Source organism: Bradyrhizobium sp. ISRA442 (genome assembly GCF_038085055.1).
In the GTDB taxonomy this organism is placed as follows: domain Bacteria; phylum Pseudomonadota; class Alphaproteobacteria; order Rhizobiales; family Xanthobacteraceae; genus Bradyrhizobium.
This window is the reverse complement of sequence record NZ_JALGCN010000038.1, coordinates 1-44555: the sequence shown is the minus strand read 5'-3', so window position 1 is coordinate 44555 and position 44555 is coordinate 1. Positions and strand designations below refer to the sequence as shown.

The window sequence follows — 44555 nt, the reverse complement described above, 5'->3', positions numbered from 1 at the left end:
GGGTCAGTCGCGTCGTCTTTGGCCCGCTCCCAGATGTCCGCTTAACCCCTGACAGCGGCGGAATAGCAGAAATCCCCACCGTCGCTTCGGGCCAATTCCAGACTCATGCAGCGCAGCAAATGGACGCCTATTCGATTAGTCGGCGCGCGCGAGCAGCGATTGTGGTACCGCGATGCCGAGTGCCTTGCACCACCGCCGCTGGTCCTGAATAGGCATTGCGCCCGTTTGCGACTTCCAGCCGAGGTGTCGCGGCCTCGCCATCGAACGCGACCATTTGCGCCTGCTCAGCGCCGCTGTACCCAGCGATCCTCTGACTTACTCCACCGAGTGGGCGGAACTATCAGGGCTTTTTTCTTTTACCCGCGAGAGCACCCGTGGCGTCAATTGCGACGCCGCTTCCGCAATTGGTTGCGTGTCGGTTTCTCCAGCCGCCATTCCTTGCGGGTTCACAACCATCTTGGTCGCTGCATCGTGTGCCTCGAGGACATCGAGCGACTGCTCGAGCTCTGATTTCGCGGCAAAGCAGTGGGACATCGAGCACGCCATCGCCAGGGCAGCCAAGCCGCGCGACCCCGGACAATCCCAACCAATCGCCGCAAGGCAATGCGCTCGCCGCGATCTGCGCCGAATGTCACGGCCGCGTCTCATAAATAGACTTTGATTGGCGCGTTTTTTCCTCCCGCGCCCCCCGAGCAAACCCGACGCGCCAAGACCAGTGGCGAACAAACCCAGAGGCCTGGGTCGCCGGTTGCGCTTGTGAAAAATTACTAAGTCTTTACAGAAAAACGCAGCTTCCGCGTGTCTTCGGTTTGTTTATTCTTTCACACTAGCGCAGCACTTCATAGGAGGCGTTCCAATTGTCGCTGCTTCAAGACGCCAAGTGCGCGACGGATGACTGTCGCAGGTAAATTGAACGGCCCCGACATTATTATCGGTACTCACCCCTCCCGCTATTGTCAGGCACTTACCGGTCTGCACATTCTGGATCTGAACAACGTCGCCTACGTTGTTTATCTTCCAGGTGCGCGACGGATGGCTGTCGCAGGTAAATTGAACGGCTTCTACATTATTATCGGTACTCACCCCTCCCGCTATTGTCAGGCACTTACCGGTCTGCACATTCTGGATCTGAACAACGCCGCCTACGTTGTTTATCTTCCAGCTGCGCGACGGATGACTGTCGCAGGTAAATTGGACGGCCTCTACATTATTATCGGCACTCACCCCTCCCGCAATTGTCAGGCACTTACCGGTCTGCACATTTGTCAATTTTTTGTCACCGCCCCTCTGGGGCACAAAGCCAACTACCAGGCCCGCATGATCGGATGGCCATAATCCCGATGGTGTGCGGTCGGCCGGCAAAGTACCGATGAGCCTTGCCTCCCCAACGTTGATACTAGGGGGCACGATCACCAGATCAATCCGATGGTCTAACTGGGGCGTGGAATCGCTAAGATTGGGAGCCTGACAGCAGGTACAACCGCCCCGATCGTGATCGCCTGTGGGGCGGGGCTCGGGGCATAAGGCCATGGGATTCACCTTTTTCCACGCGTCGATCCCGCCGGAATCGTGGACGAGAATTTTGTAGGTGTCGAGCCCAGCCACAGTGTTGAAATCACCCGCGTACACGACCGGAAGAACGGATCCCCCCGGAAGATCAGGTTTCCCCGCGCTTTGAATAAGCTCTAATGCCTGTGCCCTCTGAACGGCTATCGGGTCAGGAAGATTAGGTTGTGGCGGTGTCAAATGCGTTACTACGAACCGGAACTTAAAGGCGCCGACTTCAACATCGACCGAGCCCCAGCCGAACGTACGGAACGGGCCAACCTCCGGTTTGCCCCAGTATTCCTCGACTTGAACATTCGACAGCTTGAGACGGTTCGAGGAAGCGCGTTTGAGGATGACGGTCCGATCCGTTAGGCGGACAACGAAGTTCAGGGGACTCGAAGTCGAAGATTGCAGATCGCTGTTGGGGATGACGGCAACAGTCTCGTAATGCTCGTTAAGTTCGTTAAGCGCATCACGCAAAAGCTGGAGTTGATCGTGCACCACCTCCGTTGCCGCAATTTTGGGGTCATTCGGCGTGGGACCACTTCCTTTGCGCAAGATGCTTACTTCTTGGAGCGCAACGAGATCAGGTTGGTTGGCACGAATCTCCTTGGCGATGGCGGCCGCCCGGTCCTTTGGTTTGGTGTCCACAGTTTCGGTGAAAAACTTTGCAAACGCATCCGGAGTCCCCGTCCTTAAAGTTGCTTCGTTCCCCTGATCGATATTTTGAGTCATAATGATCACTTGGTCGTCGGGGGGCTGCGCTCCCACGGATGTGCTCGCCACCATCGCGGCGGCCAGCATCATGCAGAGCCAGATTTTTCTGCCGATGGTCATTCTCGGGCTCCTTCCATAGTGCGTTGTTGAAACGCAAACGCACACGCCCGTCGCGGGCGTCGCAGTTTGCCGGTAAAACTTCTCAGCTCGGGACGCTCCTGTTCACGGTGGAAACGTTGCTGCCTGCTCGAGTTCGGTGCTGGGTGCGGGTTGATGGGGCCGCGCGAAAACAAAACGAGATGTCACGGGTATTTCCGCTCCGGCTCTACCGTCTTGGCCGATTAGGATCAATCCGGCTCCGCCATTTGCCACATTCAGAATAATCGGCTCGCCGCTCCACTTCTTGATTGGCTCCATTCCGATGATGAGAAATTCACCCATGGGTTGGTCGAGATATTGGATTCGCAATTGCGGGCCGACCTCGGCCGCAGCAAGTTCAAAGCCGAGCTGTCGAGCGCGCGCGTAAACCGTGGCCAGGCTCACGGTATCGGACGTGAACCCTAGCTGGGCTGGCGATAGGGCGACGAGGTCCACATCTGTCTTATGAGAGGTAACGGCGAACGTCGGTCGAGCAAGAATTTCAGCGGCTTGCCCACCGATATTGCAGCCCATACGGTCCATGTCGTTGCGCAGCCTAATCAAGTCAGCGAAGGTGCCAATTGTAATCGTCTTCCATGTCGCAACATCGCGGGCGGACTTGATAGGCTGTTGGGGCGGCTGGGCGGAGCGCGTCTTGAGTTTTAGCTGGTTCTGCAAGACATCGCGGGCGGTGCATTGAGCCCACGCGCTATTCGCGGATTGAAGCATGCAGGCTGCACAGAGCATCGAAAGGATGAAGTGACCGCTACCCCGCCTTGCACCCGAATAAGGAGCGGCTCGGTTTTTGGTAATAGACATGCGAAAATCGCTTCGTGGTAACACTTGACAGAAAAAGCCCGCCTCCGGGTCAATGGGAAGAACGGAGGGAAATGCATCAATGAAATATCGCCCGGCCGACTTTTGAAATGCGTCCGAAGGCGGGGCCGAATGGCTCAAGTATTCCGATAGCAAATGACAGGCGGCAGTCCGTAAGCCCGCCATATCAGATCTAGGAGGAATGATGTGCTGAAAACATAGCATACGACCGTCCTCGCCAGGGAGACGAAATGCAGATTCACGACTGTCGTATTCCGGGACTGGTTTTGGTCGTTAGGGCAATCGCCAACACCGCTGGCCGGACTGAGGCCAAGCGGTCCCAAGCTGGGCGAAGGCACGACGCTGCGGTCGTAACATTTCGAGCGATCATGCCGGCCGATTGCCGCTTGTGCTCCTCGAGCCAATAGCTTTCATACCAGGAGCGATCGACTTGAAGGAAGCGCATCGCGAGGTCGTGGTCTGCGGGAGAGCGATGCGAACAACGAGTTGGCATGGCACTCTCCGTGCGTTTATCGGACGCCTCGCGGATCGCTACCTCGGTTCGAGGCGACGTAGTCGATCTCGCCACGCGAAGTACCGATGTCCATCAGCTCCCTGTCACTTAGGCCGGACAAATCGGCGCGTAGCTGCTCGCGTATGCGCCTTTCCAGAAACGTCTCCCAATGTCTTTCCAAGAAGCTGACGACGCGCCGGGCAGAAGCGAGGCGTCTGTCCCACCCTGTTGAAATATATGTTGTGCTCATTGTGCAATCTCCGGATTCCCAACTCGGCCTGGCACGCGGATCATCGGCGCTGTCCTGGTTGGGGACTTGCAGTCCTCAAGATGAGCTTTGACGGCAACGGAGCAGATGCCGACCGAAGCTGTCACACCCAAGCGCCCGCCGTCGCGTTATCGCTCTGACAAGCCGACTGTGGTCAGCTTCACGGCCGTTGCCTTCGCCGTCATGCTGGGGCGCGGCGTCAGGACAGCGATCTGATGCGCAGACGCCGGCATCCCGCCGTACGTCAGCGTTGGGGTCGCCGACTGTTCCTTAACATCTTGCGCTCCCATTACTGCGACCTGATGTCGCGTGATCGGAAGGCCTTTCAATTCAAAGCTTGGAAGCTTTGCGGCCCCTGCCCGGGAGCCGGCTACCATCACTGCCGCAACAGCGGCCACCGAGAACATTTTCTTCATGGCAATCCTCCTCTGCAAACAAAACAGAATATTCGCACCACAACTTCCAAAATGACCTAAATCAATTCGCCCGCGCGTAATGTAAGTACCTATGCATCGGCTTGCTCCGTTCGTTACTCTTGCCTTCCGGTAAGCCGATTGAGACATGATGGTCGTCGCCGCGGTGGGGCGAGGCTACGCCCAGGAACCGCACCGGGCGTTGAGTTTTGCCAATGTATGAAAAAAATCTGAGCGGTGGGATCGGCCGATCGCCGGCATCGCATGCCACGTCGCACCAGGAAGCCAGGAATGGGCTACTCGCCCTTGATGTCGCGCACAAGCTTCTCTAGACGGCCGATGTCGGTGACCCGCAGGTTGCGTCCCTCGCGACGCAACAGACCGATCGAAGTGAGACGGCTTACCTCCCGAGAAACTGCTTCTCTATGAGTGCTAACACGGTTGGCGATGTCGGAAAGCGATGGGGCCGGCGACAACAACGGTTGCGCTCCGTCTCTATCAGCATCAGCCGCCAGACGGAGCAATTCCGCCTGAATTCGGTTTTGCACAACAAGTGTGCTGAACTCGAGCACGCGTTGCGACAATCTTCTCAGTTCACCCGCGATGTGGCGCAGCGTTGCCATTGCGACGCTTGGCTCCTTGAGCAGCAGATTTTCAAATTGATTAGAGGTCAGGGTCGCGACGGTGGCTGCCTCCAGTGCCTCGATCGATGCCGATCGTGGGCTCCCGTCGATGGCAGAAATCTCACCAAAAATGTCGCCCGTCCTAAGGTCCCTAAGGATGATAGCTTTCCCACGTGCCGAGTGGATGATTGCGCGAACCCTGCCGGAGACAAGAAAGAATACATTGTTCGAAGGATCGCGATACCCAAGTATTTCTTCACCGCGTTTGTAAGTATGCCATCTGCACGTCTTGGCGAGCTCCTCCAAAGATATCTGCGATAGACCAGCCAGGATCTGGACGCGCTTTAAAAACTCCAACTGCCGGCCAGGGTGCATGGGGCTCGCTGCCTCGGATAGGACTCAATCCGCCGACGGGAATCTGGACCCCGATCATCCCATGTTACGAGCACTGCTTCCAAAAGCAGAACAATCGGGGCAAGCACTCCGGCTCTCCCTCGCCGAGCAGACGTCTTATTGAATTACATCGTCGCCATCGCAACCGCGAGACGATAGCACTGACCAGAGCCAAGGTCCGAATCGGATCATGACCCATAAGACTCGGATTGAACAAATGTTTTTCCGGTCGCCCCGACACCCGGCATCAGGGAAACGCACCGAATCTTTGGGTCGCGCCAGTTCGAGACCTTAGCATGTGCAGCGAAGTGCATGCGCCGAACTCGGTTACTCGATCAACTCGTCAGCGAGGACAAGCGGCGAGGGTGGGATGGTAGCCGAGTGCATTGGCCCGCGGCCAATGTTATCGTCGACCCGCAACGACACGGTTACTGGCCTCGGCCGGCCGATGCCCGGCACGGGAGGATCGTCAATGACGGCTGCTGAAATCCCCGTCGTACCGGTGTCCGAGCTCGAGCACCGCACCCACCTGCGCCGGGCGGTCATCGCCAGCACGGTCGGCACGACGATCGCATGGTACGATTTCCTGCTGTATGGCCAGATGGCCGCGATCATCTTCGCGAAACTGTATTTTCCGTCGTCCGAGCCGCTCACCGCCACGCTGCAGGCGTTCGCCACTTTCGCGGTCGGCTTTGTCGCTCGACCGATCGGCGCAGCGATCTTCGGCCATTACGGCGATCGCATCGGCCGCAAGGCGGCGCTAATCGCGACGCTATTGCTAACTGGCTTGTCGACCTTCCTGGTAGGCTGCGTCCCGACCTATGAGCAGATCGGCGTTTGGGGCGCGGTCTTGCTGATCGTCCTGCGGTTTGTTCAGGGAATCGGCGCCGGCGGTGAATGGGGCGGCTCGGTCCTGATGTCGATGGAGTGGGCGCGCACCAACCGGAATCACGGGATCGTCGCGGCCTGGCCACAACTCGGCGGGCCAGCCGGGTTCTTCTTGGCGACCCTGGCGATCCTGGCGTTCAGCCAGATGTCGGGAGAAGAATTCCTGAGCTGGGGCTGGCGCGTCCCGTTCTGGCTAAGCATTGTCATGTTCGCAATCGGCTTGTGGATCCGTCTCGGCATTCTCGAGACGCCGATCTTCGAGCGAGTGATCGCCGAGGAGCGGGTGGCGCGCGCGCCCGTCGTCGAGGTTTTCAAACGCCAACCGAGGGAGATCGCCCTCACCGCGCTCGTGCGCATGGGCGAGATGGCGCCGGTCTTCATCTACCTCGCTTTCATCTTCCCCTACGGCACACAGGTCGTTCACCTGTCGCGCGACTTCATTCTGATAGCGCTTCTGATCGGCTCGTTCATATCGTTCTTCACGATCCCGTTATCCGGCTATCTGTCTGACCGGCTCGGCCGCAAGCGGGTTTATGTTTTCGGCGCGGCCGCCACTGGGCTCTTCGCGTTTCCCTATTTCGCGATGCTCAACAGCGCTGTGCCCGGCCTGGTGATCATGGCGACCATCTTCGCATTGTTTTTCCATGACTTGATGTGGGGGCCGCTGGCGGCGCTGACTGCCGAAGTATTCACGCCCCGCCTGCGCTACAGCGGCGCCTCGATCGGCTTTCAACTGGCTGCGGTGGCTGCCGGCGGGCCGGCGCCGATGATCGCGACAGCGCTATTGGCCGCCACAGGTTCGGGCTATGTCATCGCGCTCTACATCCTCGGCTGCGCGATCGTCAGCATTGTCAGCACAGCGCTCCTGCCGGACGTCAAGGATCGCGATTTCGCGCGCGATCACCTTTGACGCGATAGGTCGGGGTCCCAGCGGAGACCTAGATTCATCGTGATCCACCAAAGAACCGGTTTAGTCATGGGTCCCGACCTCCGAAGGCCGGACCCGCGGGCCAGGGGCTCCGCTTCCTCGGGCCATTATTGCGCCGACGCCGGCACGACGTGTCGGTGGCCCTCAACAAGTTTGGCGATTTCAAGCTGCGCGCCGGCTTATCCATCGCGCCGCATATCCCTGTGTTGTGCGGTCGACAGCACCCTTCCGAGCAATGGCCCATAGCTTCCGGTCTACCTCCCGGAGCTGACATGACCTTCCGCACCGCCATGGGCAGAAGGGGCCACTCACGCACCGCAGCAGACCCGCCTCATTCGATCACCGCGTCGGCCTGGACAAGCAGGGTTGGGGGCACCTCGACGCCGAGCGCCTTGGCGGTTTTTAGATTGATGACCAATTCGTACGTGACCGGCTGTTCAACCGGCAGATCGGCCGGTTTGGCTCCCCTGAGGATCTTATCGACATAGGCCGCGGCTCTCCGCCAAAGCTCGGGGAAGCTCGGCCCGTAACACATCAACCCGCCGGCATCGACGTGAGGTCTGTTAGTATAGACGGTCGGTAGCCGGTATTGGACCGAGAGCTCGGCGAGCCGAAATCGATAGACACTGAACATCGGGTCACCAAATACAAACAGCGCCTGCACCCGCTCTCGAGCCATCGTTGTGAATGCGATCTCGAACCGGTCCGGCGCGTCGACGTCCAGAAGCAAGAGCTCAAGTCCAAGAGACTTGGCCGCGGCCTCAATATTTTCCATCGCCACCAAATGGTTCGGACTGGCTGAGTTCGACAGCACGGCGACATGGCGGATGTTCGGAGCCATCTCGTGCAGCAGGCTCAAGTCCTTGCGGAAGATCTCCGGACCATCGCTATATGAAAGGCCCGTGACGTTGCCGCCTGGCTGCGCAAGGCTCGCAATCAGGCCATGCCGGACAGGGTTGTCGAGCCCAATGCCCACGATAGGGATCGCCTGTGTGACGTTCCTCGCGGCCTGCGCTGCCGGCGTCGGTGATGCAACGACAACGTCCGCCTTGAGCTTGACCAACTCCGCCGCGAGGCCCGGCAGCCTGTCACGATCGCCATCGGCAAATCGGTAGTCGATAAAGATATTCTGTCCTTCAATCCATCCGAGGTCACGAAGCTCGCGCTCAAAGACCTCGCGAAGCGTTGAAGTTAGCGCGCCGAATCCAAGATATCCTATGCGATAGGATCTGCTGGCCTGCTGCTCGTGCGCGCCTGCTGACAGTCCGAACGCCCAGAGTGCAAATGCGAGGCAAGCCAATCGTCTCATTCAATCACCTCGTCGGCTTGAGCAAGCAGCGATGAAGAAACGTCGACGCCAAGCGCTCTCGCAGCTTTCAAATTGATCACGAGTTCAAATTTGACCGGCAGCTGCACGGGAAGATCGGCGATTTGCGAGCCCCTCAGGACGCGATCAACGTAAGCTGCGGCTCGCCGATATAAATCAAGGATATCGATACCATAAGACATCAACCCGCCGCCTGAAGCAAAAAAGCGGAAAGCATAGATTGCGGGAACACGGTCTCGGGCCGCCGTCGAGATGATTAACTCGTGATGGATGCCATTAAAGATATCTGGCATCACCACGAGCCCTCCATTGGGTTCGCCGGCAACCGCGGCAATCCCTTGTTCGATCCCGGCAGTATCGCGCACTGGCACAGCGATCGATTGGATACCCAGCGATGTTGCAGCTGCCTCCAACGGGCGCAAGTAATATGATCCGCCTCCCGGAGCGGTCTCCGGGTTGAAAATACAGTGAACCCGTGCGAGCCTGGGCGCGATTTGCTTCAATAGATCCACCCACTTTCCCGCAAGTGATGGCTCCAGGTCTACGAGGCCACTGGCATTGCCGCCAGGCCTGGCCAAGCTAGCAACAAAGCCGCTTTTGACTGGATCGGTAACCTGCACGAAAACAATGGGAGTGGCGCGTGTCTCGCCGAGTAATGCCGTTACTATAGCCGTGTTCTGGGCGACAATGACGTCAGGCTGCTGACTGACCAGCTCTTTCGCGAGCGTTCGGGTCCGTTCAAGATCGCCACCAGCCCAGCGGTATTCAACCTGGATGTTGCGATCCCTATTCCAACCAAGCTGCGAAAGCCCTTGCTCCAACGCCTGGGCCTGTTTCTTTCCTTCAGCGTCCGCGAACGAGCGCCCCAACAGCACTCCAATGCGCCGCTGTCTGTCTTGCGGACGTGCCACGAGCGGCCACCCTGCAACGCCAGCGGCACAAAGCAGCGTGATAAAGTTGCGCCGCCTCATGACCATCCCTCGCGGGCATCATAGCCCCGCCGCATCGCGGTAAGCATGTCGCCATGTACATCATAGCACTTAATCGGCCAATGGCAGAGATGGGTCAAACTGAGCCCTTGCTGCGCGGGATCGCGGCTTCCGGTCCACCCTGACAAGCCGACTTTCCCAAAAGCGCATCGAACTTCGCCGTCGGGCCAGTACCGGACCTGTACACATCGACGCTAGACTGGCCGTCTTGACGCCGTTCCGCTCCAAGCTTGCGGGTTGACTGCAAACCTCGGTGTCTCGCCTTTGAGGCAAGCCAATATCTGTTCGGCCGCGGATCGGGCCAGGCCGATCGTCGCTTCGGTCGTGTTCCCGGCGATGTGGGGCGAAAACGTCACTTTTTCGTTCGCAAGCAACGGATGATTATCCGGCAGTGGCTCGGGGTGGAAGACATCGAGCCCGGCTGCAAGCAGATGTCCGTTGTCGAGTGCGCCTGCCAGGGCGTCGAAGTCGAGCACCTGACCTCGGCCCACGTTGACCACAATGGCCCCCTTTGGGAGGTTTGCGAGCTCCGCCGCGCCGATCATGTTGCGGGTCTCGTTGGTCAGGGATGGCGTCAGCACGAGCACGGCGGACTGGCGAAGCAAGTCGCGAAGATCGGACACCATTTCGATATTGGCGAGGTGAGCGAGCCGCGGATCGGCGTAAGGGTCGTAACCGATGACGCGGCAGCCGAAGCCGCTCGCAAGCTTGCGCGCAAGTTCAGATCCGACAAATCCGATGCCGACGATTCCGACCGTGCTGCCTTCGAGTTCGCCCAGCGACATATCCGAACGCGCCGCCCACGCGGTGCCGTCGCGAACGCCCTTGTCGCCCCAAACCAGCCGCTTCATGGCGGCCAGAATCAGCAGGATTGCGTGTTCCGAAACCGGTACGCGCCCAAATCCACGATGATTGAAAACGACGATGCCGCGGGCGCTGGCGGCGGGGATGTCGATGTTATCAGTGCCGAACCCTGAAGAGGAGACCGCAATGAGGGATTTGCCCGCATCAAGGACGTCGGCGGTGACTTTTTCCGGCGCTCGCGCCCACAGCACGTCTACGCCGTGCAGCGACTGCTTCAATTCGCCGGCGTCGCTGCTGTCGACCACTATCACCTCGCCCCCTGCTTCCGACAGCAGCGTGTGGCCGATCGGGTGATACATGGGACGCCAGAGCACGACTCTCTTGTTCGACATCACGGACCTCAAAATCCGGCTGAAAACATTTGTTGCTGGCGCGCCTCCAGCTCCGCCCCTTGCGAATTGGGGCCTTTGATGAGGCTTCGCGGTATTGCGGCCGCTTCGTCGGCAGGGTCCAACGCCAGCCAGATCGCGCGCGCCACCACCCGTGTGACGCGGAAAAGACCGTCGGTCAAATGCGGGGTCTTTGACATCGCCGGCATGATCGTCTCCGTCGGATTGTTGAAGCCAATGTCTACCGATAGCCTTTCTGCCTGCATCTATCCATGATATGAAAAGGGCAATTACAATACCTCTCGGGTATGGTCATGGAATTCAGGCAGCTTCGCTATTTCATCGCAGTCGCGGAGGAAGGTCACATCACACGGGCGGCCGAACGGCTCGACATGCAGCAGCCGCCACTCAGCCGCCAAATCAAGGCGATCGAGGATGAATTGCAGGTCCAGCTGTTTCATCGCCGTGCCCGCGGGGTCGAGCTCACCGATGCGGGCCACACGTTCCTCGACGAGGCCCGCGCCGTGCTGGCGGGCCTGCGGCACGCGTTCGATGCGACGCAAAGCCGGGCACGCGGCGAGTTGGGGCGGATCACCGTGGGCTTCATGCCGAGCGGCCCGTTTCATCCGTTCGTGCCGCTTGCCGTTCGCAGGTTCCGCGAGTCTTATCCTCTGGTGTCGGTGTCGATCGAGGAGCGCTTCAGCACAGAAATGTTGGATCGGGTGCGCGATGAGCAGCTCGACGTCGCTTTCGTCCGAACATCGAGAGTCGATCCGGAGCACCTTGTCATTACGCCTTTGCTCGATGAATCGATGGTGGTGGCGGTCCCTGCGGGCCACGAACTGGTCCGACGCAAAGGCGAGAAGGCGCTCTCGATGAAGCAGTTGGCCGGAGAGCCTTTCATTCTGTTCGGCCCGCCAGGCACCGGCATGTACGATGCGACGATCGCAGCTTGCGGCGCGGCTGGCTTCAGTCCGCGTATCGGCCAACACGTTCCGGGCATCACCTCGTGTTTTGGTCTCGTTGCGGCCGGGCTCGGAATTGCTCTGCTACCCGCCTCGATGCAACGAACGCTCATGGAGGGTGTCGTCTACCGCAACATCAGAGGACCGGTGATCCCCACAACGCGTCTCAGCCTCGCGGCCCGTCGCGGTGACCGCTCGATTGTTGTCCGCAACTTTCTGAAGCTGGTAAGAGAAGCGGCCAAAGGCTTTGCGCCCGCCTGAGGCGTCACCTGTCCTCCCATGTCCGGTCTGGGTCTTGGCCGCGTGAAAACGTTTTATTGCGGGGGACCGCTTGGAGCAGCCCCGTGGGGTCCCAGATTGGCGCCGAAATGGCACAATTTCCGGTAAGGCGCCGGAAGCCAGCCCAGTGGCTTGCCCGAGCCGCTGTGATCGATGATGAGGTTGGCGGCACGTGCGACAGCACTCCTCCTCATGCCTGAATCGCCGCGATCAGCGCACCAGCACCCATGATGTTGTAGGCTAGCACGTGCAGCGCCATCTCAGCGGCGACCTTCGGCAAGCGCTTGGTCAAGAAGTGCGTCGCGCCCATGCGCATTTTCAGCGTGCCGAACGGGTGCTCGACCGTCTCGCGACGGCGACGCATCGCCTGAGGATCAGCATCGAGCCGCCTCTGGGCATCCTCCATGACGTGCTCATGCTCCCAACGAGAGATGACACGGTTTTTGGCCGTGGTGCAGCGCGCCTTCAGTAGGCAACTCCCACAAGCTTTCGTGACGTAGCGCCGAATGGTGCGCTCGCCATCCACTGTTGTGAGCCAGTATGCCAGCAACTCGCCAGCCGGGCAGCGATACACATCCTGCTTGGCCAGGTAAGCGAAGTCGTGCTTTCCAAACTTGCCCTTCGCCTCCATGCCGGTCGTGTTTGGCTTCGGTAGAGTCACAAGGATATCAGCGTCGGCGCAAGCCTTGATCTCCTCGCCTGTGTAATAGCCGCGATCGGCCACGGCCTCGAGCTTGTCGACGCCGAGCACGGCCTTGGCCTGTTTGCCCATGTTTGCCAGTTGAGCGCGATCTGAGCCGCTATTCGTTACTTCGTGCGCGAGGATGAGGTGATGCTCGGTATCTACGGCAACCTGCACATTGTAGCCGACGACGTCCGAGCCACGGCCACTCGTTGCCATGGACCGACTGTCGGGATCGGTCAGCGAGATCTGTTGATCTGGTGATGCCAGCATCGCCTCTTCGTAGGCTTCGAGCTTATGCATCTCGCTCTTAAGCTTGGTGAGCTTTTCCTTCAGATGCGCCGTCTTCGCGGCGAGAGTCTCAGATGGCTCCTGCAGATCTGCCGTGTCGAGCTGTGCGAGATAGCGCGACACGCTCTCCTCCAGTTGCTGGCGACGGCGCTCGACCTTGCCTTTTGTGAAGTTCTTGTCACGCGTGTTGACCGCCTTGAACTTCGATCCGTCGATGGCGACGCTCGCTTTCGTCAGCAATCCCATCCGCCGGCAAAACTCAACGAACTTCGCGCACACCTTCTTGATGCCGAGGCCGTTGACGCGACGAAAGTCGGCGATCGTCTTGTCGTCGGGCGAAAGCCGTTGTAACAGCCAGATCACCTCGAGATTGCGTCTTGCCTCGCGCTCCAGCCGGCGGCTCGACTGGATGCGTTGAGATAGCCGTAGATGTACAGCTTGAGCAGCACCGCTGGGTGATAGCCGGGTCGCCCGGTCGCCGACGGTTCAATGTCCTCAAAACCCATCCCGTCGAGATCAAGTGCTTCGACAAAAGCATCGACAACACGAACAGGATTGCTCTCACCGACCCAATCATCGAGGCATGCCGGCAACAACGTCGAGTGATCGCGATCCGCGCCTTCAATGAACCGTCGCATCGATCGTCTCCGAAAACCCCGAGACGATCTCTATCTGACTCGTCGTTTTCACGCAGCCAGGGTCAATCGTGTCGGTTCGAGCCAGAGTTGGCGGTTTCTGCTCCAACCCCAACTTCGGACATGTACCGGCGCCCGGTGGACTGTCGCAAAGGGCCAACTCCGGACTCATTCGCTGCAAGGTAGGCCTCATTCGATCACCTCGTCGGCGAGCAATCGCATCGAGGTCGGCACCTCGATGCCGAGCGCCTTCGCGGCTGTCACGTTGATGACCAGTTCGAACTTGGGTTCGCCGCGTCACCGGGAGATCACGGGGCTTCTCGCCCTTAGATTGCGGCCGACGAGCACGCCAGTCTCGCGAAAGGACGCAAGATCGGGTCCATAGCCGACGAGCCCCGGGGGGCCCGTATTGCACGCCCGGAACGGGCAGAAAGTGGAGGCAAAGCGGACCGGATAACTTTAGCGCAGTCCCTTTCCGAAGGCGGGCAACCAAAAATAGTATACTATCTCTAAGACGGAGGAACGAACATAACAGTTCTACGTTGTGGTAGCTCTAGTCACCACTCATGGGGGGAGCCTAAAGTGGGGGCGACAAAGCACGTCGCGCGTCAGGCCGCGGCCCGGTTGATCGAGCGATCGAGAAGGCTGGTTGGACGACGCTCTGCTAGCAGGACGGCGATCGACCGGGAAGCCGTCACGGAGCTTATTAGGCTTACCGACAACCTGCTCCGGCAGTACGGCCGAGACGTCGAAGGGGACGATAGCGTCATCCGCTGTTTCGCTACCGACGAATTTCTCGTCGCTACCTACACGGTGGAACCGGGCCTCGCTCTCTACCAAATTTCGCGGCACGCTGACGGTGAGAATATATCTCAAGTGTTTGTCGCGACGTGGCACGGCGCTTCGGGCACACCGGAGCTCCGGCTCTATCGTGAGGGACCTTGGCGAAGGCGATTTCAGAGTTTCGCTGACGACTCGTTGAACCCAGCTCCGCCACGGCCTCTCAATTGATAGCGCAAGGGTCCTGATCTCGTTCACGTCGCCTTGAGCCGACTGCATCTGCTCCCCGCAAGACCATGCCGGAGTAGAATGGGCTACGGCTTCAACTAGCGAGTGTACAACTTTCAAGAGCGGCGAAAGTCTGCTGCGGGTCTTGGCCGTGTAGACTCGGAATAACTCGCAATGACCACAACAAGTCTGCATTACCCGGCAGGCGGACAACAGCGGCTGCGTCCGTGCGCGCATCAGCCGAGTGCGCGGCAGAGGCGCGCAAGCAGGCCGATCGGCCCGCCTGTGAAGCCTGGAACAAGCGTAGCTGGTCTTCAAGGGACCAGCCCAGCCCTCGCCGACGCTCGGCGATGCGTTAAACGCAGGCTATTCCTACCTTGAGGTCAAATGCCTGGGCTGCGACAGCCGTCAGACGGCTGCCCTCGATGTCGTGCGTCGCCGGACGACGACACCTATCCACGACTTGAGCGGCATATGCGGTGCCGCCAATGCTCCGAGCTTCAGGGCTATCCGTTCAAGCGCAGCCATCTTGTGACGCTGCGCCCTACCAAAATCTCGACCGCCAACCCGCCATCGACGTGGTGGCCGGGCGAGCGCAGAGCAGGCGGAGCGCATGTGCAATCTATTTGATGACAAAGAACGGCGCTCCCTTCGTCGGCTATAAGGCCTGCGACCGGACCACACAGGTGACCTGCCCTCACTGCCCAGGAACTTTTCTGGATTGCCCTGCGCCCAATATGCACAACGCCGATCACGGACGTGAAATCGCCCCGGACGCATGGCCGCTCGCGCCCTGGTAGCCGGCACCTGGCGGTCGCTCGAGATCCTCGGTGAGCAGGTGCGGCGCGCTCGCCTCGCCGCCCAGCGCTCGCACGGACGCAGAAAGGATTGCGCGGGCGATCAGGGCAGACAAGACATCATACTCGCTCCCCCCGGCGTTTGCAGCATCGATACCAGACACGACGATTGATTCAGACGAGCGTCGCGGCGCCGAGAATGGCCTCCGCCTCACCGACGCTTTCGCGCAGCGGGATCTTGTTGCGGGCCGGAACTCTGATGTTTTCGAACTCGACCGTCACAACGAGCACGGCGCTACCGGCGTAGCGGTCATCGACCGCCACCGAGGCTACGCCATCCTTGTTGATGTAGATGTCCTGACCATCCGGGGCGTGGAATGCAGCCAGCTTGATCTAAGTGCCGAACAGCCGGCGGATTTCTGGCAGTGTCCCCTGCACAAACGTCCCGTTGGACGCGTAATCGACGAACACCGTATTGGCCGGCTCGTCCGAAAGCGAGGCCGCGCGCAACTTGATGACCCTTTTCGGGTCGATGGCAATCTGATTGCCGTGGTAATCCGTAACGTTCAGGAACATGAATGCCTCCAGGTCGAAAGTTAAAATCAACGCCGGCGCTATTCAGCGGTACCTGCCATGGCCATGCGCGCCTTGGTTTCTGGCGCGCCCAGCTTGAAATACTTACGGCTCCAGCCATAGTCGGGCGTCAGCTTGAATGTCTTGATATCTTCCGATTTGACGCGCGCCCGATAGTGCTCATACAAACGCAGGAACTCGGCCATATACATGCCCGCGATACGAGGGCATTTCGTGATCTCCAGCATGTTCTCATCGTTGTGATGCAGCGAATTGCCGCTGAAGTTTGCCGACCCCGTAAAGACCACTGGGTTGTCGCCTTCGGCATCGATGACGACGAATTTGTGGTGAACACGGACCATGATCTTGGGGTCTTCGCCGGGCCAGAGAACACGCTCCGGCATGAAATCAGTTGGTGTGTCCTTGGCGCTGAACGCGCCGAAGCCGACGATCTCATCGCTCTTTTGCGCACGGTCGAGAATCGCAATTTTGGCGGCCACATCGCCGTGGGACGGATCGCCCGTTGGCTCCTTGGCTGGGACACGGTTGACGAGGGCCAGCATCATTTTTCCCTCATCCGACGCATCAAACACCGCATTCAGGAGGTTCATGTCCGTGGGGTCGAACGCGCAGAGCAGGATCGAGTGCTTGGCAGCCTTGATAGCGTCGATAATGGTGTCAATAGAGACCCGCGTCTTGTTGCCCTCCGGCGGGAAAAAGGAGCGAATCGTTGCATCGCCAACCACGACCTCATCCGACCAGCCTTTCTGAGCCTTTTGGGTCTCTGACAGGCCAGGATCTCCGTCGAGCAGGCGCTTGCGCGCGAGATAGAGCTTCGCAAGTTCAGGCGATTCGAAGGCGTGCAGCACGTTAGCCTGGGCGGACAAACCTTCGCTCGTGAAGTTCGCCGAGCCGGCGAGAACCGCTTCGGGATGATCGGCGGCGCCGACACGCACCAGAAACTTGTTATGCATGATGCTCGCGTGCGTGCGGGCAGCAAAGAGATCGGCAGGACGGCCGGAATCCTCGAGCTCCTGGATCGCGTCGTCGGAGGCCTGGTCCTTGCTCGTGTGATTGTAGGCAAGCGAGATCAGCCCCCCATAATTCTTGAGCGCGGGAATGATCCAAGTTTCGTCGGTCAGATGGTAAATGGCCCCCTCGATGTCCTTGCCTGCTGCGCGATCCAGAAACTGCGGAACAGCCTGCTCCATGCCATTGCCAAGCCATGCTCTGGCGGCTTTTTGCTGTGCCGCTGTCGTGATCTCCGGAAACTGTTTCGAGAAAGCCTGCGAACTCACGACGGCGCGGTTGAAGTGTGTCGTGATCCCGTATTCCTCTGTCAACGGGACCTGCACGTCGATTGCTGTGGCCTGTGCATCCAACAGGTTCAATGCGTCCGGTTTTCCCCTTACCGGTACGATCCGATACTTGAAGGAGTGGCCACGGTCTTTCGTATCGATCCGGGCATCCCACCAGTAGAACTTCTGGATCGGCGCCTCGCTGCTTGGGAAGTCGCTGTGGTCGGGCTTGGGGCCTTTGAAGCCGATTCGGTTCGGCAACCAGCTTTTCGCGGCTCCATCAAATCCAGGCGTGCGCTCGATCGCAAAGCCAAGGAAGTCCTCATGCTCATCGCCCGCAGGCCAGTCATAGGCAAGCAGCACCAGGGTGGGTGAGGTGTAGGCCTTCACGACAACGTTTCCGTTGCCGGAACCGGTCGCCTTGCCTTTGGCTTTCTTGATGGCATTGGCAGCAGCTTGCTTCGTGGACATGAAAAACTCTCCCTTAAATCATTTGCATCAATTCGTCTTGCATGCGCCGGCATTGCCGACATCAACAGGAACCTCCAAAAGCCCGGGGGCTACGGGCTTCTCGTCAAAGAAGACACCCATCTGCTTCGCAAACCCAGCAGCACTGTCAGCAGCACGCCGTTTCGCATTGATGGTCCGAACAATGTTCCATTCATCGTGAGATCCGTAGCTGAAGCTGACGGAGGCACGCACACCGTAGTAGTCGCGGAACGAGCGCTTATCGACCTTGGCCGCGAGATCAGGCTTGGTCTTGACCAGATTGTCATAGGCCGTGTCGAGCTTTTCGAGGTCGGCATGACCATCAAGCCCAAAGTGGCGCGCGAAATCAGACGGTCCGATGAAATACACGAAGTCGAACGCGCCAAGGCCTTCAGGCCCTTCTCCTTCGAGGATCTGGGTCCACATCCACATGTAGTCGGCGCCGTTCGCGTCAGCGGCCAGGGAAAACTCCGGAGCAGCCGGATTGAGGACCCAAACGTCGCGCGGGCCGAACTGCTGCTCCACCCGTTCCTTGGCTTCCATAGCGACGAGCGCATTGACTGGGAATAATCCACCGCCAATCCCGGTGAGGGGCACGCTTAGATAACCGATCGCCTTGCCTTGAGCCCGTTGCGTGGCGATCAGATTCCGTATTTCGGCAACGCGCTGTCTGATGGGATCGCTCAGATAATCGTGCGTGCAGTAGCAGATTCCATTTGTCGAGCAGGACGTGGTGTTTCCCGGAGCTGCCAGCGCAGCCGCGAGGGGAAACGACAAAGCGATAGCAACTGCTAGCGTCAGCGCCTTCATAGCGGCACCTAACACTCTGTTACTGGCACGCTGCCGTGGCCAGCGTGTCCCTGAGTAACTGAGCCAGCCGTATTCCAGCCAGGGCCAGTTGGCGATCAACAATCGGAGATGCTTTCGAAAAATACTTCACCCCTAAAACTCCATCGTCAGGAATGTCATAAGCAATTTCGTGGCCAAGCCTGTGCGCATCGACGGCCCACTCGGCAGGCGAGCCACCCTTCAACCCGGTCAAGTCGCGCCCCGGAAACCAGACCGTTTCAAGCCGGACGACATAGGCGCCCCAGTTGTAAACGGTGCGCATAATCAGGCCAGTATCCCAGAGCGTATGCAGGTTCGTGGTCTGTCCGAAGAACGTCACCGGGACAAGATTGCCGCCTTGATCGTCCTTTCCTGTGTAGGCGTCCGACCGGTCCGAAGCGTGCAGAGGCTGGTGAATGTCGCCCACGAAATGAACAATGAACTTCAAGGCCTGGAGTCGTTCGGATGCCGGCTTCGAGCAATCACCCAGGACAGCCCGAAAGCGCGCAATAGCCTCGACGACACAATTGCCGTTTTTGCAGTCAGCATCCGGATCGTAGGTTGATCGATCATCCGGCATGTCCACGAAATGCCAACCTGCCGTATCCTTATGGTCGGCACGGTAGTCGTCAGCCCAACTGGCGATTGAAGCAAGTGTTACGTTGGGGTGATCTAGACCAGGAGCTTCCTGCGCAAGCAGGCCCTCAATTTTGCCGAGCGTGGCGGGATCGAGCCGTCGCTGCGCGATCTCGGCGACAATTGCATGGCCTTCCTGCCCCCAGGACCAAGCCTGCGAGACCGACACACCGAGCACGAGCCACGCGAGCCAGACAGCTCTCATAGCTTTTCCCCACAGCCTTCAATTGGATCTACCATAAGTCGGGAGCCTTCATGATTGCAACTATCTCCGGACGAGAGATCAAAATTTTTGTCGAAGCTAAGAGATGATTCTGGGCCGCGTTGCATCGGGTTCGGATCGGCTTTGGTCCATTACTGTCGGCAGCTCCAACCAGGCGTTCGACAAGCCCTTTCGAACACGAAATGTGCCGGCTCCCGGCATTGCCTTAGATAAAGTCCTTCGCCATCAATAGCTCGCGGGCATCGCGCACTAGGTGTGTGGTCTTTCAGGCGGCTCTCCATCTGGTCTGAACCGAGGAAGCTGAGGTTGCTTGTGTTCTGCCATCATCGTTCTGAATCGGCCTTGAACGAAAAACAACGACGTTCCAATCCGCCAAGCTCATGCTAGTCACCCAATATGTCCGCCGAGTTTGCTTGCCGGCCAGCTTAGGAATGTTGTTGCGTCAAAATGCATCAGTTCGCCCATTCATGCCTAAATTCCTGCGTTGCTTCCGTCTTTTGCGATGGGCTTCAATCGCAGGAGTGTTTCTAGTTTCGTCGAATGCAGAATCCGGCCGTCCCAGCTCCGAACCAAAAGAGCGTCCTTCGCCGGATCGGAAGATGGCGCGCTATTGCCGCGCGGGTCCACATCTTCGCGGCTTGCAATAGTCATACGGAAGTTTGTTAGATACCTAAGTAGGGAGGTCTCTTCGCCCCTGTTCAGCGCGAGGCCGCCGTCAGCTGACATTTCGATCTCCTTTGGCCGGAGGAACTCCGCGTCATCTTGGCTTTTAGTGCGTTTGGCTGACCCTAGCGGCATTTGAGTATTGATTAATGCGGCTAGCAGCAGTGCTCACGCATAAATTCCACGCTTGATCGTCCTTTTTTGACGGATTTCCGCCTGCGCAGCGGCGATGGCCGTTCGCGTAGTTGATTTCCACAGCGGCAGCAGCTAGTGCGAGGCAACCATTTCGGGTGGCGTTGCGTGCGTCGCCTCTTTCGTCGCCGGCAGTTGACCGAGCACGTTATTTCCCACGCCTATTGCGAGATGCCGCTATGACTCGCTGTCGATCTATGGGGACAATGGGCTATCAATCCCGCTGACAACGCATCGGTATTGTGCGCTCGTATCGTCTTCATCGACGCACTTCGCGCAAGGAGCCCAATGTTGATGATAAAGCCATCCGATGTCCTCCGGATCGCTCGCATCGATCGCCTTCGAGAGCTGCTTGAAGGAACCAACTTGGGAAATCCAACTGATCTGAACAGCCGCCCAGAGCCGGACGCAGGTTGCCGATCCGGACGAGTTGGTCCAGGCGAGTGCAGCCAGCCAGAAACGAGCCCAACACCTCCCTACATGCCGAGATCGTGAGCATTGACGGCCGGCATCAGCACAAGAGCGATGGTATCGTGCGGTCGGCCGCCGGGAGTGATTGACAAGCATCATTTGGACAGCCTTGGTGCGGTCATTGAGCGGCGCGGTGTTGCGGCAGATCTCGATGAACTGATTCAGGAGATTGCCGAGCCGGGCATACCAGCCGACGGCAAGGCCAAGCGGCACGATCAGCGCGACGGATACCGAGAAGCCGCTCAAGGCGCGCAGCAGGCTCGCGGAGACGTCGTCATAGAGCTCACCGGTTTGTGCGAGTTACCAGCCGGCAGCGATGACTTCGGAGAACGGCGGAAGAAACACCGGATCGATCAGCGCGGATCAACAGGGAGATCAATAAGAGCGAGCGTTGTCCGAAGCCCGCGGCCGACGGCTTCAACGTCATGCCGCCTGGCTACCGGGCGGCTTCGACCTCTCGCCCAGCAGGTCGTGCCGATCTTGCGCAAACGCGGCCTGTTCGTCACGACTACACTGGCAGGACACTGCGTGAGCATTACGGGCTGAGCCGCCCGGCGAGCATATTCGCCAGCTCACTTCAGGCGATCGCGTGATCGCCTGACCCGCTTACGTCGCCGGCAGCTCGCCGGACGTCACGGACCTTAGAGTTGCGGCAGTCTTTCGATAGCGGTGTATCGTATTTCGCAGACCTTATTTCGTGATGCAATCCGTTTGGCTCTCTGGAGCGCTGCCCCGGCCTTACCGTGCCAAAGGGCCGTCCGTCGTCTGGCCCAGGTGCAAGTTATTGACGGCGAGCGGACCTCATCATACCGCTACTGCGTCTTTGGCAACCTTGAGCGGAGACGCTTTAACCGATTTGCTGGCCGGCTTGGCCGCGAACTCCATCGGCTCCTTCGTAAAAGGATTAATGCCGCTGCGGGCTTCCGTAGCGGGTTTGTTCACGACCGACATTTTGACGAAGCCGGGAATGACGAACTCGCCGGACTCGTTCAACTCCTTGTAGCCTACCGTCGCCAGCTGCTCGATGACGGCCTTTACGTCAGTCTTGGATATCTGCGCTCCTTCAGCAATCGCGTCAATTAGCTGGTTCTTCGTCATTTTTGCCATGATAGATTCCTTTGAGGAGCGCAGAACGATTCAAACGCTGAACGACGCCGGCTCCGTCACGTCAGTCCAGCAAGGCAAGCCGCACGAATCGCTTCTCGTTCGCGCCGAGATCATGAAGTGAGGGGCTTAAAACCTATCGGAAGTCAAAACACAAGGATCAGTTCGGTATGTTCCGGCATCGTGAGCGCTTTCGGACGACGACGGCGGCCATTTGTGTTAGCGCGAATGCTGCCCCCGGCAGCAATTCCGAAGGCTTCGCAAGCTGTCTATGGATGTCCGGCCCCATAGTCTCGTGGGCTGAGCAGTTGCCCCCATTCTCCTATCGCGCCTATCATGCCTATCATGCCACGCATTTGGCTCTATTACCTCCACCATCAGCGAGGCTTGCGGAACATCTCGGCGCAAGGATCATGATCGGATCCCGGCGAGAAAGTCATCGGCTTCGACTTTGAGGCGAAGGCTGGTTCGGGCAAGCACATTGGCAGATGTCAGCACCTGCGACGATGATGCACCTGTAACGGACGCCTTCTGCGCAACCTGCCGGATGTTGCCCGCGACCGCCGTCGACATCGCGGCCGCACGCTGAATATTCTGGGCAATATCCTTCGTTACCGCGCCCTGTTGATCGATCGCAACGGCAACCGCTGATGCGATTTGTGAGATTCTGCCAATACTATTTCCGATGTCTGTGATGGCGCTGACTGACTCCAGTGTCGCTGCTTGAATGTCAGCAATCCGTTCTCCAATTTCGACGGTCGCGTTTGCCGTCTGAGTTGCTAACGACTTCACCTCGACCGCCACAACTGCAAAGCCGCGGCCGGCACCGCCTGCCCGCGCAGCTTCGATTGTTGCATTAAGCGCCAGGAGGTTGGTTTGCCTGGCGATCGTTGCAATTAGGTCAACCACGCCACCGACTTTGATTGCAGCAGCCGATAGCTGCTTCATCCGCCGATCCGTTTCTTCAGCCTGGCGCACGGCTCCCTTGGCGATCTCTGTCGATTGCTCGACCTGCCGGCCCATCTCGGAAGCGGATGCCATCATCTCTTCGGTTGCGGCAGCAACCAGCTGAACATTGGCTGACGCCTCCTCCGACGCCGAAGCAACGTTATCAGAGATCTCCCGAGTAACGTGTGCCGTATCCGTCAGCTCGCGAGCCGAAGCCTCCAGCTCGGTCGATGCGGAAGACATTGTATCGATGACGCCGCTCACGGCGTATTCAAATGTGCTGGCCAGCTCTCCAAGCTCCGCCTTGCGCCGCTTCGCGGCCGCGCGATCTTGTTCCTGATTAGCCGCAAGTTCTTCTTGCAGTTTCTCCCTCGATCTGACCTTAAACTCTTCCATGGCCTGAGCCATGTCGCCGATCTCGTCCGAACGCCCAAGACCCGGAAGCGTGACATCGAATTGCCCAGCCGCGAGTTGACGCATTGCTGCGCTCATGCGGGTTATCAGCTTCGCCAGCTTCTGCCCAATCAGCACGGCAACGAAGCCGATTGCGAGAGTGGCTAGCCCGATTGCCCAACCCAAAGTCGCTCTGAGGCGCGACGCATGATCCTCCGCGGAGACAGCGCGAGCGTCCGCGGCTGCGATCGCCTTCAACAGAAGAGGACGATTCCGGCCGTAGATTTGGACGAGATCGTCAACTTGGTCATCCAGCGCCTGTTGCGATACAACTAACGCCAAAAAGCTCGATCGATAAGAAGCAACAAGCTTCTTCAACTCCACTCTGGATTCCGGAGGAAGCTCTGAGGTACCAAGCGCGGCCTCGAATTCGGCGACGCACTTTTCCAGCTCATCACGATACTTCTCCTCATGACGCAGCATGAAATCCTTTTCGTACCGTCGCATCATTAACATCAACACCGTCAGGTGTGGCTCGTTGAAACGCGCAAGCCGCGTTTCCGCCTGATGCACGGCTTCGCGGAGCTTACCCTGGAGCCCGTCATTCTCCGTAAGCCCAAGCAGCCGCTGCGCGGAGACAACGTTGTTAAAGCGAGTCGCGTAAAGGTTGATCCCGGCGCGAAGGAACGTTACGTCTCTCAGGGGATCGCCTCCTGGCAAGGAAGCGGCCTGCTCCTCGATCTGGCTGAGGTCCGCCAGCGCGCTCTTGACGCCCTGGGCTTGTCGCGCGACCATAGCTTCATCACGCTTGCGCAGAAACTCCAGAGCCAGCTGCTGCGATTCAAGAAAGGCTTCGGAAAGAGATGTGAGGTGAGCGCGAAGATTGGCGCTCTCGCTTACGTCGCTCTGCGACTTCGCGAGATAGTCAAGTCCGGCAATGCAAGTCGCGCCTGTGACAAGCACACTCACGATTCCCAGCAATGCGATCTGGGTACGCAGGGCCGGTCGAAATCTGCGACGAGCTGTTGATGCGAGTCGTTTCGCTATTTTTGGGGCGGGCACCAGATTTCCAATCAAAGGCGAGATCGTTTGCGAAACCCCTAGTTCTGATTAGTTACATAAGGTTGAACTCGACTGTCATCTGAATCATACATGCGCCCCAGTGGTGAGAGCGCGCGTGCCGCACTCTGGAAACACCACTTTTGAACCTGATATCGTTATCACCATCTTCCAGCGATGCGCGGCGTAGCAGATAATAATGGACGCATAAATTCTGCAGTTCTCTACTCATGCCTGCAGGATTCGCGCGCAACATGGTGCATAACAGTTGTACGGAGTGAGCCGTGTAAGCGAGGCGCTACAGCGGAAAACCTACAACGGCTCTTACGGTTCCGCCCTTCGACTGTGACATAAGCCACCGACGCATCCATCGAATCGAGCATAAAGCCGCGTCGGTAGCTACCCGAGGGAAGGCTCAATTGGCACTTGACCTGGTGCGCTAGCCCTTACCTGAACGCAGCTCGCATTCGGCCCCTATTGGAATCCCCATGAAAACAGCTACGACGAGGAGCGTGGGGCACTGCGGCGCCGGGCTGTACGAGGATGACTGGCGCGCGCGACCATTTGGGTGGCGATGCCGATGGCTGCGTCCTCCATGCTCGAGGTCGGATGAACGTTGTGCTGACTGTAAATGGCCAAGTCGATCTCGACACCAAAGCCCGGGACAGTAACCGTCTGACGCAACTTTCTGATGCCAGTCACTGTGCGCGAGCAGATGAAGCTTCGGCCCTTATACAAAATCCGGAATTGGATTCGTTGCTCGCGCATCGTAATCGGCCATGGTTCTGAAGGGGGCTTGAGGCCGGCCCGGCGTCGGCCTCCCGTAATCATTGCCACACGCCGGATATAGAGGTGATCATGACGATGAAGATGCTAACGCGATTCGCGAGCTACGATCGTTCGGTCAGCGGCGTCAAACTGCAGGATTTCGGCGGCCGAGGCTGTTCTGACGACTGAAAACGATAATCGCAACCGCATGCACCGAAGGGCGAGGTGTTACTGTGAATGCTTGTCGCAAGTCACTCCTGACAAAGACGTACGATCGAAGTTGCCCAGAGTATCGCTCGGAGCACGAATTTAGTCGGACAGCGAGCGGTTCGGCCCGAAGATGCGTGCTTTAGTTAAGCACAAGTGTCGTGCACGGGCGCGAGTCGTGATTGGCTGCGACTCGGATTTGCACACTCTAGTTGCCCTGGGCGAGACCTGAGGTTTGCACTTATCAGGATGCGCGCACTGAACGCGCCCCTTTCTAGAAAGTGAGCAGACTTTGACAGTTAGCGAGCAATCTCTTCGCGTCACACAGATCGAACCATTTTTTCACAACGTTCCGTTGCCGAAGGCGACAGGATTCTACTATGAATTCGGGCAGACGCACGGCCTTGTCACCAATTGGCATGTGCTATCTGGAAAACATGCCTTCTCTGAAGCATTTCTGGACGAGCACCACCGCTTTCCCACACGGCTGAGATGCCACTGGTCTGCGCAAGATAGTGCGCGTAGAACAGCGGAATTCCGGGAGCTTGAACTGCCCGTAGTCAAAGATGGGCGGCCAACGTGGTGACAACATTGCGGCTTCCTTAACCAGGATGGCATGGCTCAACAGGTCGACATCGGCGTGATCTGTCTCAATGACTGGATGCCGAATTACGAAGAAGAAAAGAGCCGCATTGCGTCCTTCAAAGCTGCTGTTCTCTATCACCCCCCGAAAGACGGTAAGTCCGACTATTGGGAATACGGATATGCGCCGGTTGGAGCCGAGGTCTTCATTCTTGGCTTTCCGCCACGATTGGCCCTGCCGGGGACTCTCGCGATTTGGAAGCGTGGCTCCGTCGCTTCGGAGCCTCTGGTCAATATCGCAGGCCAGATGCCGATCTTCTTTGTGGATTCGGCCACGCGTCACGGGATGTCTGGCTCGCCGGTCCTGCACTTCGGGAAAGCACTGATCAACTCTCGAGGCCTACCTGCTCCGGCGCCGCAAGCATTTGTCGAACCATGGCTTGTTGGCGTGTATGCGGGCCGCCGGGGCTCATCCCCGAGGAACAGGAGATGTCACTCGGGAGAGTCTGGCACCGGCGACATCTTCTTTCATCATGCTCCCGGCGGCACGCCTACCCTGACGAGTGAAGGCGACACGACCGCAACATCGCCGTGTTAAGCCATTGATTTAAGAGGCCGCCGCAAGATTCTTATTGCGGTATGCAGGCGCCGGCTCAACGGCCGGCGGTATTGGTTGGGGCGATGTGGTCTCCATGCTTGGTCGATCCTATAAGGCGCCTTTGATGAGCAGGGACCCAAACTGGTCTTCTTGCTACTCGTCTTGATCGCCGGAACGGCGCAGGAATACTGCATCGGAATGCAGAAAAACTCACAACGCGAACGCCGGGGAGAAGCCTCCCATATTTCCCGAGGACTGAGAGTCGACTGGTGGATCGAACGCGGAGATGAAGGAGCGCGATTTTGCTTCGAGAACGAGGAATAGAAAAAGACTTTCGCCTCAATCTGCGAGAACCTCTCTATTGCTTTCCGGGAAGCTTAGAGAATTGATTTCAACGTGCATGCTGATCTGAACCGGCGAGGATCTGAAGGTGCGTCCTTGGCGCTTTGAACGCTGGAAACCCTTTGCGCTAGCTGTCATCATCGCAGGCCGACGAGGACCAAAAAGATCAAAGCCAATCAAGATCGGCTGCTTGCGCGCTCAGCTTAAGGCATTTCGCTTCCGGCTTGAGGATTACATTGTCGATCAGGCGGGTCGAGCCGACGTAGACTGCCGCGCAAAGAGCCGCAGGGCGAGTCAAGGGGCTCGCGACCGCCTTGAGAGTGTCGGCATCGATGAGCTCAACGTACTGCACCCGATCGACTTCATTCAAATGCCGCCTGGAAATTGTTACGAGCTTCTCGACGTCACGCTCGCCGGCCTTAAACGCGGACTCTGCCGCGAGCAGAGCGCGACTGATCGCAACCGCCTGCCGACGCTTCTCTTTGTTGAGATAGCGGTTGCGACTGCTCATCGCGAGCCCGTCAGCTTCGCGCACGGTAGGCACCGTGACGATCTCGATGGGAAGATTAAGGTCGATCGCCATGCGTCGTACAACCGCGCATTGCTGAAAGTCCTTCTGTCCGAAAAACGCGACATCCGGCTGCACCATATTGAACAGCTTGCAGACGACAGTTGCGACACCGCGAAAGTGTCCAGGTCTGAACGCTCCGCACAGTGGTTTTGCAAGTTCACCCGGTTCAACAAAGGTCTCAAATTGAGCCGGATAGACCTCCTGCGCACCAGGCGCAAAGACGATCGCAACACCCGCATCGCGGCACAGTTTTTCATCGCGCAGGAAGTCGCGCGGATAGGTGTTGAGATCCTCGTTCGGTCCGAACTGGGTCGGGTTGACGAAGATGCTAACGACGGTGACGTCGCATTGCGCCCGGCTCGCGGCGACAAGCGCCAGATGACCCTCATGCAGATAGCCCATTGTCGGCACGAAGCCGACGCGCCTGTCAGTATTGCGAGCCTTTGCGAGAGCGCGGCGGAGCTCTGCGATCGTCGTTACTGTTTGCATGTTGCGCCCTGAATCAGATTGAGCTGGACGGAGTCCAGTTTGCGATCGTGTCGCGAAGGTCCTCGGGAAGCCGATAGGACTCTTGTGGCGAGGGGAATGCACCGTCACGAACATCGGCAGCCCAGCGCGACAGTGCCTCCTGCATCAACTGAAAGCCGTTGGCATAGGCTCGAACAAATTTGGCCCGATGGCCTTCAGAGAATCCCAATACGTCATGGAATACGAGCACTTGGCCCGAGCAACTCGACCCCGCTCCGATCCCGATGGTCGGTATCCTCAAGGACTCAGTTGCGCGCGCGGCGAGCTCGGCCGGGATCCCCTCCAGGACGAGAGCGAAGCATCCGGCTTCCTGCAAACGGTGGGCATCATCGAGCAGACGCAAGGCATCATCGGCGTTGCGGCCCTGCACCTTGAATCCACCCATGACATTGACACTCTGCGGAGTGAGGCCAAGGTGGCCCATTACGGGAATTTCGCAATCGACCAAAGCGCGCACCATTGCGAGACGCTTGGCTCCGCCCTCGAGTTTCACGGCATCGGCGCCACGCTGCAGAAAACCGCCGGCGCTACGTAGCGTCTCCTCTTGGCTGAGGTGATAGCTAAGAAACGGCATATCGGCCACGAGCAAGGCTCGAGGCCTTGTGCGCGCAACAGCCTCCAGGTGATGATTCATCATGGCCACGCTGACGGGCAGCGTGTTGTCGAATCCCAGGCAGACGTTTCCGACGCTATCGCCGACTAGGATGATCTCGACAATGGGATCCGCGATGCGCGCCGCAACCGCATCGTAGGCGGTGGTCATCACGACACGCCGTCCTTTATCCTTCCACTGCTGCAGTGCCGGAATCGTGACACGTTCTAGAGGCTGCTCTGAACTGTGGCTCATATTGGATCCGCTCCCCACACACCGTCGGCGCTTCCTAGAGAAGACGGGACAAACCTGTCAATGGCATGGGCATGGAGATCTAGTTCTCAAGAACTGGAGAACAACGCAAAAACAGTCCAATGGTCGCGCAATCATGAGACAAGACCTTCCTCATCGCGATTTCACTACCCGATGGCTCGTCTTCCCGTACAGGTTCAGCGACTATGCAGGCCGCCGCCTCGATCGAGGAGCGGCGCTCGCGACGAGCCACCATCTGCACGCGTTTCTGGGCTGATTGCAGTCTCTCCAAACGGTAACGGCTCGACCTCGACCGAGGTGCAGATGCACGGGACTTCGTCTTAGGGCACATCTCCGTGCCTGCGCCCTAGGGGTACTCGTGAGGCTCCTGCTTCGGCGCTGGCGCACCGAGCAAAGCAAACGGATGCCAGGCCAGGAACGTCCAAAAGTGACAGGCCGCTGTAAGCGCAGCGTGAGTCGCGGTCGAGGAGATGTCGTCGCGAAGGCGCTCAGACCGAGCCAGCCTGCTGGCCCTGTAGGCAGTCGATTATTTTTGCCGATGTTTCTGTCACTTGATTTCCACGCGCTCTAGAGGGCCACTCGAATTCGCAACAAGTCTGGCCAACCGGCACAACTCAGTCTACTCCTAAGCCGCTCGCAACCATCGAAGCCATTTCTGATCGGCCTCCCGCCGCGCCTTGAAGCGGTTGACGCATTTCTTGGAGCAAAGGGCCGTTCGCCAGCAGTAATGGCGGATCAGCCCAAACTTTCCGCCGCATATCGCGCAGCATGTGGCTGAATGGTCGAGGGAATTACGGAAGCCAATGTGCATTCTCGCCTCCTGTCAGACATTTACGTGGGAAGCCCCGCTGCCCTCTCACCGCAGCACCACGCGCGCACCAAAGGTGCGGCCGCCCGGCGGTCAGTCTCACTGGTCTTGCAACCATCAAGAGCCTTGACTCTGATGTGCGACTGGCCCGCGAAGCAGTACTTTCCGCAGAATGCCTAGCCGAGAATTTGCTCAAGATAATGGATTTCTCTATCGTGATTAATGCAATTCGCTCGACATTTCGGCTAAATGCCGCGCCTTTCATAGCTAGTCCGCAGGATTGCTGCGGCAGTTGGATCAAGAGCGCTTAAAGCACGATCAGCCCTGCGAGCCGTGGGTGCTGCATCCTCCTTGCACTATCAAACGGCAGCAATACGGACACTTTCGCCTTGCAAGCTGCAGACGATTGCACAGTCTCATGCACCTCGCATCAGCAAGTCAGCAGCGTCACCGATGGCAGCATAGATTTCATCAAGGTCGGCCGCCGTAACGCAGTAAGGCGGCATCACGTAGATCGTGTTACCGAGTGGGCGTAACACCAGATTCCGCGCTTGGAAGAAAGCCAGAAGCTTCGGACCGATGTCCGCCAGATAGCCGGCATCGCTCGTATTGAGTTCAAGCGCTGTGACTGTTCCTGCCCGTCGGACGTTTGCGAACCGTGAATCGGCGCGGAATGGCGCGAGTGCCTGTTCTTGCATTCTGGCCAAGGATGCCACCCGCCGGCGATATTCCTGATCCTGCCATAGGTCCAGATTGGCCTTGGCGGCGGCGCAAGCCACTGGATTGGCCGCATATGAGCTCGAATGAAAAAACGTACGCGTACGATCTTCGGAATAATGCGCATCGAAAATATCGGCACGACAGAGTGTGACGGCGAGCGGCAGCGCCCCAGCCGTGAGGCCTTTCGAATAGCAGGCAATATCGGGCGTGACATCGGCCTGCTCACACGCAAACAAGGTACCCGTCCGGCCCCAGCCCGTCATGACCTCGTCGGCAATGAACAGGACGTCGAAGGCTTCGCAGATCTGCTTCATCTCTCTTAGCACCGAGGGAGAATACATCAGCATTCCACCGGCGCCCAATATCAGGGGCTCCACGATAAAGGCCGCTGGATGTTCGTTTCGACACGCGCTTTCAAGCGCATCGAGCGCTATTTGCTCACGATTTCTTGCCGGGAACGGAATCGAGGTTACCTCGAACATCAGCGCCCCGTAGGCCGCGTTGAAGACGCCTCGGCTGCCTACCGACATCGCCCCGATCGTGTCGCCATGGTACGAGTGCTGCATCACCACAATTTGGGTTCGCTGTTTTCCGGTATTGTGCCAGTAACCGAGCGCCATTTTCAGCGCGACTTCGACGCTGGTCGATCCGCTATCGGAGAAGAACACATGCTCGAGCGCCGGGGAGGTGACTTTCAATAGTTCCGTCGCAACTTGCTCAGCCGCGTCGTGAGTGTATCCGGCGAAGATGATCTGGTTGAGGTTGCCTGCCTGCTCTCGGATCGCGTTCACGATGTATGGATGGCAATGGCCGTGGGTCACGACCCACCAGGAGGAGATTGCATCGATAAGGCGGCGGCCATCTTCGGTGTAGAGATAAGCCCCCTCTCCCCGCAGCACTTTCGTCATGTCCCGCTGTAGAGCATGCTGCGTGAACGGGTGCCAGATCGGCGACCTCTTGGCTATCTTCATAGGTTCAGGAAATCACTGCTAACAAAGGAGTTCTTGAAAGCGGCCTGCAGCCTATCGTCCGTGAGGGGAACAAGCCACGGGAGCCGCCCCAACCAACGCACTCTCCCGATCTCGCAAATCGCGCTTTCAGTTTCGGCGTTTCTTTCGCCAATGAACGCAATTCCAAGGATTCGAATCTGACGCTTTCGCAGAGCCTCTATGGAGAGCAGGGAGTGATTGATTGTGCCCAGTCCCGTCCTTGCGCAAAGCACAACGGGAAGCTGCCAGCGCTCGAAGATGTCGATGAAAAGAGTGCGCGCTGTCAGCGGCACCATGAGTCCGCCGGCGCCCTCGATCACGAGCTGCTGCTCGCCGCTGTTCGGCAATCCAAGCGTCTCTGTGTCTATGCGAACGCCGTCGATCTCCGCGGAGTAATAGGGCGACGCAGGCGTCCGAAGTCGATAGAGCTCCGGGACAATCCGATCGGACGAGAGGCCGCCGAGGCGGCGGACGCACTCGGAGTCGGTCTCTTGTTCGAGCCCAGCCTGGACCGGCTTCCAGTAATTCGCGCCGAGAAGGCCGGCGAGCCCTGCGGAAAATACCGTTTTGCCGACCCCAGTGTCCGTACCAGTCACGACGATCCTCTTATTCAACAAAACGAGCCCCTCGTTACCTCAACCAGCGCATCGAGCATTGCGCGCACGTCCTCTTCCCCAACATTGAGTGTCAACGAAATTCGCAAACGGGCGGTGCCTGCAGGGACGGTTGGCGGCCGAATTCCGCGGATATCGAAGCCGCGCGCCTGCAGAGCAGAGGCAAGTCGTATTGCATGAGCATTGTCACCCACGATGTACGGCACGATCTGAGAGGTCGATGGCGTGCGCAAACCAAGCGAGGTGATCTGCCGATGCGCGAACGCAACGAGTTTGGCCAGCCGTTGCTGTCGCTCCGGCTCGTTCTGCAGGATGAGGAGTGCCTCTCGAACGGCAACGGCCATCAATGGTGATGGGGCGGTGGCAAAAATAAACGGACGGCACCGGTTGACCATGAAATCGCGCAGGATGCCGGAGGCCGTAACAAGTGCACCCGCCGCACCGAGCGCTTTGCCGCAGGTATGAACGACGATGAGATTTTCGCGCCTGTCATAAGGGGCCGTAAGCCCTCGTCCCTGATGCCCGTAAGCGCCTGTGGCATGAGCCTCATCCACGATCAGAAATGCGTCATGGCGATCGGCGATTGCCACCAGCTCTTCGATTGGAGCGAAGTCGCCATCCATACTGTAGAGACTTTCGGCCACAATCCAGACGCGGCCCGTTCCACCTTTGGTTCGCCAGTCGCGAATTGCGTCTTCGACTGACTGGGGATCATTGTGCGCGTGAATTCGGCACTCTGCGCGGCCGGCCCGCGCCCCCTCGTGAATACTGGCGTGCACGAGCGAATCGAGAACGAGCAGATCGCCGCGCTGCGGCAGCGTTGTCAGGAGAGCAAAATTTGCGATGTAGCCGCCTCCAAAGAAAAGCGCTGTCTCCGCGCCAAAGAACTGAGCCGCTTCTGTTTCGAGCCGTTCGTGCTCCTCGCAATTGCCGCGCAGAAGCCGCGACCCGCCCGCTCCAACCGGAGTGCCCGCCTCGAGCGCGGCGACCATCGCCTTTTTGATGCGCGGGGCGCTCCCGAGCGCCAGATAGTCGTTTGATGCGAAATCGATCCCCCCGCGCGGCTTGAGGCAGCGCAGCCGTTTATCTTCGTTCAAGGCATTCAACGCTGCGACGTAGGGACTAAGTCTAGCTGTTTGGATTGACCGCATTCATCACTCCCAGGATCGCATCAAATCCCGCAAAAGATCCGTTGGCCGTTTAAGGAAGGATGGCCCTTTAGGTTCAACTTGCTAGGATGCGATTGTCTCGGTCCACACGCACAACGTGTGGCTTGAATATCTTTGCTTCGGCCTCGTCAAACGAGGCATATGCAACGATAATGATCTTGTCTCCGGGCATCGCCAGTCGGGCGGCCGCACCGTTCAGGCTTATCGTGCCAGACCTCGGCGGCGCCTCGATCACGTAGGTGGCAAAGCGCGTTCCTGTTTCGACATTGTAGATTTCGACGCGCTCGTTGATCACCATTCCTGCTGCCTCCAGGAGCGTACGATCTATCGAGATCGAGCCTTCATAGTGCAGATCAGCTTCGGTCACCGAGGCGCGATGGATTTTGCCCTTCATCAAAGTTATCTGCATTTCTCACCTAGGCTGGATGTGGAGGCAACATATTGCGCGCACTGCTTCCGTCAGGCGAGCCCGGACGTGATGCCGAGCCGGGCCAGCAGATCCGCGTCGCGATCAACTTTCGGGTTTTTGGTGGTCAATAGCACGTCGCCGATGAAGATCGAATTTGCGCCGGCCAAGAAGCAAAGCGCCTGCAATTCATCGGTCATGTATTGCCGCCCGGCGGACAAGCGAACCACGCTCCTCGGCATCATGATCCGCGCGGTCGCCACCAGGCGGACCAGCGCGATCGGATCGGGAGGCTCCGCGGTGTCTTCCACCGGCACGCCCTTGACCTTGTTCCACAGGTTAATCGGCACGCTTTCGGGATGGTTGGGAAGATTGGCGAGCAGCACGAGCATACCTAGGCGGTCCTCGACGCGCTCGCCCATGCCGATAATCCCGCCGCAGCAGATCTTGATGCCGGCATCGCGCACATGCGCCAGCGTATCGATGCGGTCCTGCAGGCTGCGGGTGGTGATGATCTTGCTGTAAAACTCGGGCGATGTGTCGACGTTGTGATTGTAGAAGTCAAGGCCGGCCTCGGCGAGGCGCGCGGCCTGGTTCGGTGTCAGCATGCCGAGCGTGACGCACGTTTCCATGCCGAGTCCTTTGACCGCGTTGACCATGTCGCAGACGGAATCGAGATCGCGATCTTTTGGCGTGCGCCAGGCCGCGGCCATGCAGAAGCGCGTCGCGCCGGCATCCTTCGCGCGCTGCGCGGTCGCAATCACATCTGCGCAACGCATCAGTCGGGTGGCTTTCAGGCCGGTCTCGTAATGCGCGCTTTGCGAGCAGTAGCCGCAGTCTTCCGGACAGCCCCCGGTCTTGATGCTGAGCAGGCTCGCGGTTTCGACGTGGTTTGGATCGAAGTTCTTGCGATGAGCGCGCTGCGCCTGAAGCATCAGGTCGGCAAAAGGAAGGTCGTAGAGCGCCTTAGCCTCTTCGACGATCCAATCATTACGAACCTGCGCCCCGTTGCTTGCTTCCTTCCGTTGGATTTGCGCAGCAGCATCCATAACCCAACCCCGCCCAATTGTAGATAATCGCGTGAATTATCTATAGTCATTGCTCTCAAAGAGATGCTAATCGAGCTGCCTCGCAAATGCACCGGTTATTGCGGTAGATAATCTATGATCACTGCTGACAACATGACGACGGTCGCGCGCATCGCGGACTCGATCGCTGAGCGCATTATCAGCGGCGCCTTAGAGCCAGGCGCGCCACTTCGTCAGGATCACGTTGCACGAGAATTCAATTCCAGCCACGTCCCGGTGCGCGAGGCCTTTCGGCAGCTGCAGGCACAACATCTTGTTGTCGCTGTGCCGCGTCGCGGTGTTCGGGTGGCCCCGCTCGATACCCACTCAGTGAAGGAGATCGCCGAAATGCGCGCCGCGCTCGAAGTGGTGGCATTGCGCCATTCGGGGCCAAGGCTCACAACAGCTCATTTGGCTCGGATCGAGCTCGCCTTGACCGAAGGAGACAATGCAAAGACGATCGAGGAGTTTGAAATGGCCAACCGCGCCTTTCATCAAGCCTTGGTCGCCCCCTGCGGAATGCCGCGTCTGCTCGCGAGCCTCGATGGACTGCAGCTTGCCAATTCTCGATTGGTGTTCGCGATGGCGCGGTCGGTGGGCTGGCGACCGCGTTCCAATCAAGATCACCGCCTGATTCTGCAAGCCTTGCGAACGCGCAACATCGATCAAGCCTGTAACCTGCTTACGCGGCACATTCAAACCATTGAGCGCCTTGCGCTTCCGGCGTCCTGAGCAAATCTGTCAAGCTTCATTGCGGATCGCCGACGATCGCAAGCGACGATCATGCGGCAAGCGACTAGCCTCATTGCAACGGGTTCTATTCCCAGATAGTTATGCCCCCGCTAGCGACATCTCCACGGACGGCCATGATTCGTCACATCGTCTTCTTCAGCGCCAAGGACGAGGCGCATATCGACCAGATCATCGAAGGTCTTTCGCTTCTCACCACGATACCACATGCGCGCCGGCTTGAGGTTGCCCGCAACCGCAAGACCGATCAGCTCGGCAACGATATCGACATCGTGGTCTATGGCGAGTTCGACAGCGAGGCGGAGCTCGCAGCTTACAAAGCGCACGATCTCTACCAGGAGTCGATTAAACGGGTCCGACCGCTCCGCGAGCTGCGGTTCGCGGCCGACTACAATGTATCAATAGATACCCCTTTCGCCTCCACGGCAGGATGATCCAGGTGCTGCCGCAGCAAAAAGTCCACCGCCGGGTTAACTTGGCAATGGACCTCAAGTTTCGGGCCATCGCAGACAAGCGTCATTCTCATCGGGTGGGGCAACAGATGGTACGGCACTTTCACGACGTCAGCCGCCGGTGACCGATAAGCCGATGTACGTTCGCGAGTTGCAGTGGGTCGAACCTGTCACAGTGATGCGACGTCTTGGGCATCGATCGCATCTCACGTTTCTCGATAGCGCAGCAAGGCACGAGCTGCTTGGGCGCTACTCATATCTGACGTGCGACCCGTTCAGCACCTATAGGGTAGTAAACGGCCAAGCCAGTTGGAACGGACTGACTCTCGAGGCCGATCCATGGAAGGTCCTTCGCACGCTGCTCGCGAAGTACCCGCAAGAGCATCGTCCCGATCTCCCGCCTTTCCAGGGAGGAACGGCAGGCTACCTTGCCTACGACATGAACAGGACATTGGAGCGATTGTCTGCGCCGGCAATTGCCGGTCTGGGTTTGCCCCAATCCATCCTGCATTTCTATGACGTGGTCATCAGCTTCGACCACCGGGATAACAAATGCTGGATCGTCTCGACCGGATGGCCGGAGCAGGATCCCGTGCGACGGAGGGAACGAGCGCGCCGTCGAGCCGACCAGTTTGGAGCATTGATTGCCGGTCCAAAGGCGCCACAGAATGGTTGTCCCAGCAAAGCGGGCGCATGGCGCTCGAACTTCAGCCGCGAGGACTACATTGCGGCGGTACAACGCGTGATCGACTTGATCCTGGCTGGTGACGTGTTCCAAACGAATATTGCGCAGCGTTTCAGCACCCGCCTGTCGACCTCGTTTGATCCGCTCGCCTTCTACTGCCAGCTACGAACATTGAATCCGGCGCCTTTTGCGGCCCTGCTACGATACGGAAAGCTGACCATCACATCAAGTTCGCCGGAACGATTCCTGAAGCTTGAGGGGCGACAAGTCGAGACACGACCTATCAAGGGCACGATCGCGCGTTCGCCTGATTCCAAGGAAGACCAGCGCCGTGCGGCTGTTCTCCTCGCTTCCGAAAAGGATCATGCCGAGAACACGATGATTGTCGACCTTTTGCGTAACGATCTGTCACGCGTTTGCACTGCGCATTCGGTCGAGGTTCCAGCCCTGTGCAATCTCGAGTCCTATGCCTCGGTGCACCATCTCGTGTCGATCGTTAAGGGGGAACTTGCCGGAGACGAAGACGCCGTTAGCCTGCTCCGAGCTTGCTTTCCCGGCGGCTCCATTACGGGAGCGCCAAAGCTGCGATCGATGGAAATTATTACAGAAATCGAGCGCATAGCGCGAGAGGTCTATTGCGGGGCGATCGGCTTCATCGGCTTCAACGGGCACATGGACACAAACATTGCGATCCGCACTGTCACGATCGATGGCGACCTGGCTGTGTTTCATGCGGGCAGCGGTATAACGGCCATGTCGGAGCCCGAGGCCGAATACGAGGAAACGCTCGCCAAGGCAGAGCGAATCTTTGATGCATTTGGTTCTGAACCAGCTGGTGCATTTTGATTGTCATCATCGATAATTACGATTCCTTCGTGTTCAACATTGCCCGCTATTTCCACAAGCTCAGTGAAGGAACGGAAGTAATCCGAAACGACGCTATCAGTATCAGCGAGCTCGTTGGTCTCAAGCCGCGCGCGGTGGTCATATCGCCCGGCCCCTGCACCCCAACTGAGGCAGGAATATCGACAGCAGTGGTCCGCGAGCTTTCAGGACGCGTACCAATTCTCGGCATCTGCCTTGGACATCAGTGTATTGCGAGCGTTTTCGGAGGACGGGTGGCGCGTGCGCATCGGCCCATGCACGGTCGGTGCTCATACGTTGCGCATGACGGCCGAGGGTTATTCAAGGGGCTGCCAACCCCGCTTGGCGTCGGGCGCTACCATTCTCTTAGCGTCGAGCTTGATCAGTCATGTGCGCAGAACCTCATAGTGACGGCGCGTTCGGAGGAAGGCGAGATCATGGCCCTCACGCACCGCTATTATCCCACCTATGGCGTCCAGTTCCATCCCGAGTCGATCCTTACCTCACAGGGGCACGTCCTGCTTATGAACTTCTTGCGCCTCGCAGAGGATTTCCGAAACCACGCGGAGCAATGAGAGGCTCGGCCTGCCGATCAAGATGGTGGACCGTTGGTTTCCGCGTCCTTACGTCGTTGGAAGGCGCAGCGTCATATGGCAGGCATTTTGTGGCAATCAGCGCTGTTCCGTGCTCGGCTCCGCAGTCAGCGGCGCGCCTCCGACAGAAACCGGACCCTGCGGTTTCGACGGCCGGACGTCTCTCTTGGCCGGCTTGGATGTGGTGCGCACGGGTGGCGGAGAAGCCGCAGGAGCAGGAGAAGCAACAGGCGCAGGATTCTGCAGCTTCTCGATTCTTTGGGTCAGGGCTGCGATCTGATCCGAGATCCGCTTTAGATCGGCTTGCTGCGCATCGACGTTGCGATTGAGCTCGGCAATTTCATCGGCTGTCTTCTGCTGCCCCGATTGGATCCCCAAAAGGACGGCCCTATCCTCAGATGACAAGCCAAGCGTGGGAGGCACGACTTCATGCGCCGGCGGCGCCTCGGCAGACGTTTCGATATTCGTCCAAAAATAGGCTCCGGCGCAAAAAGCGAGCAACACGGCTACAAGAGCAAATATCCGACGAAAGCCTTTCGACGATCTCTGCAAGACCGACGGCAACTCCGATGCTTGGGATTGATCCGTCACAGCCACACCCTGTTCTCATCATCTCGATCTGCTCTGGTTGTTCTCGTTGCCGCGATAGCAGATGACGGTCAAGAGCTGCCGCGAGCCGCAACCCCCGCCGCATCGTTTTCAGCAATGTTGTCCCCAAAGCCGGGTCTTGATCGTATCAGGCTTTTTACGAGCTACGCATTGCGCTGCAGGTGGTGAGTAAATAATGAGGGCCGGTAGAGGGGTTTACCGTGAGCACATTTATATCTGCTTGCTTCAGAGGCCCGCCTCCCCTGTCAAACGCCATCTGGAACTGCCTCCTTTGCGTCATGAAGAACTGCCCCCACCCTCGGGTTCATGATGTCGGTTGAAGGTTGGCTCCGCCGCTGACGGGACGGAGGGAGGCGGAGCCGACCGGAGGGCCGTCGGCGGCGGGCGGCTTGATGAGGCCGCTCTTTCGCTTGGCGGAGCCGGTAGCTGTCGCCGCGGATGGTCAGCACGTGGCTGTGGTGCAGGAGCCGGTCGAGGATCGCGGTGGCGACCATCAGCGCGTGCCACTGGTCCACAGGGAGCTGGCTGGTGACGATGGTGGAGCGGCAGCCATAGCGATCTTCGAGGATCTCCAGGAGATCGTGGCGAGCGGCGGCATCGAGCGGCTCGAGGCCCCAATCGTCGAGGATCAGAAGATCGACGCGGCCGAGCACGCGCAGGAGGCGTTGATGGCGGCCATCGCCGCGCGCCAGAGCAAGCTCCGAGAACAGTCGCGGTACGCGCTGATACAGCACCGAGCGGTTGTCGCGGCAGGCCTTATTGCCGAGCGCCGAGGCAAGCCAGCTTTTGTCGACACCGGCGGGTCCGCAGATCAGGAGATTGGTATGCGCATCGATCCAACCGCCTTCGGCAAGTTAAGCGAACAGCGCGCGATCGAGGCCGCGCGGCGTGCGGTAATCGATGTCCTCGACGCAGGCCTGCTGGCGCAGCTTGGCGTAGTGCAGGCGAGCGGAGAGGCGCTTGTCGCCACGCAGGGAGGATTCGCGATCGAGCAGCAGCGCCAGCCATTCGGCATGACCGAGGCCATTGGCCTCGCCAGAAGCCTGGATATCGATAAAGGCCTTGGCCATGCCATGCAGGCCAAGAGCGTGGAGCTGATCGAGTGTCGGATGGGTCAGCACGTCTGTTCTCCTAATTGTAGTAGCGCGGCCCGCGGATGTTAGCGTGGACGATCGCAGTCCCGTGTTCAGGACGACGATCGAGGTTGTTGGCGAGAATCGATTTGACCGGGCCGTAAGTGCCCGCGCTGATGTCGATCGCACGCGCGGCGGCGGCTTCGAGCTGTTCGCGGCCATAGGATCGGGCAAGCCTGATGATGCCGAGACAGGCGCGGAAGCCCTGCTCGGATGCGGTCGCTCGTCGAGGATAAGATTGCACAGTGCCAACGTCGGAGGCCCGATCGCCGCGGCATCCTTACGGATGCGCTCGATGGTCCAGCCGGCGTAACGCCGATGACTGGAGGCCATGCGCTCGGGCACGGTGGTGTGCTTGTGATTGCTGCTCATGCGCTGATGCGCGGCAATCCGCTCGCCCTTGTGGAAGATCTCCACCGTGCGGGCAGTGAGCCGCACCTCGACCTCGGCGCGGACGAAGCGATGCGGAACGCTGTAGTAGTGACCCTCGAAGTCGACGTGATAGTCGATGCTGACGGATACGCCATTCGGCGAAGACGTAGGGCGTCGCAGGCAAGGCCTTCAGCGCCGGCCGATCGATCTCGTTGAACAAATGCCGGCGCGTCACGCCGAGCCGGCGGATCGGGCGTTCGTCATTGATCCTGTGCAACATCGCGCCGATCGCGGCATTGAGCTCGGCGAGGCTATGGAAGATGCTGTGGCGCAGGCCCCCGATAAGCCAGCGCTCGATTACTAATACCGCCTGCGGACGGCGTGGCCGCGCTGGCAGGATTGCCGTGCCGTAATGCGCCGCCATCTCAGCGTAGCTGCGATTGATCTGCGGATCGTAGAAGCACGCCTTGATCACGGCGGTCTTGGCATTGTCGGGTACGACCAGCGCCAGCACGCCGCCGATCGCCTCGAACGCGCCGACATGACCGCTGATCCAGTCGGCCAGCCCTTGCGTCCAAGTCGCCTGCGCTTAGGTGAAGCCCGAGGCGCCCAGCACTGCGACAAAGATCTGCGCGTTGCGGATCTCGCCGGTCAGGCGGTCACCGGCATGCCGTCGCCCGCATAGTCCACGAACAGCTTGTCGCCGACGGCATGCGATTGGCGCATCGTCACCGACAGGCGGCTTTCCCAGGCCTTGTAGAGTTCACAGAAGCGGCTACCGGTATCCGATGTTGCTAGACTCATCGTCAATCGCCGTGTTCTCTGCTTCGTTCTCGCTTGAGACAACAGGGCCCCTTCCCTCTTCCGGCGTTGAGAATTGCGCTCGATCGGTGGATCGTGGCGAGCGAGCTCTTCGACCCGGGCACGCACCCGCTGTAGCGCAGCTTCCGCCGCAAGGCGCTCACCAGCAGTTCCGGCCCCCGCGAACAACGCCTCGATCTTCCGAAGCTTCTCGCGTAGCTGCGACTCGCTGGTCATTCCGAGGTCCCCGTTGCCCGCTCCAACCCGCGATCACCCCATCATCACGCAACGGCAGCGTCAAATCGGCCAATCCAAAGCATTCCGCGCAAGTCAAGGCCGGGCACGATGATCCTCTCGTGACGCTCACGCAATAGCTGAACCGCGCGATGAGTGTTAGTCCGACCAACGCATGCGGACTATCTTGCCGTCAGTGCCGAACTCCAAGATAGCGTGCACTACCCTGTTGGGCGCGGCGTATGAGACGGACGCGCCATCAGCTATGGGTTGAAGATCGTCCAAATCAGAAGCCCCGCAATCCTTCAGACGCTCCGCCAAGAACGTTCTCAGCCGCACTTTGTCGGTAACGATTTCTTTGACGCAGCAACTACAATCGGTCACTGCGCTATCAGCGTACATTCGTAAAATCGTGTCGAGATCGCCAGCGCGGTAGGCGTCCAGCCAATCAATCGCTGCGGCCATCGGGTCGAAGGACATATTCTTCACTACCAACCGAATTTGATGGGTCAGGCCTCAAACTACCGCCAATTCGGTAGTCCTTCGTCTTCTGCCGCGCGAAGCACGGCTGCTTGCGCTCATATTGGACCTCCATCTTAGTGCCCTGAACGCGCGGCCCTCTTGCACCGTCGGAAAACCTGGCGCGCCGCTGAGATTGGAGTGAAGATCAAGAAGAACTCGTTAAACGTCGGCAGGACGGGCTCCAGCAGGGCACCATCGTTGCCCGTGTTCAGCACGAGGCAGTTGCCAATGGTGACACCGTCAACAGACATGTACGTTGCCCCACGTGGCGGATCGAATGGGACTCGATGAGCCACACCTTTGGTGTCGTCAGTAACCATTGAGTCGCCCCCGGACATGGTTCCTTAGGCGAGTAGCAAATTCGGGTGCGACTTTTGGTGCGATCGCCCGCGCGCTCACGCTTAATTCCCGCGTTTGGCCGTTTTCTTCGATGGATTTCGGCGGCCGCCGTCGCACGAGCGCAACGCTGAGCAGGTCGGGAATCCTCGTCGCGAAATGCCCATGGCAATCGCGCGTAAGCAGCAATTGTGGGATCAGCGTGTCAGAAGACTGCGTTCTGGCGTCACTTAAGGAGCGTGCGGCGCTACGATGGGGCCCGGCGAAACGATATAGTCCGGGAATTCGCGGGCCACCTGGTCCGCAACAGCGTCCAGGTTCAGATCCTCGACCGAGTGGCAGTTCACTTGGCGCTTCTGGGCTTGCGCAGCGTAGACCGCATCGCCCCAGCGAGTGTCATCCCTCGCGCGATCGATGCGGACCGGGGCCAGCCGTGGCATAGGGGGCCATAAGGTTGATGGAGGAGTTCGCGTAAAGTGGCACAGTGAGGCAAGCTCGGGTAAGTTGATTGACGTTTCCGAATCAATTTTCGAGAAAATCGATGCCCACTCTCAAGCTCGCGCATATTCGCGAACAAGGCCAAGACATGATCATTTTTCCGCTGGATCAGCGGTTTGGCCGACTACCCGATGGCGAAAAGCAGCAAGAACTGCATGCTCTGGAGATGCGAGCCCACGACGCGGGATTGGGCGGGCATGCCGTGGCTGTGTGGGATGCTGGAGGCGGGAGAATGGGCTTTTTGGGCCCGTCTCAGTGGCACTCGTTCTTGCGAAGCATCAGCCTGCGGCAGGTTATATCAAGCCTGAATCGCGAAATTTCATGGACCTAAAGTGAAGTACGCCGAACCTCGCCCCTACGCCGATCCCGAAGCCTCCGCGCCCAAGCTCGTCCGCCGTCGAACCGATCAACGGCCGCATCCACATCGAGAAGATCAACTATCCCTTCCTGTTCCGCGACAAGGGCAGCCGGCCGAACACAAGGCCGGCCTAGGGCTAGGGGACCTTTTCACGACTATCCTAAGCGGACACTACCGTGCAGCTTCACCGTGAAGCTTACGCTCGCCTCCAATATAGGGCCATGATCATCGCGCACTTCAACTGCGATGCGGTGCTGCGGCCCGCCTCTGACGCACTCGCGAGCGATCTCCGAGAGTGTAGTGGTCGCCTCTTGCCGCACTGACTCGGCGTTTGGAAACTCCACACCTTCATCGTCGCGAATGAATTGGCTGCCGTGGCGGATATCAAAATAGTACTTTTTCATCGCTAGCGACTCACGAGGTTCGTCGTCGAACAGCTCTCTTGCAGTTTCGGATCGATCTTGCTGCCGCCCCTGAGGTGCTTCTGCATGAGCGACCGCCTCACATTGAAACAGCCAGGGGTGGTCTCGCTCCCGGGGTACCCTGAAGCGGTCCAGAGTTTGACTCTCATGTGTAGCATCCCAGGCGTGAGGCTGAATGCGTAAGGCGTGAAACGCAGTCAGCGTGTTCGCTTTAGATCAAGGCAAAGGCGAGCAGGCTCGAGCAAAGCAGCGCGATACCGGCCGCGGTCAGTGCCAGGAGGCTTCCCGAGACAAGGTCATGATTGGCCATGCAACGCTCTCATAGTTCATCACAGAAAGAGAGCAGCACTCGCTGCCGTCGCCGTTTGACCGGCCAACGCATAAACCATTATTCGAATCGAGTGCACTATTCCTGCTGTTGCGAGGAAGAAACGCATTTTTTTAGCGTGACGATGGGGTGATGCGCCGTCTTGCGGCGAAGAAGGTTTGAATGGTAGTGGGATTCAATCCGGCCGAGGGTTGGTCGAGAGACGCCTCCGAAGACGTCGCCCGCGAACTCGAGTGGCGGATCGGCACCGAAGGGCGCGAGGTGTCCGAGGCACTAAAGGACTTCATCGAGGGCCAGCTCGGACGCAAGATCGGCGTGCAGCTGGCGCTGCCGCTTAGCCGATAGGCTACTTCTTCTTCAGCCAGCCCATCGTTTCGAACTTGCCGGTGTACTTGCAGATCTTGCCAGTCTTCGCGTCGTCGATATTGGTCTCTAAGCTGCTCCGCACGATCTGCGTGACTTCGGGGATGATATCCCTTCGATCGTATTCCTGATCCATGATGGCCATCAGGGCGGCTCGTGATGCGTCCCAGATGCGGACGCCGTCCACGCCCAGCTTATCCGCGGTCTTCATGTGCTGCGCGGCAATCAGGGCGACAGGGGGCAGTTTTCCATGGCACGCGACACCTCCCCCGAAGGCTGTGCGCGTCGGGGATTTGCTAGGTGACGCTTCCAGCGCTCCTGTGCCTGATTGTTCGAGGGTCGATAGTTGTCGCGCCGAAGTTGACCTGGCGCAAAAATGCTGCGCAACCCACGCAAAAAACGCGTGATGCGAGCGCAATCATAAGACTAACTATATCGTTCGATGGAGGGGGCCTTACGTTGTTAGTGGGCAACTGCACGAAGCCCGGCCAGGAGATCAGGTCGGTCGTTCAGAAACAGGGGCACTACATCCGAAAATGGAGTCATTCGAGGAAGCGGATCCCTACGGAAACCCGAGCGGATCAATCTGCAATCGCCGGGCCTCCACATGTGGAAATACCAGGCCATGGCCAGCGGCGTACGGTTTTGCGCGAGCTCGTCTCGCAGAAAGCCTCGCGTGCCGAACGTCGAGCGCGGGATTTAAATGAAGGCG

General features: G+C 58.8%; 39 protein-coding genes and 5 pseudogenes. 11 read left to right on the top strand and 33 right to left on the bottom strand.

Going from position 1 to position 44555, the window contains the following annotated elements:
• Window positions 1-315: 315 nt before the first annotated feature.
• The 6 genes from MTR72_RS38800 to MTR72_RS38775 all read right to left on the bottom strand — a co-directional run bounded on the left by MTR72_RS38800 (window position 316) and on the right by MTR72_RS38775 (window position 5343).
• Complete coding sequence (locus tag MTR72_RS38800) at window positions 316-561, bottom strand: hypothetical protein (protein ID WP_341512238.1); 246 nt, start codon at window positions 559-561, stop codon at window positions 316-318.
• 252 nt (window positions 562-813) lie between these two features.
• Window positions 814-2385 carry an RICIN domain-containing protein gene (locus MTR72_RS38795; RefSeq protein WP_341512237.1) on the bottom strand — a complete coding sequence of 524 codons (1572 nt, stop codon included), beginning with the start codon at window positions 2383-2385 and terminating at the stop codon, window positions 814-816.
• 102 nt (window positions 2386-2487) lie between these two features.
• Entirely contained in the window at window positions 2488-3222 is a 735-nt protein-coding gene (locus MTR72_RS38790) for a hypothetical protein (protein ID WP_445819687.1), read from the bottom strand.
• A 527-nt stretch (window positions 3223-3749) separates the two neighbouring features.
• Window positions 3750-3983 (bottom strand): DUF1127 domain-containing protein, encoded by a 234-nt coding sequence (locus tag MTR72_RS38785; protein ID WP_341512236.1) that lies wholly within the window; start codon window positions 3981-3983, stop codon window positions 3750-3752.
• 146 nt (window positions 3984-4129) lie between these two features.
• Window positions 4130-4417 (bottom strand): hypothetical protein, encoded by a 288-nt coding sequence (locus tag MTR72_RS38780; protein WP_341512235.1) that lies wholly within the window; start codon window positions 4415-4417, stop codon window positions 4130-4132.
• A 293-nt stretch (window positions 4418-4710) separates the two neighbouring features.
• On the bottom strand, window positions 4711-5343 hold the full coding sequence (locus MTR72_RS38775) for a Crp/Fnr family transcriptional regulator (RefSeq protein ID WP_341512234.1): 633 nt from the start codon (window positions 5341-5343) through the stop codon (window positions 4711-4713).
• Between the two features lie 559 nt (window positions 5344-5902).
• Here MTR72_RS38775 and MTR72_RS38770 point away from each other — a divergent pair.
• On the top strand, window positions 5903-7228 hold the full coding sequence (locus MTR72_RS38770) for an MFS transporter (protein WP_341512233.1): 1326 nt from the start codon (window positions 5903-5905) through the stop codon (window positions 7226-7228).
• A gap of 349 nt (window positions 7229-7577) precedes the next feature.
• On the opposite strand, the gene MTR72_RS38765 is transcribed toward MTR72_RS38770, so the two are convergent.
• The 4 genes from MTR72_RS38765 to MTR72_RS38750 all read right to left on the bottom strand — a co-directional run bounded on the left by MTR72_RS38765 (window position 7578) and on the right by MTR72_RS38750 (window position 11021).
• Window positions 7578-8546 (bottom strand): ABC transporter substrate-binding protein, encoded by a 969-nt coding sequence (locus MTR72_RS38765; RefSeq protein ID WP_341512232.1) that lies wholly within the window; start codon window positions 8544-8546, stop codon window positions 7578-7580.
• A 5-nt stretch (window positions 8547-8551) separates the two neighbouring features.
• Window positions 8552-9544 carry an ABC transporter substrate-binding protein gene (locus tag MTR72_RS38760; protein WP_280969206.1) on the bottom strand — a complete coding sequence of 331 codons (993 nt, stop codon included), beginning with the start codon at window positions 9542-9544 and terminating at the stop codon, window positions 8552-8554.
• A 212-nt stretch (window positions 9545-9756) separates the two neighbouring features.
• Window positions 9757-10758, bottom strand: a complete 1002-nt coding sequence (locus tag MTR72_RS38755; RefSeq protein WP_341512240.1) for an NAD(P)-dependent oxidoreductase — start codon at window positions 10756-10758, stop codon at window positions 9757-9759.
• An 8-nt stretch (window positions 10759-10766) separates the two neighbouring features.
• The gene (locus tag MTR72_RS38750) at window positions 10767-11021 is read right to left on the bottom strand and encodes a hypothetical protein (RefSeq protein WP_341512231.1); all 255 of its coding nucleotides are present in this window, start codon (window positions 11019-11021) and stop codon (window positions 10767-10769) included.
• A 42-nt stretch (window positions 11022-11063) separates the two neighbouring features.
• Between MTR72_RS38750 and MTR72_RS38745 the strand changes: the two genes are divergently transcribed.
• Window positions 11064-11981 (top strand): LysR family transcriptional regulator, encoded by a 918-nt coding sequence (locus tag MTR72_RS38745; RefSeq protein ID WP_341512230.1) that lies wholly within the window; start codon window positions 11064-11066, stop codon window positions 11979-11981.
• A gap of 208 nt (window positions 11982-12189) precedes the next feature.
• On the opposite strand, the pseudogene MTR72_RS38740 reads toward MTR72_RS38745, so the two are convergent.
• Window positions 12190-13610, bottom strand: a pseudogene (locus MTR72_RS38740) (IS1182 family transposase).
• A 1232-nt stretch (window positions 13611-14842) separates the two neighbouring features.
• On the opposite strand from MTR72_RS38740, the pseudogene MTR72_RS38735 reads away from it, so the two are divergent.
• Window positions 14843-15245: pseudogene (locus tag MTR72_RS38735) on the top strand (hypothetical protein).
• A 341-nt stretch (window positions 15246-15586) separates the two neighbouring features.
• On the opposite strand, the gene MTR72_RS38730 reads toward MTR72_RS38735, so the two are convergent.
• The 7 genes from MTR72_RS38730 to MTR72_RS38700 all read right to left on the bottom strand — a co-directional run bounded on the left by MTR72_RS38730 (window position 15587) and on the right by MTR72_RS38700 (window position 21031).
• On the bottom strand, window positions 15587-15736 hold the full coding sequence (locus tag MTR72_RS38730; protein WP_341512229.1) for a hypothetical protein: 150 nt from the start codon (window positions 15734-15736) through the stop codon (window positions 15587-15589).
• A gap of 69 nt (window positions 15737-15805) precedes the next feature.
• Window positions 15806-15988 (bottom strand): hypothetical protein, encoded by a 183-nt coding sequence (locus tag MTR72_RS38725; protein ID WP_280969203.1) that lies wholly within the window; start codon window positions 15986-15988, stop codon window positions 15806-15808.
• Window positions 15989-16026: 38 nt separating this feature from the next.
• A complete protein-coding gene (locus tag MTR72_RS38720) occupies window positions 16027-17754 on the bottom strand; it encodes a phospholipase D-like domain-containing protein (RefSeq protein WP_341512228.1) in 1728 nt (575 codons plus the stop codon).
• A 27-nt stretch (window positions 17755-17781) separates the two neighbouring features.
• Window positions 17782-18582 (bottom strand): hypothetical protein, encoded by an 801-nt coding sequence (locus MTR72_RS38715; protein ID WP_341512227.1) that lies wholly within the window; start codon window positions 18580-18582, stop codon window positions 17782-17784.
• 19 nt (window positions 18583-18601) lie between these two features.
• The gene (locus MTR72_RS38710; protein ID WP_280969200.1) at window positions 18602-19441 is read right to left on the bottom strand and encodes a S1/P1 nuclease; all 840 of its coding nucleotides are present in this window, start codon (window positions 19439-19441) and stop codon (window positions 18602-18604) included.
• Window positions 19442-19930: 489 nt separating this feature from the next.
• Window positions 19931-20185 carry a hypothetical protein gene (locus tag MTR72_RS38705; RefSeq protein ID WP_341512226.1) on the bottom strand — a complete coding sequence of 85 codons (255 nt, stop codon included), beginning with the start codon at window positions 20183-20185 and terminating at the stop codon, window positions 19931-19933.
• Between the two features lie 324 nt (window positions 20186-20509).
• A complete protein-coding gene (locus tag MTR72_RS38700) occupies window positions 20510-21031 on the bottom strand; it encodes a hypothetical protein (RefSeq protein ID WP_341512225.1) in 522 nt (173 codons plus the stop codon).
• A gap of 158 nt (window positions 21032-21189) precedes the next feature.
• Here MTR72_RS38700 and MTR72_RS40655 point away from each other — a divergent pair.
• Window positions 21190-21378: pseudogene (locus tag MTR72_RS40655) on the top strand (LLM class flavin-dependent oxidoreductase); the annotation flags it as partial.
• 211 nt (window positions 21379-21589) lie between these two features.
• On the opposite strand, the gene MTR72_RS38695 reads toward MTR72_RS40655, so the two are convergent.
• Window positions 21590-21892 carry an HU family DNA-binding protein gene (locus MTR72_RS38695; RefSeq protein ID WP_280969197.1) on the bottom strand — a complete coding sequence of 101 codons (303 nt, stop codon included), beginning with the start codon at window positions 21890-21892 and terminating at the stop codon, window positions 21590-21592.
• 408 nt (window positions 21893-22300) lie between these two features.
• Window positions 22301-24193, bottom strand: coding sequence for a methyl-accepting chemotaxis protein (locus MTR72_RS38690; protein ID WP_341512224.1), 1893 nt, complete (start codon window positions 24191-24193; stop codon window positions 22301-22303).
• Window positions 24194-25880: 1687 nt separating this feature from the next.
• Between MTR72_RS38690 and MTR72_RS38685 the strand changes: the two genes are divergently transcribed.
• On the top strand, window positions 25881-26444 hold the full coding sequence (locus MTR72_RS38685) for a hypothetical protein (protein ID WP_341512223.1): 564 nt from the start codon (window positions 25881-25883) through the stop codon (window positions 26442-26444).
• Window positions 26445-26952: 508 nt separating this feature from the next.
• Here MTR72_RS38685 and panC read toward each other — a convergent pair.
• From panC to bioB, 7 genes are all read right to left on the bottom strand, one after another.
• Complete coding sequence (panC, locus tag MTR72_RS38680) at window positions 26953-27846, bottom strand: pantoate--beta-alanine ligase (protein ID WP_341512239.1); 894 nt, start codon at window positions 27844-27846, stop codon at window positions 26953-26955.
• Between the two features lie 13 nt (window positions 27847-27859).
• Window positions 27860-28732: a 3-methyl-2-oxobutanoate hydroxymethyltransferase gene (gene panB, locus MTR72_RS38675; RefSeq protein ID WP_341512222.1), complete on the bottom strand. Its 873-nt coding sequence runs from the start codon at window positions 28730-28732 to the stop codon at window positions 27860-27862.
• Between the two features lie 1242 nt (window positions 28733-29974).
• The gene (locus MTR72_RS38670; RefSeq protein WP_341512221.1) at window positions 29975-31249 is read right to left on the bottom strand and encodes an adenosylmethionine--8-amino-7-oxononanoate transaminase; all 1275 of its coding nucleotides are present in this window, start codon (window positions 31247-31249) and stop codon (window positions 29975-29977) included.
• Window positions 31246-31881, bottom strand: coding sequence for a dethiobiotin synthase (gene bioD / locus MTR72_RS38665; RefSeq protein ID WP_280969191.1), 636 nt, complete (start codon window positions 31879-31881; stop codon window positions 31246-31248). The genes MTR72_RS38670 and bioD overlap by 4 nt, the downstream gene beginning before the upstream one ends.
• The gene (locus MTR72_RS38660; RefSeq protein WP_280969190.1) at window positions 31878-33032 is read right to left on the bottom strand and encodes an 8-amino-7-oxononanoate synthase; all 1155 of its coding nucleotides are present in this window, start codon (window positions 33030-33032) and stop codon (window positions 31878-31880) included. Before MTR72_RS38660 ends, bioD begins: the two co-directional genes overlap by 4 nt.
• Window positions 33033-33105: 73 nt before the next feature.
• The gene (panD, locus tag MTR72_RS38655) at window positions 33106-33459 is read right to left on the bottom strand and encodes an aspartate 1-decarboxylase (protein WP_341512220.1); all 354 of its coding nucleotides are present in this window, start codon (window positions 33457-33459) and stop codon (window positions 33106-33108) included.
• A 50-nt stretch (window positions 33460-33509) separates the two neighbouring features.
• The gene (bioB, locus tag MTR72_RS38650) at window positions 33510-34505 is read right to left on the bottom strand and encodes a biotin synthase BioB (protein WP_280969188.1); all 996 of its coding nucleotides are present in this window, start codon (window positions 34503-34505) and stop codon (window positions 33510-33512) included.
• 114 nt (window positions 34506-34619) lie between these two features.
• Between bioB and MTR72_RS38645 the strand changes: the two genes are divergently transcribed.
• The 4 genes from MTR72_RS38645 (at window position 34620) to MTR72_RS38630 (ending at window position 37849) form a co-directional block, all read left to right on the top strand.
• Window positions 34620-35255 carry a GntR family transcriptional regulator gene (locus tag MTR72_RS38645; protein WP_280969187.1) on the top strand — a complete coding sequence of 212 codons (636 nt, stop codon included), beginning with the start codon at window positions 34620-34622 and terminating at the stop codon, window positions 35253-35255.
• A 134-nt stretch (window positions 35256-35389) separates the two neighbouring features.
• Window positions 35390-35707 (top strand): Dabb family protein, encoded by a 318-nt coding sequence (locus MTR72_RS38640; RefSeq protein WP_280969186.1) that lies wholly within the window; start codon window positions 35390-35392, stop codon window positions 35705-35707.
• A gap of 139 nt (window positions 35708-35846) precedes the next feature.
• Window positions 35847-37256 carry an aminodeoxychorismate synthase component I gene (gene pabB / locus MTR72_RS38635; RefSeq protein WP_341512219.1) on the top strand — a complete coding sequence of 470 codons (1410 nt, stop codon included), beginning with the start codon at window positions 35847-35849 and terminating at the stop codon, window positions 37254-37256.
• Window positions 37253-37849: an anthranilate synthase component II gene (locus tag MTR72_RS38630; protein ID WP_280969184.1), complete on the top strand. Its 597-nt coding sequence runs from the start codon at window positions 37253-37255 to the stop codon at window positions 37847-37849. The genes pabB and MTR72_RS38630 overlap by 4 nt, the downstream gene beginning before the upstream one ends.
• Before the next feature lie 96 nt (window positions 37850-37945).
• Here the strand turns inward: MTR72_RS38630 and MTR72_RS38625 are convergent, their stop codons facing one another.
• The 4 genes and pseudogenes from MTR72_RS38625 to MTR72_RS38610 form a co-directional block, all read right to left on the bottom strand.
• Window positions 37946-38464 carry a hypothetical protein gene (locus tag MTR72_RS38625; RefSeq protein WP_280969183.1) on the bottom strand — a complete coding sequence of 173 codons (519 nt, stop codon included), beginning with the start codon at window positions 38462-38464 and terminating at the stop codon, window positions 37946-37948.
• Window positions 38465-38880: 416 nt separating this feature from the next.
• Window positions 38881-39597, bottom strand: a pseudogene (gene istB, locus MTR72_RS38620) (IS21-like element helper ATPase IstB); the annotation flags it as partial.
• Window positions 39598-39607: 10 nt separating this feature from the next.
• Window positions 39608-40758: pseudogene (gene istA / locus MTR72_RS38615) on the bottom strand (IS21 family transposase); the annotation flags it as partial.
• A 417-nt stretch (window positions 40759-41175) separates the two neighbouring features.
• A complete protein-coding gene (locus MTR72_RS38610) occupies window positions 41176-41496 on the bottom strand; it encodes a nuclear transport factor 2 family protein (protein ID WP_341512218.1) in 321 nt (106 codons plus the stop codon).
• 919 nt (window positions 41497-42415) lie between these two features.
• Here MTR72_RS38610 and MTR72_RS38605 point away from each other — a divergent pair.
• Window positions 42416-42703, top strand: coding sequence for a hypothetical protein (locus MTR72_RS38605; protein WP_280969181.1), 288 nt, complete (start codon window positions 42416-42418; stop codon window positions 42701-42703).
• 182 nt (window positions 42704-42885) lie between these two features.
• Here MTR72_RS38605 and MTR72_RS38600 read toward each other — a convergent pair whose 3' ends face one another.
• The gene (locus MTR72_RS38600) at window positions 42886-43134 is read right to left on the bottom strand and encodes a DUF6894 family protein (protein WP_280969180.1); all 249 of its coding nucleotides are present in this window, start codon (window positions 43132-43134) and stop codon (window positions 42886-42888) included.
• 508 nt (window positions 43135-43642) lie between these two features.
• Between MTR72_RS38600 and MTR72_RS38595 the strand changes: the two genes are divergently transcribed.
• Window positions 43643-43825 carry a hypothetical protein gene (locus MTR72_RS38595; protein ID WP_280969179.1) on the top strand — a complete coding sequence of 61 codons (183 nt, stop codon included), beginning with the start codon at window positions 43643-43645 and terminating at the stop codon, window positions 43823-43825.
• Between the two features lies 1 nt (window position 43826).
• On the opposite strand, the gene MTR72_RS38590 is transcribed toward MTR72_RS38595, so the two are convergent.
• Window positions 43827-44054 carry a hypothetical protein gene (locus tag MTR72_RS38590; RefSeq protein WP_280969178.1) on the bottom strand — a complete coding sequence of 76 codons (228 nt, stop codon included), beginning with the start codon at window positions 44052-44054 and terminating at the stop codon, window positions 43827-43829.
• Window positions 44055-44555: the final 501 nt, after the last annotated feature.

Bases quoted from the DNA above. Each gene is read 5' to 3' on its own strand.
- panC (WP_341512239.1), bottom strand. From the start codon at position 27,846: ATGCAAACAGTAACGACGATCGCAGAGCTCCGCCGCGCTCTCGCAAAG.
- MTR72_RS38640 (WP_280969186.1), top strand. From the start codon at position 35,390: ATGATTCGTCACATCGTCTTCTTCAGCGCCAAGGACGAGGCGCATATC.
- MTR72_RS38715 (WP_341512227.1), bottom strand. From the start codon at position 18,582: ATGAAGGCGCTGACGCTAGCAGTTGCTATCGCTTTGTCGTTTCCCCTC.
- MTR72_RS38595 (WP_280969179.1), top strand. From the start codon at position 43,643: ATGGTAGTGGGATTCAATCCGGCCGAGGGTTGGTCGAGAGACGCCTCC.
- panB (WP_341512222.1), bottom strand. From the start codon at position 28,732: ATGAGCCACAGTTCAGAGCAGCCTCTAGAACGTGTCACGATTCCGGCA.
- MTR72_RS38710 (WP_280969200.1), bottom strand. From the start codon at position 19,441: ATGAGAGCTGTCTGGCTCGCGTGGCTCGTGCTCGGTGTGTCGGTCTCG.
- MTR72_RS38645 (WP_280969187.1), top strand. From the start codon at position 34,620: ATGATCACTGCTGACAACATGACGACGGTCGCGCGCATCGCGGACTCG.
- MTR72_RS38590 (WP_280969178.1), bottom strand. From the start codon at position 44,054: ATGAAGACCGCGGATAAGCTGGGCGTGGACGGCGTCCGCATCTGGGAC.
- MTR72_RS38790 (WP_445819687.1), bottom strand. From the start codon at position 3,222: ATGTCTATTACCAAAAACCGAGCCGCTCCTTATTCGGGTGCAAGGCGG.
- MTR72_RS38785 (WP_341512236.1), bottom strand. From the start codon at position 3,983: ATGAGCACAACATATATTTCAACAGGGTGGGACAGACGCCTCGCTTCT.
- MTR72_RS38745 (WP_341512230.1), top strand. From the start codon at position 11,064: ATGGTCATGGAATTCAGGCAGCTTCGCTATTTCATCGCAGTCGCGGAG.
- MTR72_RS38760 (WP_280969206.1), bottom strand. From the start codon at position 9,544: ATGAGGCGGCGCAACTTTATCACGCTGCTTTGTGCCGCTGGCGTTGCA.
- MTR72_RS38725 (WP_280969203.1), bottom strand. From the start codon at position 15,988: ATGTTCCTGAACGTTACGGATTACCACGGCAATCAGATTGCCATCGAC.
- bioB (WP_280969188.1), bottom strand. From the start codon at position 34,505: ATGGATGCTGCTGCGCAAATCCAACGGAAGGAAGCAAGCAACGGGGCG.
- MTR72_RS38685 (WP_341512223.1), top strand. From the start codon at position 25,881: ATGGCTCAACAGGTCGACATCGGCGTGATCTGTCTCAATGACTGGATG.
- MTR72_RS38780 (WP_341512235.1), bottom strand. From the start codon at position 4,417: ATGAAGAAAATGTTCTCGGTGGCCGCTGTTGCGGCAGTGATGGTAGCC.
- MTR72_RS38605 (WP_280969181.1), top strand. From the start codon at position 42,416: ATGCCCACTCTCAAGCTCGCGCATATTCGCGAACAAGGCCAAGACATG.
- MTR72_RS38705 (WP_341512226.1), bottom strand. From the start codon at position 20,185: ATGTCAGCTGACGGCGGCCTCGCGCTGAACAGGGGCGAAGAGACCTCC.
- MTR72_RS38610 (WP_341512218.1), bottom strand. From the start codon at position 41,496: ATGTCCTTCGACCCGATGGCCGCAGCGATTGATTGGCTGGACGCCTAC.
- MTR72_RS38695 (WP_280969197.1), bottom strand. From the start codon at position 21,892: ATGGCAAAAATGACGAAGAACCAGCTAATTGACGCGATTGCTGAAGGA.
- MTR72_RS38770 (WP_341512233.1), top strand. From the start codon at position 5,903: ATGACGGCTGCTGAAATCCCCGTCGTACCGGTGTCCGAGCTCGAGCAC.
- MTR72_RS38795 (WP_341512237.1), bottom strand. From the start codon at position 2,385: ATGACCATCGGCAGAAAAATCTGGCTCTGCATGATGCTGGCCGCCGCG.
- MTR72_RS38670 (WP_341512221.1), bottom strand. From the start codon at position 31,249: ATGAAGATAGCCAAGAGGTCGCCGATCTGGCACCCGTTCACGCAGCAT.
- MTR72_RS38600 (WP_280969180.1), bottom strand. From the start codon at position 43,134: ATGAAAAAGTACTATTTTGATATCCGCCACGGCAGCCAATTCATTCGC.
- panD (WP_341512220.1), bottom strand. From the start codon at position 33,459: ATGCAGATAACTTTGATGAAGGGCAAAATCCATCGCGCCTCGGTGACC.
- MTR72_RS38720 (WP_341512228.1), bottom strand. From the start codon at position 17,754: ATGTCCACGAAGCAAGCTGCTGCCAATGCCATCAAGAAAGCCAAAGGC.
- MTR72_RS38750 (WP_341512231.1), bottom strand. From the start codon at position 11,021: ATGCAGGCAGAAAGGCTATCGGTAGACATTGGCTTCAACAATCCGACG.
- MTR72_RS38660 (WP_280969190.1), bottom strand. From the start codon at position 33,032: ATGCGGTCAATCCAAACAGCTAGACTTAGTCCCTACGTCGCAGCGTTG.
- MTR72_RS38755 (WP_341512240.1), bottom strand. From the start codon at position 10,758: ATGTCGAACAAGAGAGTCGTGCTCTGGCGTCCCATGTATCACCCGATC.